At 63.7% G+C, this 55877-nt stretch carries 53 protein-coding genes and 1 pseudogene (2 of these 54 running past the window's edge); 29 read left to right on the plus strand and 25 right to left on the minus strand.

The window, feature by feature from the left end; genetic code table 11:
- Positions 1 to 154: the final stretch of an HNH endonuclease gene (locus tag JQ575_RS46095; RefSeq protein ID WP_212034112.1), read on the plus strand. The gene continues 1124 nt to the left of window position 1, outside the view; the window shows 154 of its 1278 coding nt (coding positions 1125–1278); its start codon lies off the left edge, out of view; its stop codon occupies positions 152 to 154.
- A gap of 134 nt (positions 155 to 288) precedes the next feature.
- Here the strand turns inward: JQ575_RS46095 and guaA are convergent, their stop codons facing one another.
- Positions 289 to 1884: a glutamine-hydrolyzing GMP synthase gene (guaA, locus tag JQ575_RS15560; RefSeq protein ID WP_212034113.1), complete on the minus strand. Its 1596-nt coding sequence runs from the start codon at positions 1882 to 1884 to the stop codon at positions 289 to 291.
- A gap of 256 nt (positions 1885 to 2140) precedes the next feature.
- Between guaA and JQ575_RS15565 the strand changes: the two genes are divergently transcribed.
- On the plus strand, positions 2141 to 2473 hold the full coding sequence (locus tag JQ575_RS15565; RefSeq protein ID WP_212034114.1) for a DHCW motif cupin fold protein: 333 nt from the start codon (positions 2141 to 2143) through the stop codon (positions 2471 to 2473).
- 108 nt (positions 2474 to 2581) lie between these two features.
- Here the strand turns inward: JQ575_RS15565 and JQ575_RS15570 are convergent, their stop codons facing one another.
- Together JQ575_RS15570 and JQ575_RS15575 are read right to left on the minus strand one after the other, a co-directional pair.
- Entirely contained in the window at positions 2582 to 3880 is a 1299-nt protein-coding gene (locus JQ575_RS15570) for an RsmB/NOP family class I SAM-dependent RNA methyltransferase (protein WP_212034115.1), read from the minus strand.
- A 29-nt stretch (positions 3881 to 3909) separates the two neighbouring features.
- Entirely contained in the window at positions 3910 to 4332 is a 423-nt protein-coding gene (locus JQ575_RS15575) for an MAPEG family protein (RefSeq protein WP_192739738.1), read from the minus strand.
- A 182-nt stretch (positions 4333 to 4514) separates the two neighbouring features.
- Between JQ575_RS15575 and JQ575_RS15580 the strand changes: the two genes are divergently transcribed.
- The 9 genes from JQ575_RS15580 to JQ575_RS15620 all read left to right on the plus strand — a co-directional run bounded on the left by JQ575_RS15580 (position 4515) and on the right by JQ575_RS15620 (position 12266).
- Entirely contained in the window at positions 4515 to 5222 is a 708-nt protein-coding gene (locus tag JQ575_RS15580; protein ID WP_312015942.1) for an acriflavin resistance protein, read from the plus strand.
- 244 nt (positions 5223 to 5466) lie between these two features.
- Positions 5467 to 6306, plus strand: a complete 840-nt coding sequence (locus JQ575_RS15585) for a metallophosphoesterase (protein WP_212034116.1) — start codon at positions 5467 to 5469, stop codon at positions 6304 to 6306.
- Positions 6307 to 6654: 348 nt separating this feature from the next.
- On the plus strand, positions 6655 to 7314 hold the full coding sequence (locus JQ575_RS15590) for an amino acid ABC transporter permease (protein ID WP_212034117.1): 660 nt from the start codon (positions 6655 to 6657) through the stop codon (positions 7312 to 7314).
- A 13-nt stretch (positions 7315 to 7327) separates the two neighbouring features.
- Positions 7328 to 7978 (plus strand): amino acid ABC transporter permease, encoded by a 651-nt coding sequence (locus JQ575_RS15595; protein ID WP_212034118.1) that lies wholly within the window; start codon positions 7328 to 7330, stop codon positions 7976 to 7978.
- Positions 7965 to 8693 carry an amino acid ABC transporter ATP-binding protein gene (locus tag JQ575_RS15600; protein ID WP_212034119.1) on the plus strand — a complete coding sequence of 243 codons (729 nt, stop codon included), beginning with the start codon at positions 7965 to 7967 and terminating at the stop codon, positions 8691 to 8693. Before JQ575_RS15595 ends, JQ575_RS15600 begins: the two co-directional genes overlap by 14 nt.
- A gap of 47 nt (positions 8694 to 8740) precedes the next feature.
- Positions 8741 to 9538, plus strand: a complete 798-nt coding sequence (locus tag JQ575_RS15605; RefSeq protein WP_212034120.1) for a transporter substrate-binding domain-containing protein — start codon at positions 8741 to 8743, stop codon at positions 9536 to 9538.
- 38 nt (positions 9539 to 9576) lie between these two features.
- Positions 9577 to 9921, plus strand: coding sequence for a RidA family protein (locus tag JQ575_RS15610; RefSeq protein WP_212034121.1), 345 nt, complete (start codon positions 9577 to 9579; stop codon positions 9919 to 9921).
- A 62-nt stretch (positions 9922 to 9983) separates the two neighbouring features.
- The gene (locus JQ575_RS15615; RefSeq protein WP_212034122.1) at positions 9984 to 11012 is read left to right on the plus strand and encodes a succinylglutamate desuccinylase/aspartoacylase family protein; all 1029 of its coding nucleotides are present in this window, start codon (positions 9984 to 9986) and stop codon (positions 11010 to 11012) included.
- A gap of 189 nt (positions 11013 to 11201) precedes the next feature.
- A complete protein-coding gene (locus JQ575_RS15620) occupies positions 11202 to 12266 on the plus strand; it encodes a LacI family DNA-binding transcriptional regulator (protein ID WP_212034123.1) in 1065 nt (354 codons plus the stop codon).
- Between the two features lie 10 nt (positions 12267 to 12276).
- Here the strand turns inward: JQ575_RS15620 and JQ575_RS15625 are convergent, their stop codons facing one another.
- The 4 genes from JQ575_RS15625 to JQ575_RS15640 all read right to left on the minus strand — a co-directional run bounded on the left by JQ575_RS15625 (position 12277) and on the right by JQ575_RS15640 (position 16146).
- The gene (locus JQ575_RS15625) at positions 12277 to 13302 is read right to left on the minus strand and encodes an NADP-dependent oxidoreductase (protein ID WP_212034124.1); all 1026 of its coding nucleotides are present in this window, start codon (positions 13300 to 13302) and stop codon (positions 12277 to 12279) included.
- Between the two features lie 171 nt (positions 13303 to 13473).
- Complete coding sequence (locus JQ575_RS15630) at positions 13474 to 14097, minus strand: hypothetical protein (protein ID WP_212034125.1); 624 nt, start codon at positions 14095 to 14097, stop codon at positions 13474 to 13476.
- Between the two features lie 112 nt (positions 14098 to 14209).
- Positions 14210 to 15700 (minus strand): IMP dehydrogenase, encoded by a 1491-nt coding sequence (guaB, locus tag JQ575_RS15635; RefSeq protein WP_212034126.1) that lies wholly within the window; start codon positions 15698 to 15700, stop codon positions 14210 to 14212.
- Between the two features lie 197 nt (positions 15701 to 15897).
- Positions 15898 to 16146: a hypothetical protein gene (locus tag JQ575_RS15640; RefSeq protein ID WP_212034127.1), complete on the minus strand. Its 249-nt coding sequence runs from the start codon at positions 16144 to 16146 to the stop codon at positions 15898 to 15900.
- Between the two features lie 135 nt (positions 16147 to 16281).
- Between JQ575_RS15640 and JQ575_RS15645 the strand changes: the two genes are divergently transcribed.
- The 5 genes and pseudogenes from JQ575_RS15645 to JQ575_RS15665 all read left to right on the plus strand — a co-directional run bounded on the left by JQ575_RS15645 (position 16282) and on the right by JQ575_RS15665 (position 20681).
- The gene (locus JQ575_RS15645; protein ID WP_212034128.1) at positions 16282 to 17757 is read left to right on the plus strand and encodes a DHA2 family efflux MFS transporter permease subunit; all 1476 of its coding nucleotides are present in this window, start codon (positions 16282 to 16284) and stop codon (positions 17755 to 17757) included.
- 83 nt (positions 17758 to 17840) lie between these two features.
- Positions 17841 to 18149: a hypothetical protein gene (locus JQ575_RS15650; RefSeq protein ID WP_212034129.1), complete on the plus strand. Its 309-nt coding sequence runs from the start codon at positions 17841 to 17843 to the stop codon at positions 18147 to 18149.
- Positions 18150 to 18264: 115 nt separating this feature from the next.
- Positions 18265 to 18441, plus strand: a complete 177-nt coding sequence (locus tag JQ575_RS15655; RefSeq protein ID WP_212034130.1) for a hypothetical protein — start codon at positions 18265 to 18267, stop codon at positions 18439 to 18441.
- A 244-nt stretch (positions 18442 to 18685) separates the two neighbouring features.
- A pseudogene (locus JQ575_RS15660) lies at positions 18686 to 20308 on the plus strand (ABC transporter substrate-binding protein).
- A 211-nt stretch (positions 20309 to 20519) separates the two neighbouring features.
- Complete coding sequence (locus JQ575_RS15665) at positions 20520 to 20681, plus strand: hypothetical protein (RefSeq protein ID WP_212034131.1); 162 nt, start codon at positions 20520 to 20522, stop codon at positions 20679 to 20681.
- Positions 20682 to 20749: 68 nt separating this feature from the next.
- Here JQ575_RS15665 and JQ575_RS15670 read toward each other — a convergent pair whose 3' ends face one another.
- Entirely contained in the window at positions 20750 to 21442 is a 693-nt protein-coding gene (locus JQ575_RS15670; protein WP_212034132.1) for an RlmE family RNA methyltransferase, read from the minus strand.
- Between the two features lie 94 nt (positions 21443 to 21536).
- Positions 21537 to 22580, minus strand: a complete 1044-nt coding sequence (locus JQ575_RS15675; protein ID WP_212034133.1) for a Ppx/GppA phosphatase family protein — start codon at positions 22578 to 22580, stop codon at positions 21537 to 21539.
- 196 nt (positions 22581 to 22776) lie between these two features.
- Here JQ575_RS15675 and JQ575_RS15680 point away from each other — a divergent pair, with 196 nt between their 5' ends.
- Positions 22777 to 25152 carry a xanthine dehydrogenase family protein molybdopterin-binding subunit gene (locus tag JQ575_RS15680; RefSeq protein WP_212034134.1) on the plus strand — a complete coding sequence of 792 codons (2376 nt, stop codon included), beginning with the start codon at positions 22777 to 22779 and terminating at the stop codon, positions 25150 to 25152.
- Between the two features lies 1 nt (position 25153).
- Entirely contained in the window at positions 25154 to 26542 is a 1389-nt protein-coding gene (locus JQ575_RS15685) for an FAD-binding oxidoreductase (RefSeq protein ID WP_212034135.1), read from the plus strand.
- A 162-nt stretch (positions 26543 to 26704) separates the two neighbouring features.
- Here JQ575_RS15685 and JQ575_RS15690 read toward each other — a convergent pair whose 3' ends face one another.
- A complete protein-coding gene (locus JQ575_RS15690; RefSeq protein ID WP_212034136.1) occupies positions 26705 to 27313 on the minus strand; it encodes a 2-hydroxychromene-2-carboxylate isomerase in 609 nt (202 codons plus the stop codon).
- A 2-nt stretch (positions 27314 to 27315) separates the two neighbouring features.
- Positions 27316 to 28116, minus strand: a complete 801-nt coding sequence (locus tag JQ575_RS15695) for a hypothetical protein (protein WP_212034137.1) — start codon at positions 28114 to 28116, stop codon at positions 27316 to 27318.
- A gap of 175 nt (positions 28117 to 28291) precedes the next feature.
- On the opposite strand from JQ575_RS15695, the gene JQ575_RS15700 reads away from it, so the two are divergent.
- The 3 genes from JQ575_RS15700 (at position 28292) to JQ575_RS15710 (ending at position 31776) form a co-directional block, all read left to right on the plus strand.
- Positions 28292 to 28777 carry a YaiI/YqxD family protein gene (locus tag JQ575_RS15700; protein WP_212034138.1) on the plus strand — a complete coding sequence of 162 codons (486 nt, stop codon included), beginning with the start codon at positions 28292 to 28294 and terminating at the stop codon, positions 28775 to 28777.
- Between the two features lie 8 nt (positions 28778 to 28785).
- On the plus strand, positions 28786 to 30597 hold the full coding sequence (locus tag JQ575_RS15705; protein WP_212034139.1) for an ABC-F family ATP-binding cassette domain-containing protein: 1812 nt from the start codon (positions 28786 to 28788) through the stop codon (positions 30595 to 30597).
- A gap of 99 nt (positions 30598 to 30696) precedes the next feature.
- Positions 30697 to 31776: a D-TA family PLP-dependent enzyme gene (locus JQ575_RS15710; RefSeq protein ID WP_212034140.1), complete on the plus strand. Its 1080-nt coding sequence runs from the start codon at positions 30697 to 30699 to the stop codon at positions 31774 to 31776.
- A gap of 82 nt (positions 31777 to 31858) precedes the next feature.
- Here JQ575_RS15710 and JQ575_RS15715 read toward each other — a convergent pair whose 3' ends face one another.
- The 8 genes from JQ575_RS15715 to JQ575_RS15750 all read right to left on the minus strand — a co-directional run bounded on the left by JQ575_RS15715 (position 31859) and on the right by JQ575_RS15750 (position 41129).
- Complete coding sequence (locus JQ575_RS15715) at positions 31859 to 33088, minus strand: TIGR03862 family flavoprotein (protein WP_212034141.1); 1230 nt, start codon at positions 33086 to 33088, stop codon at positions 31859 to 31861.
- Positions 33089 to 33090: 2 nt separating this feature from the next.
- Positions 33091 to 34008 (minus strand): SDR family NAD(P)-dependent oxidoreductase, encoded by a 918-nt coding sequence (locus tag JQ575_RS15720; protein WP_212034142.1) that lies wholly within the window; start codon positions 34006 to 34008, stop codon positions 33091 to 33093.
- 126 nt (positions 34009 to 34134) lie between these two features.
- Positions 34135 to 34614 carry a MaoC family dehydratase gene (locus tag JQ575_RS15725; protein ID WP_212034143.1) on the minus strand — a complete coding sequence of 160 codons (480 nt, stop codon included), beginning with the start codon at positions 34612 to 34614 and terminating at the stop codon, positions 34135 to 34137.
- Between the two features lie 3 nt (positions 34615 to 34617).
- Positions 34618 to 36351, minus strand: a complete 1734-nt coding sequence (locus JQ575_RS15730; protein ID WP_212034144.1) for an AMP-binding protein — start codon at positions 36349 to 36351, stop codon at positions 34618 to 34620.
- A gap of 10 nt (positions 36352 to 36361) precedes the next feature.
- Complete coding sequence (mmsB, locus tag JQ575_RS15735; RefSeq protein ID WP_212034145.1) at positions 36362 to 37249, minus strand: 3-hydroxyisobutyrate dehydrogenase; 888 nt, start codon at positions 37247 to 37249, stop codon at positions 36362 to 36364.
- A 33-nt stretch (positions 37250 to 37282) separates the two neighbouring features.
- Entirely contained in the window at positions 37283 to 38359 is a 1077-nt protein-coding gene (locus JQ575_RS15740) for an enoyl-CoA hydratase/isomerase family protein (protein WP_212034146.1), read from the minus strand.
- Complete coding sequence (locus tag JQ575_RS15745; RefSeq protein ID WP_212034147.1) at positions 38356 to 39501, minus strand: isobutyryl-CoA dehydrogenase; 1146 nt, start codon at positions 39499 to 39501, stop codon at positions 38356 to 38358. Before JQ575_RS15745 ends, JQ575_RS15740 begins: the two co-directional genes overlap by 4 nt.
- 131 nt (positions 39502 to 39632) lie before the next feature.
- Positions 39633 to 41129 carry a CoA-acylating methylmalonate-semialdehyde dehydrogenase gene (locus tag JQ575_RS15750; protein WP_212034148.1) on the minus strand — a complete coding sequence of 499 codons (1497 nt, stop codon included), beginning with the start codon at positions 41127 to 41129 and terminating at the stop codon, positions 39633 to 39635.
- Positions 41130 to 41315: 186 nt separating this feature from the next.
- On the opposite strand from JQ575_RS15750, the gene JQ575_RS15755 reads away from it, so the two are divergent.
- On the plus strand, positions 41316 to 42230 hold the full coding sequence (locus tag JQ575_RS15755) for a LysR family transcriptional regulator (RefSeq protein ID WP_212034149.1): 915 nt from the start codon (positions 41316 to 41318) through the stop codon (positions 42228 to 42230).
- Between the two features lie 143 nt (positions 42231 to 42373).
- Here JQ575_RS15755 and JQ575_RS15760 read toward each other — a convergent pair whose 3' ends face one another.
- Both JQ575_RS15760 and JQ575_RS15765 read right to left on the minus strand, forming a co-directional pair.
- Positions 42374 to 43000 carry a TetR/AcrR family transcriptional regulator gene (locus tag JQ575_RS15760; protein ID WP_212034150.1) on the minus strand — a complete coding sequence of 209 codons (627 nt, stop codon included), beginning with the start codon at positions 42998 to 43000 and terminating at the stop codon, positions 42374 to 42376.
- 66 nt (positions 43001 to 43066) lie between these two features.
- The gene (locus JQ575_RS15765) at positions 43067 to 43606 is read right to left on the minus strand and encodes a PaaI family thioesterase (RefSeq protein ID WP_212034151.1); all 540 of its coding nucleotides are present in this window, start codon (positions 43604 to 43606) and stop codon (positions 43067 to 43069) included.
- A gap of 157 nt (positions 43607 to 43763) precedes the next feature.
- Between JQ575_RS15765 and JQ575_RS15770 the strand changes: the two genes are divergently transcribed.
- Entirely contained in the window at positions 43764 to 44534 is a 771-nt protein-coding gene (locus JQ575_RS15770) for an enoyl-CoA hydratase (RefSeq protein ID WP_212034152.1), read from the plus strand.
- Positions 44535 to 44548: 14 nt separating this feature from the next.
- Positions 44549 to 45715: an N-methyl-L-tryptophan oxidase gene (gene solA / locus JQ575_RS15775; RefSeq protein ID WP_212034153.1), complete on the plus strand. Its 1167-nt coding sequence runs from the start codon at positions 44549 to 44551 to the stop codon at positions 45713 to 45715.
- Between the two features lie 58 nt (positions 45716 to 45773).
- Here the strand turns inward: solA and JQ575_RS15780 are convergent, their stop codons facing one another.
- Positions 45774 to 46589, minus strand: a complete 816-nt coding sequence (locus JQ575_RS15780; RefSeq protein WP_212034154.1) for an enoyl-CoA hydratase/isomerase family protein — start codon at positions 46587 to 46589, stop codon at positions 45774 to 45776.
- Positions 46590 to 46710: 121 nt separating this feature from the next.
- Between JQ575_RS15780 and JQ575_RS15785 the strand changes: the two genes are divergently transcribed.
- The 4 genes from JQ575_RS15785 (at position 46711) to JQ575_RS15800 (ending at position 51345) form a co-directional block, all read left to right on the plus strand.
- A complete protein-coding gene (locus tag JQ575_RS15785) occupies positions 46711 to 48381 on the plus strand; it encodes an FAD-dependent monooxygenase (RefSeq protein ID WP_212034155.1) in 1671 nt (556 codons plus the stop codon).
- Positions 48378 to 48563: a DUF2783 domain-containing protein gene (locus JQ575_RS15790; RefSeq protein WP_192739698.1), complete on the plus strand. Its 186-nt coding sequence runs from the start codon at positions 48378 to 48380 to the stop codon at positions 48561 to 48563. Before JQ575_RS15785 ends, JQ575_RS15790 begins: the two co-directional genes overlap by 4 nt.
- A 176-nt stretch (positions 48564 to 48739) precedes the next feature.
- Positions 48740 to 49933, plus strand: a complete 1194-nt coding sequence (locus JQ575_RS15795) for an acetyl-CoA C-acyltransferase (RefSeq protein WP_212034156.1) — start codon at positions 48740 to 48742, stop codon at positions 49931 to 49933.
- Positions 49934 to 50046: 113 nt separating this feature from the next.
- Complete coding sequence (locus JQ575_RS15800; RefSeq protein WP_212034157.1) at positions 50047 to 51345, plus strand: MFS transporter; 1299 nt, start codon at positions 50047 to 50049, stop codon at positions 51343 to 51345.
- 6 nt (positions 51346 to 51351) lie between these two features.
- Here JQ575_RS15800 and JQ575_RS15805 read toward each other — a convergent pair whose 3' ends face one another.
- The 3 genes from JQ575_RS15805 to JQ575_RS15815 all read right to left on the minus strand — a co-directional run bounded on the left by JQ575_RS15805 (position 51352) and on the right by JQ575_RS15815 (position 54688).
- The gene (locus JQ575_RS15805; RefSeq protein WP_212034158.1) at positions 51352 to 52692 is read right to left on the minus strand and encodes a carbohydrate porin; all 1341 of its coding nucleotides are present in this window, start codon (positions 52690 to 52692) and stop codon (positions 51352 to 51354) included.
- 25 nt (positions 52693 to 52717) lie between these two features.
- On the minus strand, positions 52718 to 53776 hold the full coding sequence (locus JQ575_RS15810) for a transporter (protein WP_212034159.1): 1059 nt from the start codon (positions 53774 to 53776) through the stop codon (positions 52718 to 52720).
- A 129-nt stretch (positions 53777 to 53905) separates the two neighbouring features.
- Complete coding sequence (locus JQ575_RS15815; protein WP_212034160.1) at positions 53906 to 54688, minus strand: acetoacetate decarboxylase; 783 nt, start codon at positions 54686 to 54688, stop codon at positions 53906 to 53908.
- 230 nt (positions 54689 to 54918) lie between these two features.
- On the opposite strand from JQ575_RS15815, the gene JQ575_RS15820 reads away from it, so the two are divergent.
- On the plus strand, positions 54919 to 55877 hold the 5' portion of the coding sequence (locus JQ575_RS15820) for a patatin-like phospholipase family protein (RefSeq protein WP_212034161.1). It continues 205 nt past the right edge of the window; 959 of the gene's 1164 nt are visible here — the first part of the coding sequence; its start codon is at positions 54919 to 54921; its stop codon lies beyond the right edge, outside the window.

A 55877-nucleotide genomic window follows, 5' to 3' on the forward strand; every position in this document is an offset into this window, starting at 1 on the left:
CACCTTCGAGGACGATGGCCGCCTGCGCATCTCAACTGCGGTATCGGCGGAGAATCGCGCGCGCCTAGGCCTTCTGGAAGATATGACGATCGGCGGCCTTGATCCGCGTCACGCGCCCTATCTCGCGCATCACCGCGCGCAGTTCCTGCGCTAGCCGATCAACTGGGCCTTGCGCGTGCGTGTTAGATCAGCATGGAGAGCGACGATTCACCGACAAGCTGGCGAAACGCCTGGACCAAGCGCGAGAAGCGCTTGGGCCGCTCACAGAGCAGAAGTGCTATGCCACCCCTACTCCCACTCAATCGTCCCCGGCGGTTTTGACGTCACGTCATACACCACCCTATTCACCCCCTTCACCTCGTTGATGATCCTTGTCGCGGTCTCACCCAGGAATTTCATCTCGAAGGGATAGAAGTCCGCCGTCATGCCGTCGGTGGAGGTGACGGCGCGGAGGCCGACGACGTATTCGTAGGTGCGGCCGTCGCCCATCACGCCGACGGTTTTCACCGGCAGCAGCACGGCAAAGGCCTGCCAGATCGCATCGTAGAGGCCGTGTTTCCTGATCTGGTCGATATAGACGGCGTCGGCGTTGCGGAGGATGTCGAGCTTTTCTTTTGTAATGTCGCCGGGGCAGCGGATGGCGAGGCCGGGGCCGGGGAACGGGTGGCGGCCGACGAAGATTTCGGGGAGGCCTAGTTCGCGGCCCAGCACGCGGACTTCGTCCTTGAACAATTCGCGCAAGGGCTCGACCAGCTTCATGTTCATGCGATCAGGAAGGCCGCCGACATTGTGGTGGCTCTTGATGGTCACCGACGGGCCGCCGGTGAAGGAGACGCTCTCGATCACGTCGGGGTAGAGCGTGCCCTGCGCCAGGAAATCCGCGCCGCCGATCTTTTTCGCCTCGGCGTCGAACACGTCGATGAACAGGCGGCCGATGGTTTTGCGTTTTACTTCGGGATCGGTGACGCCAGCGAGCTCGCCGAGGAATTGCTTGGAGGCATCCACGTGCACCAGGGGAATGTTGTAGTGGTGCCGGAACAGGTCGACGACGGTCTTGGCTTCATCGAGCCGCAGCATGCCGTGATCGACGAACACGCAGGTGAGCTGGTCGCCGACCGCTTCGTGGATCAGCACCGCGGCGACGGCTGAATCGACGCCGCCGGAGAGGCCGCAGATCACCCTGCCCTTGCCGACCTGGGCGCGGATCTTTTCGATCGCCTCCTCGCGGAAGGCGCGCATGGTCCAGTCGCCGGTGAGGCCGGAAACTTTCCTGACGAAATTGCGGATCAGTTTGGCGCCATCCGGCGTGTGCACCACTTCGGGGTGGAACATCAGGCCGTAATATCTGCGCGTCTCGTCCTGGATGATCGCGAACGGCGCGTTGGCGCTGACGCCCGCGACCGAAAAGCCCGGCGGCATTTTGGTGATGCGGTCGCCATGGCTCATCCAGACCTGGTGCTTTTCGCCCATGCCCCAGGTGGATTCGAACAGCTGGCTCGCCGCCTTGACCTCGACATCGGCGCGGCCGAATTCGCGGTGATGGCCGCCCTCGACCTCGCCGCCGAGCTGGGCGGCCATGGTCATCTGGCCGTAGCAGATGCCGAGCACGGGAACGCCGGAATCGAAGATCAGCTGCGGCGCGCGGGGCGAGCCGGCCTCATGCACCGATTCCGGACCGCCGGAGAGGATCACCGCTTTCGGCTTCATCTCCTGGAAGGCTTGCTCCGCATTCTGGAACGGCACGATCTCGGAATAAACGCCCTCCTCGCGCACGCGGCGGGCGATCAGTTGCGTCACCTGACTGCCGAAATCGACGATCAGAATCTTGTCGTGCGCCGAGGCCACCGAGGGCGTCGACTCTGCTGCGGGCTGTGCTGCTGTCATGGACAGGAATTACGCGACGGGGGGCGGCGTCGCAACCGCACAGATGGGGGACTCACATTCTTATGTGGGCGGTGGACGGGAGGTATCTGGGTAAGCGCCGCCTGATTTGCCCAACCTAGCGGCTCAAGCCGTCATTGCGAGCGAAGCGAAGCAATCCATCGGGCGGCATAGAAAGAATGGATTGCTTCGTCGCTTCGCTCCTCGCAATGACGGTGGAGGCAAACGCGCCTCATATCTTCCAGCAATAGGACACCCCATGAAAATCCCCACCCTGCCCTTCACCGTCACCGACTGGAGCAAGGTCGAGCCGACGACGCACAAGGGCGAGACGGGTCAGGCGATTTGGCGGACGCTTGATATCGGCGACTTGCGGGTGCGGATGGTGGAGTACACGCCGGGCTATCTTGCCGATCACTGGTGCGATCGTGGGCATGTGCTTTATGTGCTGGAGGGAGAACTGGATAGCGAGCTGCGGGATGGGCGGAAGTTCAAGCTGACGGCGGGGATGAGCTATCAGGTGTCGGATTTTGGTGATGCCGCGCACCGGTCGTCGACGACGACGGGGGCGAAGCTGTTTATTGTGGATTGAGGGTCTTTACCCCGTCATTGCGAGCGAAGCGAAGCAATCCATAGCGCGGCATAACGGATGGATGGATTGCTTCGTCGCTTCGCTCCTCGCAATGACGGTGGCGGAGACCTAGCCCTTCTTCAGCACCGACACAAAAAACCCATCCGTTCCCGTCCGTCGCGGCGTCATCAGCCAACCCTCCGACGTTTCCAACGCGGCGTTGGCAAAATCTTCCGCCTTGTCCCACAGCACGCTCGCCGTCTGCTCCGGCGGCACCACTGCAAACTCTGGATGGCGCCCGACAAAACTGCGGACCTGCGCGCCGTTTTCCGGCGGCAGCACGGAGCACGTGATGTAGGCGATCCGGCCGCCCGGCTTAACCAGAGCGGCCGCGCGATCAAGCACTTCGGCCTGGTCCTTCAAGCGCACTTCGAGCGCGCCGGGACGCATGCGCCATTTGGCGTCGGGGTTGCGGCGCCAGGTGCCGGTGCCGGTGCAGGGCGCGTCGATCACGACCAGATCGGCCGAGGCGTGGATGTCGGCCAGCGGGTCGGCGTCGCCCTTCGGCGTGCGGACGTCGGCATTATGGATGCCGGCGCGCGACAGCCGCTCGTGGATCGGCGCGAGCTGGCGCTTGTCGTGGTCGGTGGCAATCAATCGGCCCTTGCCCTGCATCATTGCCGCCAGCGCAAGGGTCTTGCCGCCGGCGCCGGCGCATAGGTCGATCACCTGCTCGCCGGGTTTTGCCGCCGACAGCAACGCCGCCAGCTGCGATCCCTCATCCTGCACTTCAACGGCGCCCTTGATGAAGTCTTCCTCGGCATGGATGCCGGGATTGCGGGCGTCGGCGCCGAGTTCGATGCGCAGGCCGATCGCGGACCATGGCGTCGGCTGCGCGCCGAGATGAGAAAGCCGCGGCAACATCTTCTCGCGGTTGGCTTTTAGGGTGTTAATGCGAAGGTCGAGCGGCGCCCGGCTGGCCATGGCCGTGGCTTCCGCCACGCGGTCGTCGCCGAACACATCTGCCAGATGCGCATCCAGCCATTCCGGGTAATCGCCGGCGATGTGCGGCGGCGCATCGCTCAGGGAGCGCGAGGTCAGGGCCGTGCGTTCCGCCGCACTGAGCGGTTCGGGCGCAAAGCGCTCGCCGTGGCATAGATTGGAGATCGTCTCGGTGTCCATGCCGCGCTCAAGCCGGAGCATGCCGAGCACGCGGGCCCGCGGCGTATCCGCCTCCATCAGCCAGGCGCTCGAGGCGCGCCGGCGCAACACGTCCCAGACGAGGCCCGCGATCGCGGCGCGGTCGCCGGAACCGGCATAGCGGTGCGCGGTGCCCCACTCCTTCAGCGCCTTGGCGGCGGGAACGCGCTGGGCGTCGATGGTGTCGATCAGTTCGATGGCTGCGGACAGCCGGGCGGCGGGGGTCATTCAAGGCTTTCGGTTCGAGAAGGTCGCGCTCAGATAAGAAGCAGCATCTTCAGCGCGAAGTAGATCCACATCGCCAGCAGCACAAGGACGCCGGCGAACCAGGCCAGCGAGCGGGTCCGGACGTCGTTCGACGTGACAAAGATCCCGGCATGCGCAAAGCGCGTCACGACGAACACCCAGGACATCAGCAGGATGAAGAAATCCGCCTTGCGCAGCGGCAGCGCCAGCGCGATCAGGATGTAGAACAGGACCGGGATTTCGAACTGGTTGCTGTAGCAATTGCCGATCTTGGTGGCCTTTTCGGGCCAGTTCGGCTGGCGCAGCGCGATGTCCTTCAGGCTGGTTTCCCTCGCTTTCAGGGCACCGGTCCGCGCCGTGGCCATCCACAGCAGCAGCGCAAAGGTGAGCCCGACCTGGGCAAAGACAGGCAGCAAAACCAGTTGAATCGACATCAGGACGCCCATGGGAATCTCCCCGCAGGGCGTTCGCCGCCCGCATCACCAATAGCGGGGGTGCCGCCCTGTGACAAATCGGCAGCCGCGTCCAGTTGAACCGCAATCGGCGCCGCCGTGACCTACTGCTGGAGCGCTCAGGTCATTCCGGTCGGAACGGCTCCGCCCTTCGAGATGGCCCGATGAATATCACCTCACCGCTCTGGACCGGCGCGGCCCGTGTGGCCGAAGTGCCCGGTGATTCCATGACCTCGTTGCTCCGGATGGTTGGCGCCGGAACCGGCTGGTTCGACGACAGCGTCGATGGCGGGCTTGGCATTGTGATGTCGGCGCTGGCCGGTGTCGCCGCCGCGCTGGCGGTGGCGATCATGCTGTCGGTCTATTTCCGCAGCGGCTACCGCAGCCCGCGCGATCTTTTCAAGCACGGCCTCGCCGCTTTTGTCGTGATCGCCCTCTTCGCCTTCGTGGTCTACGACGTCAGGCATGCCGCGCTGGCCTATCTCGGCATCAATCCGGCAAAACCCGCGGTGGAATTCGAAATCCGGCTGCCGAAGGCGGCGCTGACCGCAATTGCCGATACCCAGGTGGAACTGCTCACCGACCGGAACCAGAAGCTGGCCAAAGTGCAGGATGCGCTGGCCGCGACGTCGGACGGCCGCAACGTGCTGAAGGGAACCGTCACCCTCGACTACCGCACCACCGAACGCACGGTGGTGCTCAATCTGCCCGGGAGCGCGCAAACCCAGTTCAAGCTGCGGCTGCCGGCCAGCCCGACGCATTCCGACAAGTTCGGGCCCTGGCACCTGGCCGACGGCATCACGCTTGCGAAGGGCGACGCCGTGACACCGGAGACGCATAACGCGTTCGCGATCCGCTACCGCGTGCTGTGAGTGACATAACATCGCTCCATCCCCGTCATTGCGAGCGCAGCGAAGCAATCCATTGCGCGGCATAACGGATGGATGGATTGCTTCGTCGCTTCGCTCCTCGCAATGACAAGTCCCGATTCAAACGACCTTTCAAACAAACATTCAAACACCCTGCTCCGGACCGCTCCTTTCGCAAGCGACGGCGTGCAAAATTTCATCATTCCGTCGCCGACAAATCTATAATCGGCGATGAAAGGATTTTCACATGAGCCAATTCCGCCTGACCCAGATTTCCGATACCCACCTCGCCCGGCGCCTCGCAAAGCTCACCGACAATTTTCATCGCGCAGCTGAACATATCGACGCGACGCGGCCTGATCTTGTGATCAACAGCGGCGATCTTGCTTTCGATGCGCCGACCAGTCCGAACGATCTCGTCTTCGCCAAATCGCTGCACGCCGAGCTTCCGGTCGCCTGCCGCTATCTGCCCGGCAATCACGACATCGGCGACAATCCGACCGCGGTCGGACCGGTGCCTTCACATCCCGCGAGCGAACAGCATCTGCAAAGCTATCGCGCCGTGATCGGCGAAGACCGCTGGCGCTTCGACGAAGCCGGCTGGTGTTTTGTCGGATTGAACTCGCTGATCATGAACACCGGGCTTGCCAGCGAGGCCGAGCAGTTCGACTGGCTCGCGTCCGAGCTGTCATGCACGAACGGCAAACCGGTCGCGCTGTTCGTACACAAGCCGCTCTATCTCGACGCGCCCGACGATCCCGAGCTTGAGGTTTCCGCGATCCGCTACGTGCCGCAGCCGGCGCGGGCGCGGTTGATCGAGATGTTCGGCACGGTCGATCTGCGCCTGATCGCCTCCGGCCACGTCCACCAGCGCCGCGATTTCACCTATGGCCGCGTCCGTCATGTCTGGGCGCCGTCGGCCGGCTTCATCATTTCCGACAAGCGGCAGGAGCGGATCGCGCTGAAGGAAACCGGGTTGGTGGAATACCGCTTTACGCCGGACAGTTTCGAAGTCCGCCACATCCGCGCGCCCGGCCAGGTCGATGTCGACCTGGACGAGTTGCTCCAAAAAGCGCCGGCCAGTTAGCCCGTGAATTCAGAATAGTCGACGGCCGCGCGCTTTGGTGGTCGTGCCGTTTCGTTTGGCCGGCTGGTCCCCAGCGCGGACTAGGTTCCTCGTTCGCTGTCGTCCTCTCCCTGGATACGCCTTTGCCTGCTTCTTGGGCCGAATCTGGCTAAAAACTGGTAATGACAACGTTGTCATTCCATTATACGGTGGATCCAACACCTGGATCGCCACAGATGGAGCGACACATCCCCCTCGGCATCTCCCATCCCTGCACCCAGCTCGATCGGTGGTGCGTGATCTTCGGTCCCGGTGCGGACAGGACCGTGAGGCGGGTCCTGCACGGCCGTTTCGGCTGAGGGAACGGCGATGAACTTCCTGCCGCTGTGGCGCTATCGCGACCAATTGATCGATGGGACGATCGTCACGCTCGAACTGACCGTCATAGCCGCCTGCTTCGGCCTCCTGATCGGCACCGCCGGCGCCGTCGCACTCAAGGGGCGCGTGAAGCCCACGCGCTGGCTGGTGCGCGGCTACATCGAGCTGTTCCGCAATACGCCATCATTGATCCAGATCTTCATCGTGTTCTTCGTGCTGCCGAGCTTCGGCTTGAAGCTGCCGGCGTTCGAGGCGGCGGCGGTGGCGCTGTCGCTCTACTTCGGCGCCTATTCGATCGAGATCATCCGCTCGGGCCTCGACTCCGTCCCGAAAAGCCAGATCGAGGCCGGCCAATGCCTCGGTCTCAGCGGCTGGCAGGTGTTTTTCCATATCCTGCTGCCGCCGGCGCTGCGGAACGCCTATCCGGCGGTGACCAGCCAATTCGTGCTGCTCCTGCTCGGGACTTCGCTCGCCTCGCAGGTCGCCGCCGATGAGCTGTTCCACGTCGCAGGCTTCATCGAGAGCCGCACCTATCGCAGCTTCGAAGTCTACGCGATCATCTGCGCGGTCTATTTCGCGATGGCGATGTCGTTCAAGATCCTGTTCGCGGTGGTGGGCGCCCTCGCCTTCCGCTGGCCCCGGCGGCGTTGAGGCAGGCCGCCGCATGCGATCCTTCACCTTCATCGATTTCGTCTCGCTGCTCTCGGCGCTGCGCTGGACGGTGGTGCTGGTCGTCCTCGCTCTCGGCTTCGGCGCGCCGCTCGGACTTGGGCTGGCGACGGGCCGGATCAGCCGCCTCGCCCCGCTGCGCTGGATCTCGGCCGCAGCGATCCAGGTGATCCAGGGCGTGCCGCTGCTCGGCCTGCTCTTCTTCTTTTACTTCGGCATGCCGGTGTTCCTTGGCATCCAGGTGCCGGCGCTCGTCGCGGTTACGGTGGCCTACACGCTCTACACCGCGGCCTTCCTGGGCGATATCTGGCGCGGCGGGCTCGAGGCTGTGAAACAGGCGCAATGGGAAGCCGGTGCCTGCCTCGGCCTGTCGCGCTGGCAGCAATTCCGCCACATCGTCGGGCCGCAGGCGCTGCGCCTGTCGCTGCCGCCGACGGTCGGCTTCCTCGTCCAGCTCGTGAAGGGCACCTCGCTCGCTTCGATCATCGGCTTCGTCGAGCTGGCGCGCGCCGGCCAAGTGGTGAGCGCCGCGACCTTCCAGCCCCTGCTCACCTACGCCGTGGTCGCGGCGATCTACTTCGCAACCTGCCTGCCGCTCACGCTGTGGTCCCGTTCCCTGGAGGCTCGCCTCGATGGCTCTCGTTGAAATCCGCGACGTCCACAAGAAGTTCGGCCGGACCGACGTGCTCAACGGCGTTTCGCTCGACGTCGAAGAGGGCGAGATCGTCACGATCATCGGCCGCTCCGGCTCGGGCAAATCGACGCTGCTCCGCTGCATCAACGCGCTCGAGACGGTCGATGCCGGGGAGATTCACGTCGAGGGACAACGGGTCCACGCCAGGATGCCGGACTTGCGGCAGTTTCGCCAGCGCGTCGGCATCGTCTTCCAGGCCTTCAACCTGTTTTCCCATCTCAAGGTCGAACGCAACATCACGCTGGCCCCATTGCTCACCGGCCGCATCGGCAAGTCCGAAGCGCGCCCGCTTGCCCTGGATGTCCTCGCCCGCGTCGGCCTTGCCGACAAGATCGACGCCTGGCCGGAGCAGCTCTCCGGCGGTCAACAACAGCGGGTGGCGATTGCCCGCTGCCTTGCCATGGCCCCGCACCTCATGCTGTTCGACGAGGTGACTTCGGCGCTCGACCCCGAACTGGTCGGCGAGGTCTTGAAGGTGATGGAGGCGATGGCGCGCCAGGGCATGACGATGATCCTCGTCACGCACGAGATGGGGTTTGCCCGCAACGTCGCCGACCGCATCGTCTTCATGCACCGGGGCCGCGTCTGGGAAGAGGGACCGCCGTCGAAACTGTTCGTCCGACCCGAGACCCCCGAACTCGCAAGTTTCATCGCCTCGGTGAAATGAGCACCTACCAAGCAAACCGGCCATCGTGCCACCACCAGGAGAGAGTCATGAGAAGATTGAAATCCCTCTTCGCTATCGCCACCACGGCGCTCGCCGTCCTCGCTGCGCCAGGTCCTGCCAGTGCCGACAAGCTGAAGGATGTGCTAGGTGCCGGACGTCTGCGCGTCGGCATCCTCACCGACGCTGCACCCTGGGGCTTCAAGGACGACAAGGGCGAAATCGCCGGCCTCGACGCCGATCTCGCCAAGCTGATTGCGGCCGACATGGGCGTGAAGCTCGAACTCGTCCCGGTGACGGGCGCGGCGCGCATCCCGAGCCTGTTGTCCGACAAGATCGATGTCCTGATCGCAGGTCTTGGTGCAACGCCGGAACGCGCCCAGCAGATCATGTTCTCCCAACCCTACGCGGTGGTGAATCTCGGCGTTTATGGTCCGAAGTCGATTGCCGCAGCGACCGGCAAGAAGGCCGAAAACCTCGAACGCCACACCGTCGCGGTGGCCAAGGGAACGACGCTCGACGTCTGGCTCACCGACAATGCGCCAAAGGTGAAGCTGGTGCGCTTCGAGGACACTCCCTCGGCGATCGCCGCCTATCTCGCCGGCCAGGCCGACAGCTTCGCCGAGAACAGCGCGATCGCGCTCAAGGTGAAAGAGCAGAATCCAACCAAGGAGGTCGAGCTCAAGTTCCTGATCCGTCAGTCGCCGGCGCATATCGGCTTGCGGCAGGGCGAGCAGAATCTGCTCAACTGGATCAACACCGCCCTCTTCACCAACAAGCTGAACGGCAAGCTCGGCGAACTGCAACTGAAGTGGTTCAAGGAAGAGCAGTCACTGCCGACCTTGTGAGTTCAGGCGAACTTCTTTTTTCTCGAGGAGCTGCAAACATGATTGAACGTTATTTGGTCGGCCCGCGCATGAGCCAGGCCGTCGTCTGCGCCGGCATGGTGCATATTGCCGGCCAGGTGGCCGACGACCGCAAGGCGGGGATCGTTTCCCAGACGAGCCAGGTGCTCGGCAAGATCGAGGCGCTGCTCAAGCAGGCTGGATCCGATCGCTCCAGGCTGGTCGCGGTCAACGTCTTCCTGCCGCACATCACCGACTTCGAGGCGATGAACTCGGTGTGGGACGCCTGGATCGATCCCGCCAATCCGCCTGCACGCGCCTGCGTCGAAGCGCGGCTCGCAGACCCCGATTTGCGCGTCGAGATGACGGCCGTCGCCGCCGTCTGAGACGCGCTTTTCTCCTTCAACCTTCGGCCGGCGTCGGTGACGACGCGGCCCTGAGGCATCCAATGCATACCGGACTTTTCCACGAGATCGACTTCGACGCCGACCACAAATGGTCGGGCCACCTCAGCATCCCGTTCTCGATCGATCGATCGCCCTATTTCCAGGTCAAGATTCCGATCTTCCGGATCCGCAACGGTGCGGGCCCGCGAGTTCTGCTGATGGCAGGTAACCACGGCGACGAATACGAGGGTGAGATCACGCTCGCGCGGCTGTTTCGCCGGCTCGATCCCGCCATCATGAAGGGCGAGGTGACCATTCTGCCCTTCGCCAATCTCCCGGCGGTGATGGCAGCCCGCCGACGCTCACCGCTTGACGAGGGCAATCTCAACCGCGCCTTCCCTGGCGACCCCTCGGGCACGCCGACTTTCCGGCTCGCGCATTTCCTCGAACATGAACTCTTCCCCCGCCACGACGTGATCTTCGATATCCATTCCGGTGGGACGTCGATGGCGCATCTGCCTTGCGCCCTGATCGAGCGGCAAGGCCCGCCGGACATGTTCGCCCGCGCGCTCAGTCTCATGGAGGGGCTCGGAATGCCGTTCGCCTTTGTCGCCGAGAACGGCGCCGAAGCCCCGACCTCGATGGCAGCTGCCGCGCGGGCCGGAGCGATCGGCATCTCCGGCGAATTCGGCTCCGGCGGCACCGTCACGCCGCAGACGATGGCGCTGACCGCCCGGGCCGTGGACCGCCTGCTGCTCGCGCTTGGCATCATCGATGCACCGGTGCTCGGCCCACACGTGCCCATCGAAGGACAAACCGAACTGCTGGCGCTGGATAGCCACGCCCAGGCGGTGTTCGCGACACGGCGCGGCTGGTTCGAACCGGCGGTCGTGGTCGGCGCGCGGGTTGTGGATGGCGACGTGGCGGGCTGGTACCACGATTTCGAACGACCCGAGGCGCCCGAGGAAGTGCTGCGCTTCCCCGCCGCCGGGATCGTGATCTCGCAACGTCTCCACACCGACTGCCAGAGCGGTGATTGCCTGGTCCAGGTCGGCCGGCCGTTGACACGGGATGAGGCTTCGGGCCGATGAGCTTTTGATGCGCGAAACGACTCTAGACAACGCCAGAGCCCTTTCCGTTCCGATGGAATCGGAACGGGGCTCTAAATTCTTGTTTTGACGCGTTTTCTACCGCAGATAAGTCTACGCAATCTGCGTAAACTTGATTGCTATGCGAACCGCTATCCACTTCGCTGGAAAACGCTCTAGCCCCTGGGTTCGATGGCCGATCCGACCGTGACAACCTTCGATGATGTCGTGCGAATTGCGGCACCGCCCGGGCGCGGCACTGCGATCGGGCGACCGCCGCGCATCGAAGAGGTGGCGGAACGCGCCAGGGTCTCCCCGATCACGGTGTCGCGGGTGCTGCGTCATCCCGAGAAGGTCAATCGCGAGACCCGCGACCGTATTCTCGAGATCATCGAGGCGACCGGATACGCTTCCAACCCTCACGCGCGGGCGTTGCGTTCGGGCCGCTCCAACGTCGTCATTGCCTTCGTCTCCAACATCCTCAGCCAGCAGTTCGGCCTGGCCGTGCGCAGCTTCGCAGCGGCGCTCGAGCCGGAAGGATACGAAGTGTTGGTCGGTCAGACCTCCTACTCCTATGCCCGCGAAGTGGCGATGCTGCAGTCACTGCGCGGCATCCGGCCGGCCGCCGTGCTGTTTACCGGCGTGATCGAGCTCGAAGAGAACCGGGCCGCCCTGCAGGAGCTGGCCATTCCGGTGATCGAGACATGGGCCTATCCGCGTGATCCGATCGACATGCTCGTCGGATTCTCCAACGCCGACGCCGGAGCGATGGCGGCCCAGCGACTGGCGGCCGCCGGACATCGCCGCGTTGCCTTCATCGGTCGCAGCAGCGGCCGCGGCGCGCTACGCCGCGACGGTTTTCGCGCCGCCGCTGGAAAACTCGGCATCGAGATCGTGCACGAGATCGCCGTCGGCGAGGTCACCGGTCTTGTCGACGGCCGCACAGCCTTCGGCGCCCTTCTCGCCCGTGGCGATCCGGTCAACGCCGTCTTCTGCGCCAACGATCTTTTGGCGACGGGGGCGCTGATCGAGGCGCGCTCCCGCGGCCTGTCCGTGCCGCACGATCTTGCGTTGCTCGGCTTCGGCGACAACGACGTGGCGGATCAGATGACGCCCGGCCTCACCACGATCGCATTTGATTCCGCGGCGATCGGCCGGATCGCCGGCGAACTCCTGCTGGCGCGTCTGGCCGGTACGCCGCATGCCCTGCAGCGACACGCGGTCGAACTCTTCTTCGTCGAGCGCGGCAGCGTCTGAGACCGATTCCCTACGCCTTGTCCGGTCCGACCCGCACCAGCTGCTTGCCGAAATTGGCGCCCTTGAGCAGGCCCATGAACGCCGCGGGCGCGCTGTCGAGGCCTTCGGTGACGAACTCCTTGTGCTTGATCTTGCCTTCGCGGAACCATCCCGACATGTCGCGCAGGAAGTCGCCATGGCGCGCGGCAAAATCGCTGACGATGAAGCCACGGATGGTGAGGCGCTTGGTCAGCACCGCGCGCATCATCTTGCCGCCCCATTTCGGCGAGGTCTCGCCGAAATTGTTGTACTCGGCGATCAAGCCGCAGACCGGCATGCGCGCGAACGCGTTGAGCTGCGGGAACACCGCATCGAACACCGCGCCGCCGACGTTTTCAAAATAGACGTCGATGCCCTTCGGGCAGGCGTCCTTCAGTTTTGCGGCGAGATCGGGATCGCGGTGATCGAGGCAATCGTCGAAGCCGAGCTCCTTTTTGACGTAGTCGCATTTGTCCTTGCCGCCCGCGATGCCGATCGCCCGCGCGCCCTTGATTTTCGCAATCTGGCCGACGGCCGAACCGACGGCGCCGGAGGCCGCCGCCACCACGACGGTTTCGCCCGCCTGCGGCTTGCCGATATCGAGCAGGCCGGTATAGGCGGTCATGCCGGGCATGCCGAGCACGCCGACCGCGGTCGAGATCGGTGCGAGCTTCGGATCGATCTTGGTTAGACCCTTGCCGTCCGAGATCGCATGGGTCTGCCAGCCGGCGCGCGACAGCACGATGTCGCCTTTCGCAAAGCCGGGATTGTTCGAGGCGATCACCTCGCTGACCGTGCCGCCTTCCATCACGCCGTCGATCGGCACCGGCGCGGCATAGGACGGGCCGTCGCTCATCCGCCCGCGCATATAGGGATCGAGCGACAGCCAGATGGTGCGCAGCAGGACCTGGCCCTCGCCCGGTGTCGGCGCTGAATATTCCTCGAGGCGGAAGTCGGAAGGCTTGGGCTCGCCAGTGGGGCGGGACGCGAGGACGATGCGTTTTGCGGATTGGGACATGGTTGGTTCCTCCGATTGTTATTTATTCGTCATTGCGAGCTATCGAGGCGCCGTCATTCCGGGACGATGCAAAGCATCGAACCCGGAATCTCGAGATTCTGGGTCTGGTGCTTACGCACCATCCCGGAATGACGGTTTCAAACTCTTCAATACCACCTGTATCGGAAAATATCAGGCCGCGATTTTTGCCAGCGCGGCCTCAAACGCCGCCGCAGCGCTTGGCAAATCGGGGAACGCCAGACCGCTATCCGCGGTCTGCTTCTGGGCTTCCGTTGCGGTGGGACGAACCTCCGCAATCGGCTTTGCCCCATCCAGCAAGGCCGCCGGCGCGATCACGTGAAACTCATGGGTTTCGATCGGCGCATCCTTCAGCAGGAAGACGCTGAGCGAGACGATGTCGGTACCACGCCGATAGGAAATGTAGCGGTCGACCGCCACCGAACCGTCGCGCTGCATGCCGCCGAGCTTTGCAAAGCCCTTGGAGTCGAGCAGCTTGTGGGCCTTGAAGCCCTTGGTGCCAACCGACTTCGCCTTCGCTGTCTCCTCCGACAGGTCGTATTTGGCGGCCATCGCCTTGCCGATTTCGGCGAGCTGCTCCGACATCGTGTGTTCGAACTCTTTTGCCTCGGTGCGCGGCTTCGATGCCTTGCCTGGCTTGGCCGCGTTGCGCTTTTGCAGCTCGGCGTTGCACCGCGCGATGATGTCAGCCGCGGCTTTCCGCTCGGCGTTGACGAGCAGATTCTTCAAATCCTGATTAGAAAGCGCGGCAATCCTGTCGTCCGACCAATCGACCATGATGTTCAATTTCTTTCAATGGCGAGGCCGTCATTCCGGGGCGCTTCGAAGACGCGAACCCGGAATCTCGAGATTCCGGGTTCGCTTCGCGCCCCGGAATGACGGCTTAAAATTACACTCCGCCCGGATAGTTCGGGCTTTCGCGGGTGATGGTGACGTCGTGGACGTGGCTTTCGCGCAGGCCCGCGCCGGTGATGCGCACGAACTGCGCCTTCTCGTGGAATTCGGCGAGGTTGCGCGCGCCGACATAGCCCATTGCCGCGCGCAGACCGCCGGCGAGCTGGTGCATGACGTTGCCGACCGGGCCCTTATACGGCACCTGGCCCTCGATGCCCTCGGGCACCAGCTTGAGCGTGTCCTTGATGTCCTGCTGGAAGTAGCGGTCGGCCGAGCCGCGCGCCATCGCGCCGACCGAGCCCATGCCGCGATAGGCCTTGTAGGAACGGCCCTGCCACAGGAACACTTCGCCCGGGGTCTCGTCGGTGCCGGCGAGCAAGGAGCCTACCATGGCGATGTCGGCGCCGGCGGCGAGCGCCTTGGCGAGATCGCCGGAATATTTGATGCCGCCATCGGCGATCACGGGGATGTCGGATTTCTTGGCGGCTTCGACCGCATCCATGATCGCCGTGAGCTGGGGAACGCCGACACCGGCGACAATGCGCGTGGTGCAGATCGAGCCCGGCCCGATGCCGACCTTGATCGCATCCGCACCGGCATCGATCAGCGCCTGCGCGCCTTCCTGGGTGGCGATGTTGCCGGCGATGACCTGCACGGCGTTGGAGAGCCGCTTGATGCGATTGACGGCTTCCAGCACCCGCGAGGAGTGGCCGTGCGCGGTGTCCACCACGATGAGGTCGACGCCGGCGTCGATCAAAAGCTCGGTGCGCTCAAAGCCGCCCTCGCCGACCGTGGTCGCGGCCGCGACGCGAAGCCGTCCCTGCGCGTCCTTGCAGGCGAGCGGATGCGCGACCGCCTTTTCCATGTCTTTCACGGTGATCAGGCCGACGCAGCGATATTGCTCGTCGACCACCAGCAGCTTTTCGATGCGATGCTTGTGCAGCATCCGTTTCGCCTCGTCCTGGCTGACGCCTTCGCGCACCGTGACGAGGCCTTCATGCGTCATCAGCTCGGAGATTTTTTGCCTGGGGTCGGTGGCAAAACGCACGTCGCGGTTGGTGAGGATGCCGACGAGCTTGCCCGGGACGCCCTTGGAAGCACCGGTGACCACCGGAATGCCGGAGAAGCCGTGATCGTTCATCAACGTCAGCGCGTCCGACAGCATGGCGTCGGGACCGATGGTCAGCGGATTGACCACCATGCCGGATTCGTACTTCTTGACCTGCCGCACCTGGGCGGCCTGGCCTTCAGGATCGAAATTGCGGTGGATGACGCCGACGCCGCCGGCCTGCGCCATCGCGATCGCCATGCGCGCTTCGGTCACCGTATCCATCGCGGATGCGATAATCGGGATGTTGAGCGGGATGGCGCGGGTCACGCGGGAGCGGATATCCGCCTCCGAGGGCAGGATGTCGGAAAGACCGGGTTTGAGCAGCACGTCGTCGAACGTGTAGGCTTCGCGGATAGCCTGAAGTCCCTGCGCCATTTGCCAACTCCTTTCGGCGGCCTTCCGCCGCGGTATTATTTGGGATGAACGTCGCCTTCGGCTGCGCGAGCGGCGCTGCCGTCGAATCGAAGCCCATCGGTGGGGTTGACGGTGGTCGATAGCATGGCAGGCGGCCGAATCAAAGCGTTTGGCCGCTATGCACAGCCTTTTCCCGAAAAGCCCTTAGTTAAAGGGCCTTAACGTTGATATCCCGGCGGCGGGCCATGCTGGCGGATCGCCTCCACCACCTCCCGGTGCCGGCGGTCCTCCCGCTTCATGTGAACCGCGATGAGCGCATGCGCCGACGGCACCAGCAGCAGGACGTGGAAAAACAGGCCGAAAACCAGGCAAAACACCAGCAGAACGAGGTTGAAGATCGCCGAAAATGGCTGTCCGTTCAGGAGCAGCCCAAGTGGCGGCAACAGCGCGGCAAGCAGGTAGATCATCGTCGGGTCTCCGGTGGCGCCAGTAAGCGGCGTCACGCAGGATTTAGGTGGTATGCGCGGTTCCGCAATGGCTTGCCCGGCAGCAGGGTGATACAGCCCAATTCACCCCGCCTCCGACCCTCGCGCCCTGATTCCATGGACAAACAGCGCATAATCCCGCTCATCGTGGCCACCGCCCTGTTTATGGAAAACGTGGACGCGACGGTCATTGCGACGTCGCTGCCGGCGATCGCGGCTGATATCGGCACTAGTCCGCTGACGCTGAAACTGGCGATCACGTCCTACCTCCTCTCGCTCGCGGTGTTCATTCCTGCCAGCGGCTGGACCGCCGACCGTTTCGGCGCACGGATGGTGTTCGCGATCGCGATCGGGGTGTTCATGCTGGGATCGATCGGCTGCGCATTGTCGCAGAACGTGACCCATTTCGTGATCGCGCGCATCCTGCAGGGCCTCGGCGGCGCGATGATGACGCCGGTCGGGCGACTGGTGCTGCTGCGTTCGATCGACAAGAGCGGGCTGGTGCAGGCGATGACCTGGGTGACGGTGCCGGCGCTGATCGGCCCGGTGATCGGGCCGCCGCTCGGCGGCTTCATCACCACCTATTTCTCCTGGCACTGGATCTTCCTGATCAACATCCCGATTGGGCTGCTCGGCATCTTCCTCGCGATGAAATATATCGATCCGATCCGCAGCGAAGATCCGGAACGTTTCGATCTCTACGGGCTGGTGCTGGCGGGCATTGGTCTGGCCGGCATCGCGTTCGGCCTTTCGGTCGCCGGGCTCGGTCTGCTGCACTGGACGGTCATCGCGGGCCTCGTCGCGGTCGGCTCGATCTCGATGGCGCTTTACGTGATGCACGCGCGGAAGACGAAATCGCCGGTGCTGGACTTTTCCATGCTGCGGCTGCAGACGCTGCGCGCCAGCATCTATGGCGGCTTCCTGTTCCGGCTCGGGATCGGCGCGCTGCCGTTCCTGCTGCCGCTGCTGATGCAGGAAGGTTTTGGGCTGACGCCGTTCCAGTCCGGCCTCGTGACGTTCTCCTCCGCGGTCGGCGCCATGGGCATGAAGACGCTGGCCGCGCGCATCATCCGCACCTTCGGCTTCCGCAACTTGATGGCGGTCAACGCCATCATCAGCTCGGTGTTTCTCGCCGCCTGCGCCCTGTTCACGGTGTCGACGCCGCTGACGCTGATCTTCCTCATCCTGGTTGTCGGCGGCTTCTTCCGCTCGCTGCAATTCACCGCGATCAACACCGTCGCTTATGCCGAAGTCGAACCGGCGCAGATGAGCCGCGCCACCACGCTTGTGAGCGTCAACCAGCAGCTGGCGACGTCGGCCGGCGTCGCCGTCGGCGCGTTCTCCGTGGAATCGACCATGCTGTGGCATCACGCCACTGAGCTGGATGCAACCATGTTCGGCCCGGCTTTCATCGTGGTCGCGATCATCTCGGCGGTGTCAGGCTGGTTCTTCTGGCAGATGCCTGACGATGCCGGCCACGAGATCTCGGGCCGCAAGGCGGTCGAGATTTCCAGCCGCAAGGGCGCAGAAAAGGCCGCGACCAAAGCCGCCAGCGAAGGCCCCGAGGACACGCGCGATCAGCGGCTCGGATAGATCCGTCACGCCCAGTTGATCCCGATACCGGAACATATCCGCGCGCAATCGTTTTTCCTTTCGTACCTGGAAAGGAAAACCCCATGAAACTCGGAACTATTGGATTGGCCGCAGCGCTGACATTTGCGAGCACACTGGCTATCGCGCAAACCGGCACCGGTTCCTCCGGTGGCAGCACCGAGACCGGCGGATCGACCACGAGCGGCACCACGAAGGGACCGTCGGTCAACAGCACGACGACAGGCAGTTCCACCACCGGCTTGAGCAACGATGCCGGCAGCGCCGCCGCCGGCGCGAACAGCGCGCGGAATCCATCCGGAAATCCCGCAATCAATACCTCCCCCAGCGGATCGCCGGTAACTCCTGCCCCGGGTTCGGGCGTGGGACGATAGCGCCGTGTCGTGACATACGGTTGTATGTGATTTTTATCACTGCGATCCATTGATGCGCTGGCAAAATTTCCCTCCTGGCGAGATGGGCTCGCCAGAAATCAAGGAGGGAATGTCTATGACCAAAGCCAACACGGAAGCTTCGACCAATCGTCTCGACGACACCGATCTGGAACTCGTGAGCGGTGGTGAACGCACCCTTTACGAGAATCTGCATCGGCTGTGGTTCGCGGCCAGCTGCGTCCTCTCGGGCAGTACGCTGACCGTGAAGGGCGATCAGTTGCACTGCAGCTGACACGCTGGCGCGAATAGCGTTTCTGACTCTAACGGCCTCGGCGCGAAGCTTGAAAGGCGCTGAGGCCGTCATTGCGAGTTTTTGGAAGCTGAGCCGCGCGCCGCGCATGGGCCGGCGCCTTCTGCGGACACGCCAAGCCGCGCCGCCGGCGAAACTGGCGCAACGCACCGAAACGCTCAACCGCCTGTGGCACAGACTTTGCCTGCAAAATGAGCATCATTGTTCTGCAGAGGGGTCGCTGCTCATGTCGCATTCATCGTTTTTACTCAACCGCCGGCACTTTCTGCAGACCACCCTGGCCGGCGCGACAGCTGCAGCTTTCCATGGTTCGGACGCCGCCGCGCAAGGCCGCTCGGAAACATTGCTTGTCGTGCAGGAGCTCGGCCCCAATTCGCTCGATATGCAGGGCGTCGGTTCGAACCAGACCGTCAACGGGCTGTCCTGGAATTGCTACGACCGGCTCCTGACCTACGCGCCGAAAACGCTGCCCGACGGGACGCTGTCCTACGACCGCGAAAAACTCGCGCCCGAACTGGCCGAGAGCTGGGAAGTTGCGGCCGACGGCATGTCCTGCGCCTTCAAGCTGCGCAAGGACGCAAAGTTTCACGACGGCACGCCGGTCACGGCCAGCGACGTCAAATGGTCGTTCGATCGCGCGGTCAAGGTCGGCGGTTTTCCCACCTTTCAGATGTCGGCGGGCTCACTGGAAAAAGCCGAACAGTTCGTCGTCGTCGACGACCACACTTTCCGGATCGACTATGTCCGCAAGGACAAGCTGCTGCTGTTCAACGTCGCCGTCGTCGTCCCCTTCATCATCAACTCGCAACTGGCGAAGAAGAATGCGACGCCGGAAGATCCCTGGGCATTGAGCTGGCTGAAGAACAACTAGGCCGGCGGCGGCGCCTACAAGCTTGACAGCTGGAAGCCCGGCACCGAGACCATCCTGACGCGCTTCGACGACTGGAAGAGCGGCCCGCTTCCGAAAATCAAACGCATTATCATGCGCGACATCCCTTCCCCCGGCACGCGGCGGGCCACGCTGGAACGCGGCGATGCGGATCTGTCGAGCGGCTTTGCCCCGCGCGATTTCGATCAGGTCATCAAGGACGGGAAGGTCAAGGTCTCCGGCGTGCCGATCCCGAATGCGCTTTGGTCACTGGCGCTGAATACCGCCAAGCCGCCGTTCGACAATGTCAAACTGCGCCAGGCGCTCGCCTGGGCGATGCCTTACGAACAGATCCAGAGCAGCGCCTTCTTCGGCCGCGCCGTTCCGATGTATGGCGGCCCCGCCGAGGTCTCAAAGCCGATATGGCCACAACCCTTCCCCTATGTCACCGACCTCGACAAGGCCAGGGCGCTGATGAAAGAGGCCGGTTTTGAGACCGGGTTCGAGACGACGCTCTCGCTCGACACTGGCACGGCAACGGTCGGCGAGCCCACCATCGTGCTCATTCAGGAGAGCCTCGCCAAGATCGGTATCAAGGCCGACATCAACAAGATCCCGGGGGCCAACTGGCGGACCACGCTGAACAAGAAGGAACTGCCGCTTGCGCTCAATCGCTTCAGCGGCTGGCTCGATTATCCCGAATATTACTTCTACTGGAATTTCCACGGCAACAATTCGATCTTCAACATCTCCTCGTACCAGAACAAGGAGATGGACAAGCTGATCGACAAGGCCCGCTTTACGACCGATGCCGCGGAATACGAAACGACCGTGAAGGCGTTCATTGCGCTGTGCATGCGCGACGTTCCGGTGATTCCGCTCAACCAGCCGATCCACGACGTCGCGATGCAAAAGAACATCGGAGGCTACGAATTCTGGTTTCACCGCGAGCCGGACTTCAGGCAGTTCACCAAGGGTTAGAGCGTTTTCCAGCGACGTGGACGCCGGTTCGCGTGGCTGGCCAAGCGCTCCCATTTCGAAGCCGAAATAAGCCCTGTCTTGCTGTGTGACGTCGGTCACGGCAACGGGCCGGCCCATGCCGTATCCCTGTGATCACGGATGGCGGGAATGGTCTCGCTCCAAGGACAACACCATCGCGTAACGATCAATCCCAAACCAACAGGAGACTGACATGAACAAGAATGAACTGAGCCTCGATGAACTGAACAAGGTTGCCGGCGGCATGATCAAGCAGACTTGCCCGCGGCTTCCGACCGGGACCGGCCCGACCTTCCCGACCGACCCGTTTCCGTTCCCGATTCCGTTTATTCCGCTTGGTCCGTTCCGTTTCTGATCCTTCGCGGCATCAGACCGGCAAGAGGCCGCCCAGTCGGGCGGCCTCTTTTACTTGAAGGTCTTTCGTCATTGCTGTGACTTCGCTCCGCCGCGAAAGCCCATCGCCAGGACGTAGCGCTCGGACGAGTCCTGGCGGCTCGAGGCCGGCTTGACGTGTTTGACGGTGGCAAAATCGCGCTTGAGCTGCGCCAGCAGTTCGCCTTCGGCGCCGCTCTGAAACACTTTTGCGACGAAGGTGCCGCCGGGATTGAGCACCTCGGTGGCGAACGCCGCCGCGGTTTCGACCAGCCCGATGATGCGGAGCTGATCGGTCTTGCGATGGCCCGTGGTGTTGGCGGCCATGTCTGATAGCACCACGTCGGCGCGGCCGCCCATCATCGCCAGCAGTTTTTCCGGTGCATCGTCGCTAAGGAAATCGAGCTGCGCGAAGGTGACGCCCGGCACTTCCGGCATCTCGAGCAGATCGATCGCGACCACCTTGCCCTTGCCGTTGGCCGCCCCGATGCGTTTGGCCGCGACCTGGCTCCAGCCGCCGGGGGCCGCGCCCAGATCGACCACGGAGATGCCTGACTTCAGGAAGCGATGCTTGTCGTCGATCTCGATCAGCTTGTAGGCCGCGCGCGAGCGCCATCCGTCCTTTTTGGCCTGCGCCACATAGGGATCGTTGAGCTGCCGTTCCAGCCAGAGCTTTGATGACAGCTTGCGCTTGCCACCAGACTTGACCGTGACGTGCAACCGGCCGGTGGTGTCTTTCGCCATATCTGTCCTCGTCGTCATTCCGGGATGGTCCGAAGGACCAGACCCGGAATCTCGAGCTTCCGGGTTCGATGCTTCGCATCGCCCCGGAATGACGTCAACAGGACCTTAGCGCGCCGTCCTCCCGCATCATTTCGACCAGCATGCCCTCGCGCAGGCCGCGGTCGGCGACGCGCAGCCGCGGCAGCGGGAACGCGTCGCGGATCGCGTCGAGGATGGCGCAACCGGCCAGCACCAGATCGGCGCGCTCGATGCTGATGCAATTGTTGTTGGCGCGCTCCTGATAGCTCATGCCGAGCAGCCGCTGGATCACCGAGGTGACGTCGGAATTGTTCATCCAGATGCCGTCGATGCGGCGCCGGTCGTAGCGCTGCAGGTTGAGAAACACGCCGGCCAGCGTCGTCACGGTGCCCGACGTGCCGAGCAGATGCATGTCACGCAGATCACCGCCGTGCTCGGCCGCAAACGGCGCCACATACTGCGCGACCTCGGCGACCATCCGCGCATAGGATTCGGGCGTAACGTCCTTGCCGCCGAAATGCTCGGCAATGGTGCCGACGCCGAGCGGGATCGACATCCAGGCCTTGATCCGCGGTACGGCGTTTTCTTCCGCTGGATCGCGCTCGATCCGGACCAGTTCGGTCGATCCGCCGCCGATATCGAACAGGATGGCACCCCGTCCTTTGGGGTCGAGCAGCGGCGAGCAGCCGATCACCGCGAGCGTCGCCTCGGTCTCGCGATCGATCACCTCGAGCCGGATGCCGGTGTCTTTTGCCACCCTCTCGCGAAAGCTCTCGGCATTGGCCGCGGCGCGGCAGGCTTCGGTTGCGATCAACCTCAGGCGCCGGGCCTTGCGGTAGCGGATCTTGTCGCTGCAGATACTCAAGGCCGCAATCGCACGGTCGATCGCCGCCTCGCTGATGGAACCGGTCGAGGAGATGCCCTCGCCCAGCCGGATGATCCGGGAGAACGAATCGACCACGCGGAAGCCGTCGCCGGCCGGACAGGCGATCAGGAGCCGGCAGTTGTTGGTGCCAAGGTCGAGTGCGGCGTAGACGCCGCCTTCCGCCCCTGCCACAGCAGACCCTGACGGGCTTGCGCGGGCCGCAAGGCCATCGGCAAGCCGCGTATCCTCGTTCATCAAAACTGTCTTTCCGCGGCATATGCTGCCGCCGAAGAATGAGCGTTCACGGAAACTTTAGCAGCGCCAAGGGCCTACGCAACATCCCATCACATAGGACCATGCCCAAACAGGCGTTGTCGCTGGGGGATCGGTGCGTTATTTGGTTCCGAGCCCGCGAAAGTCGCGGAAATCCAAGCATTTCAGGTATTTTTCGATGCAAGATCACACGTCGCCGTCGTCGCTGGAAAACGCTATCGCAGTGCAAAAATACGGCGTCGGGCAGCCGGTCCGGCGCAAGGAAGACGACACGCTGGTCCGCGGCAAGGGTAAATACACCGATGATTTCAGCCTGCCGGGCCAGGCCTATGCCTGGATCGTGCGCTCCAGCCATGCCCATGGAATCATCCGCGGCATCGATATCAAGGCCGCGCGAACCATGCCGGGCGTGCTCGGCGCCTGGACCGGCCAGGACCTGGTGGCCGCCGGCTACAACCCCTTCACCTGCGGCCTGCCGCTGAAGAGCCGCGACGGCTCGCCGCTGCTGCAGACCAACCGCATGGCCTTGGCGACCGACAAGGTGCGCTTCGTCGGCGATCCCGTGGCCTATGTCGTCGCCGAAACGCTGGCGCAGGCGCGCGATGCGGCGGAAGCCGTCGAGCTCGATATCGAGCCGCTGCCCGCGGTGACCAGTGCCGAGGAAGCCGCAAAGCCCGGCGCGCCGCAGCTCTACGATCACATCCCCAACAACACAGCGCTCGACTATCACTATGGCGATGCCGCGAAGATCGATGCGGCGTTCGCCGGCGCCGCGCATGTGACGAAGCTCGATATCGTCAACACCCGTGTCGCCGTGGTGTCGATGGAGCCGCGCGTGGCGCTGGCTTCCTACGACAAGGCCAGCGAGCGCTTCACTATCCAGGTGCCGACGCAGGGCGTTTCCGGCAACAAGGTCACGTTTGCAAAAATCCTGAACGTGCCGAACGACAAGGTTCGCATCCTGACCGCCAATGTCGGCGGCTCGTTCGGCATGAAGAACATGAACTATCCGGAATACACCTGCATCGCGCATGCCTCGAAGGTGCTGGGCCGTCCGGTGAAGTGGACCGACGAGCGCTCGACCAGCTTCCTGTCCGACAGCCACGGCCGCGCGCAGACCATGCATTGCGAACTGGCGCTGGATGCCGAGGGTAAATTTCTCGCCGTGCGTCTGAAAGGCTACGGCAATCTCGGCGCCTACATCACCGGCGTGGCGCCGGGCCCGCTGTCGCTCAACACCGCCAAGAACCTTGCAAGCGTCTATCGCACGCCGCTGCTCGGTGTCGACATCAAGACGGTGCTGACCAACACCACGCTGATGGGCGCCTATCGCGGCGCCGGCCGGCCCGAGGCCAATTACTACATGGAGCGGCTGATCGACCGCGCCGCCGATGAGATGGGCATCAACCGGCTCACCCTGCGCAAGCGCAATTTCATCAAGCCGGCGCAACTGCCGTTCCCGGCGGCGTCCGGCGTCACCTATGACAGCGGCGATTTCCAGGGCGTGTTCGCCAAAGCGCTGGAATTGTCCGACCACGCCAATTTTGCGAAACGCAAAAAGGAAAGCAGGAAGCAGGGAAAACTGCGCGGTATCGCGGTCGGCTCCTATCTCGAAGTCACGGCGCCGCCGAGCGGTGAACTCGGCAAGATCAATTTCGAGCCTAATGGTTCGGTGAAGCTCACCACAGGCACGCTCGATTACGGCCAGGGCCACGCCACGCCGTTCGCGCAGGTGCTGTCCGCCGAGCTCGGCGTTCCCTTCGAAAAGATCACGCTCGAGCAGGGCGACAGCGATCTCGTGCGCTTCGGCAACGGCACCGGCGGCTCGCGCTCGATCACCGCGACCGGCCAGGCCATCGTCGAAGCCGCGGCGCTCGTGGTCGCCAAGGGCAAGCAGGCGGCGGCGCATCTGATGGAAGCCAGCGAGGGCGACATCGAATTCGGCAATGGCCGCTTCACCATCGCCGGCACCGACCGCTCGATCGGCATCATGGAGCTGGCGCAGCGCCTGCGCGACGGCAAGGTGCCGGAGGGCGTGCCCGATACGCTCGACGTCGACCACGCCACCAAGGACACGCCGTCGACCTTCCCCAATGGCTGCCACGTCGCCGAAGTCGAGATCGATCCCGACACCGGGGTTACGCAAATCGTGCGCTACACCGGGATCAGCGACTTCGGCACCATCGTCAATCCGATGATCGTCGACGGCCAGCTGCATGGCGGCGTCGCGCAAGGCATCGGCCAGGCGCTGATGGAGGAAGTGAGCTACGATTCCAGCGGCCAGCCGATCACCGGCTCGTTCATGGATTATGCGATGCCGCGCGCCGGCGACATCCCGCTGATGGCAACCGCCGATCACCCCTCGCCCGCCAAAACCAATCCTTTGGGCACCAAGGGCTGCGGCGAAGCCGGCTGCGCCGGCAGCCTCGCCTGCATCGTCAATGCTGTCATCGATGCGCTGTCGGAGTACGGCATTTCGCAGATCGATATGCCATTGACATCGGAACGCGTCTGGCGTGCGATCCAGGAGGCCAAGGCGAGGAAGGCGGCATAGGATGCAACCAGCCATCATCGGTGAACTCCGCGCAGCGTTCGACGCCACAACGGTCCTGACCGGCGCCGATATCGATGCGCGCTATTACACCGATATAGCCGGCATCCCCGTCCCCCCGCCACTCGCGGTGATGCGGCCGCGCTCAACCGAGGACGTCTCGCGATTCCTGGCGATCTGTCACCGCGCGCGCGTAGCGGTCACGACCCAGGGCGGCATGACCGGACTCGTCGGCGCCACCATGCCGATGGCCGGCGAGATCGTGCTGTCGATGGAGCGCATGAACGCGATCGAGGAGGTCGATACCGGCGGCGGGGTCGTCATCGCCCAGGCCGCCGTGCCGCTGCAGCGCGTGCACGAGCGCGTCGCGCAGGACGGCTTCATGTACCCGCTCGATCTCGGCGCCCGCGGCAGCTGCACGATCGGCGGCAACATTTCGACCAATGCCGGCGGCAATCGGGTGATCCGCTATGGCATGACGCGCGATCTCGTGCTCGGGCTCGAAGCGGTGCTCGCTGACGGCACCGTGCTCAAGGGCGTGCGCAAATACATCAAGAACAACACCGGCACCGACCTCAAGCAATTGTTCATCGGCACCGAAGGCACGCTCGGCGTGGTGACGCGCGCGGCATTGCGGATTTTCCCGGCTCCGGCCGAACAGCAGGTGGTGCTGTGCGCGCTGCCGAGCTTCGACAAGGTGCGGGCGATGCTCGACCTGGCGCGCAAGCGGCTTGGCGGCGAACTGACCGCGTTCGAGGTGATGTGGAACAGCTATTACCGCCTTGTGACGCAGCTGGTGCGAGGCGTCGCCGCGCCACTGCCGGCCACCCATCCCTTCTATTTGCTGATGGAATCCTCGGGCAGCAATGCCGAGCGACTCCGCGCCGACGTTGAAAGTCTGCTCGAAGAGGCGCTGGGTGAAGGCATCATCCTCGATGCGATCATTGCCAATTCAGGTGCTTCTACAGCCTCCATCTGGCGGGTTCGCGATTCCAGCGTCGAACTCAGCCGGGCGACCGCGCCCACCGTCGGCTTCGACATCAGCCTCGCCATCGACCAGATGGAACCGTTCACGGAAGCCGTCGCAAAGGCGATCAAGGCGGTCGACAAGGACGCCTACACCATCGTGCTCGGGCATGTCGGCGACGGCAACCTGCACGTCAACACAAAATACTCGCCTCCGGCTGACAAGCATGAGGAGATGAAGAAGCTGGTGTTCGGCCTCACCAGCGAGTTCGGCGGTTCGATCTCGGCCGAGCACGGCATCGGCATCTCCAGGCGGCCCTATCTCAAGCTCAGCCGCACCGCGGAGGAGATCGAGACCATGCGCACTTTGAAGCGCGCGCTTGATCCGCATCACATCCTCAATCCCGGTCGCGTCTTCGAGATGTGAATATCTTGCCTTCCCCCTCGCCCCGCTCTTGCGGGGAGAGGGTTGGGGTGAGGGGCTGCTTCCACGCAGTTGGTGCGAATTGATGGACCTGTACCCCCTCACCCGGATTGCATCTGTGATGCAATCCGACCTCTCCCCGCAAGCGGGGCGAGGTGAAAAAAATCAGGCGGCGAGCTTCAAAGCGCGCTCCAGGAGCTCCAGGCGGTCCTGGCCCCAGAAGATCTCGCCCGAGGGCAAGACGTAACTGGGCGCGCCGAACACGCCCGCCTTCAGGGCATCCTGCGTATATTTCTCATAGAGCGCATCGAGTTCCGCATCCGATGGGCCGCCGGCCCGCAGCGCGGCGGCGTCGAGGCCGGCGCGTTGCGCTGATGATGCCATCACCGCGGGGTCCGCAAACGATTCCTCGCGCTCCCAGATGGCGCGCGCCAGCTCCAGGGACAATTTATGGGCGTCCTTGCCCTGCAGCTTGGCTGCGATCACGAGGCGCGTCGCCGCCGTATCATCGCTGGGAAAGAACTTCGGCTCGACATTGAGCGGAAGTCCCCGCACCTCGCGCCAGCGCCTGAGCTCCATCAGCCGGTAAGCCTGCCGCTGCGGCGAGCGCTTTGGCAGCGGCAGCCCGCCGGTCTGCTCGAAAATCGGGCCGAATTTGGCAGGCTTGACGTTGACTTCAGCGCCATAGCGCCGCGCAATCTCGGCGAACGGGCCGCTGCCCATATAGGTCCAGGGCGAGTTCAGCGACAGATAGTAGTCGATGGTGATGGCCATGATTACGCCGCCACCTGTTCGCGCGGCCGGTAGATCGCGGTGTGGTGGCAATGCGCCAGCGGCGTCTTGCCGTTGGCGACCACCAGCGCGTCGAGTTCGACGAAACGGTGCCCCTTCTTGTCGTAATTGCCGATCACTTTGGCGCGCGCGGTCAATTCATCGCCGATGCGGGCCGCGGACAGCAGCTGCATCCTTGTGCCGACATGAATCCATGGACCCATGATGGCGTTGTCGACCAGCACCATGTTCATCACCCGCGGCAGCAGGCCGGGGTGGCCGAGTCCTTCCTGCGCGTAGATCGCATCGGTTTCGCGAATATCCGCCAGATATTGTTTTGCCGCGTCCGTCGCCCAGGTGCGCGGCGCCGCGCCCAGCCATTTCCCCAGTGCATAGGACGACGCATCGACCGGCTTGCGCTCGCCCACCGCCGCAACGTCGACAAAGGCGGAAAGGGAGAATGATGGCGCTGCCGCCGGCAGCGACGCCGTGCCGGTGGCACAAACATCTCCCCGGCTCTCGACCTCGATCTCAAGCACGCCGTTGCTTTCCTCGCCCATGACATCGGCCTGCTCGCCGTCATAGACCGGCTTGACGAAGCGGGTTTCGATCAGGCCACGCTCGAGAAAGGCCCGGCCCCATTTTGCGACCGGCAGGTGCATCATGTAGGCCATGACATCGACACCGGGCACCAGACCGCCGCTAAAACCATAGCGCTTCGCCACCGTGTCATCGTGCATCTTGTTCTCGGAATGCTTCGAAGTGTTATAGGCCGAGACGCGATACGGCCCGATCCGGCTTGTCATGCCCATTTCCTCTATTTTCTTGTTGTTTCCGGGCGTTATCGTACGCAAAGAAAGTGCCGTGGCAAGCGTGTTCCCCGGCCTGTTTTCCTCGCATTTTTCCGCCCCATGGAGTACCACGCGCGGACGAGACGACGAGACCGAATCCACCCCCAATATACCGACTGAAGTGCCTGACTTGAATCCACCCCGCATCTATGTCGACGCCGACGCCTGCCCGGTCAAGGACGAGATCTATAAGGTCGCGAGCCGGCACGGCCTGCCCGTCAGCGTGGTCGCGGGCAATTTCATCCGCGTGCCGCAGGATCCGCTGATCGAGCGGATCGCCGCCGGCGCCGGGATGGATGCCGCCGACGACTGGATCGCGGAACGCGCCGGCAAAGGCGATATCGTCATCACCTCCGATATTCCGCTGGCGAGCCGTTGCGTGAAGGCCGGCGCCGAGGTGCTGGCACCGAACGGCAAGCCGTTCACCGAACAATCGATCGGCATGACGCTCGCGGTACGCAATTTGATGACCGACCTGCGCTCATCAGGTGAAGTGACGGGCGGCCCGAGATCCTTTGCGCCGCGCGACCGCTCGGCGTTCCTCTCCGCGCTCGACCAGACCATCCGGCGCATCCAGCGTCAGCGGGCTTTGCCGCCTGCGCCGAACCAGAATTGAGCTGAACGATGCCGCCGCCGCTGATCCAGTTGAAAGATATCGCGCTGACCTTTGGCGGCACGCCGCTGTTGTCGGGCGTGGAGCTATCGGTGTCGACGGCCGAGCGCGTGTGCCTGATTGGCCGCAACGGTTCCGGCAAATCGACGCTGCTGAAGATCGCCGCAGGGCTCGTCGAGCCCGACAGCGGCAGCCGCTTCGTGCAGCCCGGCGCCACCATCCGCTATCTGCCGCAGGAGCCTGATTTCGGCACGCACAAGACGACGCTGGCCTATGTTGAGGCCGGCCTCAATCCGGGCGACGACCATTATCAGGCGCGCTATCTCATCGAGCAACTGGGCTTGAGCGGCGATGAAGATCCCGCCCATGTCTCGGGCGGCGAAGCCCGCCGTGCCGCGCTGGCGCGGGTGCTGGCGCCCGCCCCCGACATTCTGCTGCTGGACGAGCCGACCAACCATCTCGATCTGACCACCATCGAATGGCTGGAAGGCGAGCTGGAGAGCCGCCGCTGTGCGCTCGTGATCATCAGCCATGACCGCCGCTTCCTCTCGAACCTGTCGCGCTCCACCGCCTGGCTCGACCGCGGCCAGATCAAGCAGATCGACCGCGGCTTTTCCGCATTCGAGGCCTGGCGCGACGAAGTGCTGGCCGAGGAAGAGCGCGACCAGCACAAGCTCGACCGCAAGATCGTCAATGAAGAGCACTGGCTGCGCTACGGCGTTTCCGGCCGCCGCAAGCGCAACGTCAAGCGGCTCGGCAATCTGCATGCGCTGCGCGACCAGCGGCGGACCTATCGCGGCGCCACCGGCAATGCCAGCCTCGCCGCCGCCGAAGCGGACAAGTCGGGCAAGCTGGTGATCGAGGCCAAGAACATCGGCAAATCCTTTGGCGACCGCAAGATCGTCGAGGGCTTCTCGATCCGGGTGCAACGCGGCGACCGCATCGGCATCGTCGGGCCCAACGGCGCCGGCAAGACCACGCTCATTGACATGCTGACCGGCGGCAGCCAGCCCGACAGCGGCACGATCCGGCTCGGCGCCAATATCGAGATGGCGACGCTGGACCAGCACCGCGAAAGCCTAGACCCCAAATCGACGCTGGCCGATGCCCTGACCGGGGGCGGCAGCGACCACGTCATGATCGGCGGCAAGCCGAAGCATGTCGTCAGCTACATGAAGGACTTCTTGTTCGCGCAGGAGCAGATGCGCACGCCGCTGGAGGTGCTGTCCGGCGGCGAACGCGGGCGGCTGATGCTGGCGCGCTCGCTGGCCAAGGCATCCAACTTGCTGGTGCTGGACGAGCCGACCAACGATCTCGACCTCGAAACCCTCGACGTGCTCGAGGAAATGCTCGGTGATTACGAAGGCACCGTGATCCTGATCAGCCATGACCGCGATTTCCTCGATCGCGTCGTGACCTCGGTGATCGCGCCCGAAGGCGACGGAAACTGGATCGAATATGCCGGCGGCTACACCGACATGCTGGCGCAGCGCGGCGCGGATCTGAAACGTGAGGCAGTGAAAGCCGCCGACGAAAAGCGGGAAGCAAGGGTCGCCGCTGGATCGCCCCAGGCCGGACCGAAACGACGCCTGAACTTCAACGAAAAGCACGCGCTGGAAACGCTGCCCAAGACCATGGCAAAGCTGCAAGCCGAGATTGCCAAGCAGCAGCGCATCCTTGACGATACCGATCTCTACAAGAAGAACCGCAAGAAGTTTGATTCCGCCTCCGATGCGCTTACAAAGGCGCAGAAGGAATTGCAGGAAGCCGAGGACAAGTGGCTGGAACTTGAAGTGCTTCGGGAAGAAATTGAGCAGGCTTGATGCGTAGGATGGGTAGAGCGCAGCGAAACCCATCATGCCCAATGGATAGTGTTTGATGGGTTTCGCTTCGCTCTACCCATCCTACGAAAGAGGACTCCCATGACCACACCCCTCGCCGCCAAGATCGCCCGTGAATACGGCACACCCGCCGCCGTGATCGACATGGACCGGGTCGAGCGCAACATCGCGCGGATCCAGGCGGCTTGCGATGCCGCAGGCGTCGCCAACCGGCCTCATATCAAGACCCACAAGAGCCCGCTGCTCGCGACCATGCAGATCAAGGCCGGCGCCAAGGGCATCACCTGCCAGAAGCTCGGTGAAGCCGAAGTGATGGCCGACGCCGGCATCGACGACATCCTGATCAGCTACAATCTGATCGGCGAGGAGAAGATGGCCCGGCTCGGCGCGCTGCAAGGCAAGGCTCATATGACGGTAGCGTGCGACAATTCCGTCGTGGTCGCAGGGTTGCCGCAGGCGGCCGCTGCATCCGGCAGGCCGCTCTCGGTGGTGGTCGAATGCGATACCGGGCGCAAGCGCGCCGGCGTCGAGACGCCTGCCGAAGCCATTGCGCTCGCGCGCGAGATCGCAGCGTCAAAAGGGCTGAAATTCGCCGGCTTCATGCTGTACCCGACAGAAACCGGCTGGGCGGAAGCGCAGAAGTTCTTTGACGAGGCGCTGGCCGGCGTGCGCGCGCTTGGCCTCGACGCGACGATGGTCTCGACCGGCGGCTCGCCGAACATGAAGAACGTCGGCAAACTCAAGGGCGCCACCGAGCATCGGCCCGGCACCTACATCTACAACGACCGCATGCAGGTCGCCGCCGGCGTCGCCGGCTGGGACGATTGCGCGCTCAACATCTATTCGACGGTCGTCAGCCGCGCCGGCCCGGATCGCGGCATTCTCGATGCCGGCTCCAAGACACTGACGTCCGACACCGGCGGGCTCGAAGGCCACGGCCTGATCATCGAGCATCCCGAGGCCAAGATCGCGCGTTTTGCCGAAGAGCATGGCTTTCTCGACCTTACCCGCAGCAATACACGCCCGAACGTCGGCGACGTCGTACGCATCGTGCCCAACCACGTCTGCGTCGTCGTCAACATGATGGACGAAGTGGTGATGGTGCGCGGCGAGGAGATTCTTGGGACGCTGCCGGTGGCGGCGCGGGGGAAGCTGCGGTAGTTGCCGGTCAGCAGTCCGTAGGATGGGTAGAGCGGAGCGAAACCCATCCTCTATCCCGATGACGTGATGTGATGGGTTTCGCTTACGCTCCACCCATCGTACGATCGAGCCACTTCAACACACCCCTGCCCGCCGCTGCCCCCGTTGCAAACGACGCCTGCAGCAGGTAGCCGCCGGTCGGCGCTTCCCAATCCAGCATTTCACCGGCCGCGAATACGCCGGGCAAACGGCGGATCATCAAGTCGGCGTCGAGTTCATCGAAGGCGATACCGCCCGCAGTCGAGATCGCGCGCGCAATTGGTGCTGTGCCGGAGAGCTCGATCGGCACGGCATTGATCAGCCGTGCAAGATCCGCCGGTGATAACGACGACAACGAGACGCCGGACGTCTTCGCCGCCTCCTGCAGCAATCCAATCGCGACCGGCGAGAGATGCGCGGCCTTGCGCAGGAAGTTCGACTGGGATTGTTTGCCCTTTGGCGCCGAGAGCCGCGCGGTCAATTCCTCGATCGCCAGATCGGGCCGCAGCGCGACGTGCAGCGTCGCCTGCCCTTCGGCGAGGATGGCCTCGCGCAAATCCGCCGACAGCGCATAGATCGCGCCACCTTCGATGCCCGTGCGGGTGATGATGGCCTCACCGCGAACGCTGTGTGCGCCAAACGTCAACGCCACGCCTTTGAGCGGCTGACCCCCGAAACGATCGCGGAAAATGTCGGACCAGGCGACGGTAAAGCCGGAATTGGCGGGACGAAGCTTTGATGCCGTCACCCCCCTGGCGGCGAGCGTTTCCACCCACGTCCCATCAGAGCCAAGCCGCGGCCAACTGGCACCACCGAGCGCCAGCACCGTCGCGCTGGCGTCAATCGCGCGTTGGCCGTCGGGCGTTTGAAACTGGGGGCGGCCGTCTTCGCTCCAACCGGTCCAGCGATGGCGTAGCGCGAGTTTCACACCCTGCGAATCCAGCCGCCGCAGCCATGCCCGCAGCAGCGGTGACGCCTTGAACGCCTTTGGGAAAACCCGGCCGCTGGAACCGACGAAGGTCGGCTGCCCCAGTGCCTCGCTCCAGTCGCGCAGCGCCTCTGGCGGAAAGGCTTCGATGGCCGCCTTCAGGTCCGGCATTGCTTCGGCGTATCGCGCCATGAACGCGGGCAACGGTTCGCCGTGCGTCAGGTTGAGCCCGCCCCGCCCGGCCATCAGCAGCTTGCGGCCGGCGGACGGCATCGCGTCATAGACGGTGACGGCAGCGCCGCCTTGCGCGAGCATTTCGGCGGCCATCAGGCCGGCGGGACCGGCGCCGATGACGGCGACAGCCATCGTCAGAGCTTGATCCCCGCTCTCGCCGCGGCCTGAGCGACATATTTCTGCGTCTGTTCGAACGCGCCCTGCAGCGCCTTCGCCGTCGACATGTCGCCGATCGCGGCAAAGTTCGCCGCGATGGCGTCCGGCGTCCAGTCGGACTGGGCCAGATTGATGCCTTCGGTCTCGACGACATTGATCACCGCGAACGAGCCGGCACCGGCGCCCATGATGGTGCGGGTCGGCGCGTCCTCGCTAAGCAAAAATTCCACCGCCGGCGTGATCGCTTCGGGACGCATCAGCGCCAGCGCCTGCGGCGGCAGCAGTTCCTCGGTCATGCGGGTCGCCGCGGTCGGCGAGATGGTGTTGACGCGGATGTTGTTCTTGCGGCCCTCCTCGGCCAGCACGTTCATCAGGCCGATCATCCCGGCTTTGGCCGCGCCGTAATTGGCCTGGCCGAAATTGCCGAACAGGCCGGATGAGGAAGTGGTGACGACGATGCGGCCGTAATTGCGCTCGCGCATGCCGGCCCACACCGCCTTGCAGCAGTAGAAGGTGCCGGTGAGATGGACATCCAGCACTTTTGCGAAATCAGCGACTTCCATTTTGGTGAACGACTTGTCGCGCAGGATGCCGGCATTGGCGCACAGCAGATCGACGCTGCCCCACTCCTTGGTGGCGCGCTCGACCATTGCGGTGACCTGTTCGAAATTCGACACGTCAGCGCCGTCGGCCATCGCGGTGCCGCCGACTTTGCGGATTTCCTCAACCACAGTCTCGGCCGGGGTCAGCGAGCCACCGGTGCCGTCGCGCGCGCCGCCGAAATCATTGACCACCACCTTGGCGCCGCGGCTGGCCAGCCCCAGCGCATGCGCCCGTCCCAGACCATTGCCCGCGCCGGTGACGATAGCGACGCGTCCGTCAAACCTGATTGTCATGCGTAAGATTCCTGGATGTGGGTTTTCTCGTCATGCCCGGCCTTGTGCCGGGCATCCACGTCTTGTTCGGTGCTGCATAGCAAGACGTGGATGGCCGGGACAAGCCCGGCCATGACGACGGAGGTACTAAGCGAAATAGATCAAGCCGAGCCAGTTGGCGACCAAAGCGGGCTTTGGTTCGCCCTCGATCTCGACGGTGACATTGGTGCGCGACTGCAACTCCTTCGGCTTGCGCAACGTCGCCTCCAGCAGCGTAAAACGCCCGCGGACGCGGGAGCCCGCGCGCACCGGCGACATGAAGCGCAGCCGATCGAACCCGTAGTTGACGCCCATCGTGGTGCCTTCGATGACCGGCATCACCTCATAGGACATGATCGACAGCAGCGACATCGTCAGAAAGCCGTGCGCCACGGTGGTGCCGTAAGCGGTTTCCTTCTTGGCGCGCTCGGGATCGACGTGGATGAACTGGTGGTCCTCGATCACGTCGGCATAGAGGTTGATCCTGGCCTGATCGACCAGGTGCCAGGACGAGACGCCGATCTCCTTGCCGACCATGGCCTGGTAGGCGTCAAACGAGACCGGTGGTTTCTTCCACACTTCATTCATTACTCAGGTCTCCAATCCGGCGGTCCGCACCTTCTGCAGGTCCGGAAATTGTTCTTCGCGGAATTCCGTCCCGCGCAGCGCATCGGCGCGGTTGTCGTCATGCTCCAGCCGGCGCAATTGCACACGGCGGATCTTGCCTGAAATCGTCTTCGGCAATTCGGTCACCAGCTCAATGCGCCGGATGCGCTTGAACGGCGCAAGGCGGGTGTGCAGGTGGCTGAAGATCGAGAGTGCGGTCTCCGGCGAGCGCTCCACGCCCGCGACCAGCAGCACATAGGCTTTCGGGATTGCGAGCCGGATCGGATCGGGACTGGGAACGACGGCGGCCTCCGCGACCGATTCATGCTCCAACAGCACGCTTTCCAGCTCGAACGGGCTGATGCGGTAGTCAGAGGATTTGAACACATCGTCGGAGCGGCCGACGAAGGTCAGATACCCCTCGTCATCGGCGAACACCACGTCGCCGCTGCGATAGAGGTCGCCATCGGCGCCGCTCAGTTTGCCGTCTTCGCCCTGATAGCCCTGCATCAGGCCGGCCGGACGGTCCGCGCCGAGCACCAGCGTCACCTCGCCTTCCTTGGTGGCGTGCCCATCATTGTCGGTGATCTGCACGCGGTAACCGGGCAACGGCCGGCCCATCGATCCGACTTTGACGGTCTGGCCCGGCGAATTGCCGGCGAGCGCCGTGGTTTCGGTCTGGCCATAGCCGTCACGGATGGTCAGGCCCCAGGCGGTGCGGACCTGATCGATCACTTCGGGATTGAGCGGCTCTCCGGCGCCGCAGACCTCGCGCAACGAGACCTTGAAGTCCGCAAGCTTCTCCTGGATGAACAGCCGCCATACCGTCGGCGGCGCGCAGAGGGTCGTCACGCCGCAACGGCCGATGGTGGCGAGCAGCGCCTTGGCATCGAAGCGCGGCTGGTTGACCACGAACACGGTGGCCCCGGCATTCCAGGGCGCGAACAAGCAGCTCCAGGCATGCTTGGCCCAGCCCGGCGAGGAAATGTTGAGATGCACATCGCCCGGCTGCAGCCCGAGCCAGAACATCGTCGATAACGCGCCGACGGGATAGCTGCGCTGGCTGTGCCGCACCAGCTTTGGTTTTGCTGTGGTGCCAGAGGTGAAATAGAGCAGCATCGGGTCGTCGGCGTTGGTCGGACCATCGGCGGCGAATGTTTCGGAAGCGCCGGCCGCCTGCTCGAACGGCAACCAGCCTTCGTGCTTCGATGTCGCGCCGACCACGATGCGCACCAGGCTCTCGGCGCCAAGGCTCGCGAACTTCGCGACCTGATCCTGCGAGGCCACCACCACCTTGGCCCGGCCGCGGTCGAGCCGGTCGCGCAATTCATCGGGGGTCAGAAGCGTGGTCGCGGGAATCACGACGACGCCGAGCTTCATCGCCGCCAGCATGGTCTCCCACAGCGGCACGACATTGCCGAGCAGCAGCAGCAAATGGTCGCCGCGCTTCAGGCCCTGCGCGCGCAGGAAATTGGCGACCTGGTTGGAGCGGCGCGACAGCGCGGCAAAGGAAAGCTTTGTCTCCTTGTCGCTGCCGGCATCGACGATCCACAGCGCCGCACGGTCCTTGCTGTCGGCATTGCGAGCCAGTTCGGCGTCGAACCAGTCCAGCGCCCAGTTGAACGGAACCGGGTCCGGCCAGCGGAACCCTTTTACCGCGGTGTCGTAGTCGGTGCGGTGCTTGAGCAGAAAGGCGCGCGCTTCCTGGAAACTCGTCATCGGCTCTCCGTTATTTCCCGGCGAGACTCCGAACGTGCTGGATAATCCCGGAAAAATCCACCCCGCCATGGCCGGCGGCGTCGAACGCCTTGTAGATCTCCTGCGCGTGCTTGCCCAGAGGGGTCGCGGCGCCCGCGGCGTTGGCGGCGTCCTGCGCCAGCGTCAAATCCTTCACCATCAGATTGGAGGCAAAACCAGGCTTGTAGCCATTATTCGCCGGCGAGGTCGGAACCGGGCCCGGCACCGGGCAATAGGTCGTCAGCGACCAGCATTGCCCCGACGAGGTCGAGGCGACGTCGAACAATGCCTGATGCGACAGGCCGAGCTTTTCGGCGAGCGCGAAGGCCTCGCCGACCGCGATCATGGAAATGCCCAAAATCATGTTGTTGCAGATCTTGGCCGCCTGCCCGGCGCCGGCGCCGCCGCAATGCACGATCTTCTTGCCCATGTTTTCCAGCACCGGCTTTGCGGCGGAAAACGCCTTGTCCTCGCCGCCGCACATGAAGGTCAGCGTCGCGCCCTTGGCGCCACCGGTGCCGCCGGAGACCGGCGCATCGACGGAAGCCATGCCGTGCTTGGCCGCCAGTGCATGCGCTTGCTTTGCGCTCTCGACGTCGATGGTCGAGCAATCGATGATCAGCGCACCCTTGGCCATCGCCGGAACCACGTCGGTCCAGACCGAGACCACGTGCTTGCCCGCGGGCAGCATGGTGATGACGGTATCCGCCCCCTTCACCGCGGCCGCGGCGCTTTCCGCGATCGTAGCGCCGTCGCTTTTGGCCTGGTTCTTGGACGCCTCGACCAGATCAAAGGCGATGACCTTGTGGCCGGCCTTGACCAGGTTGGCCGCCATCGGCCCGCCCATATTGCCGAGGCCAATGAATGCGATAGTAGCCATCTCGAATCCTCCGCGTGAGCTGTTCTTGTTGTTTCAGTTGAACCTGAGTTCGTCGGCGCCGATCTCGGCGAAATAAGGCGCCTGCATCGCCGGTGTCACGTCCTCGATGCGCGGCGGCGACCATTTTGGGCTGCGGTCCTTGTCGATCACAGCGGCGCGCACGCCCTCGCGGAAATCGTCGCTGGCAAAGACTTCCAGCGCCGCGCGATATTCCCGCACCAGGCATTCTTCCAGCGAGGACGACGCCCGCGCCAGCCGAAGCAGTTTCAGCGTGACCACCATGCCGCGCGGCGATTTTTCGCCGAGCGTCTTCAGGGTTGAAAACGCCAATTCCGACCCGTCGCGCTGCAGCGCGGCGACGATATCTTCCATCCGGTCATGGGCGAACCAGCTGTCGATTTTTGCCTGCATCGCGGCAACGGGACCAGCGGTCTCGCCGGTTGCGAAGCCCTCGATCAGGGTTTTGATCTCGGCCGAGGTCGCGCCTGTGCGGACCTTGGTCAGCGCCTCGCGCAACGCAGGCAATTTGCCCGACGGCACCACTGCATCGGCAAAACGGGCATTGATCGCGTCGGGGCCGTTCATGGTCTGCCCGGTCAGTCCGAAATACGTACCGATCTCGCCCGGCGAATGCGAAAGCAGCCAGGTGCCACCGACATCAGGAAAGAAGCCAAGGCCGACTTCGGGCATCGCCAGTTTCGTCCGCTCCGTTACCACGCGATGGCTGCTGTGGGCGGACAGCCCGACGCCGCCGCCCATTACGATGCCGTCCATGAAGGCGACATAGGGTTTTGGGAATTTCTTGATGCGGGCGTTGAGGATGTATTCCTCGCGCCACAGGATCTTGCCGAGATCGCCGGCGACTTTTGAACTCTCCCAGAGTGCGCGGATATCGCCGCCGGCGCAGAGACCGCGTTCGCCCGCGCCTTCCAGCAGGATCACCGCGACGGCCGGATCGGCCTCGAACCGATCGAGCGCCTTGTCGACGTCGCGAAACATCTCCAGCGTCACGGCATTGATCGCCTTCGGCCGGTTGAGCCGGATCACGCCGCAAGAGCCCTCGCGCCGGGCGATCAGGTCGCCCTCCGGCGCCTCGGTAACTGACGTCATCGCGCGCCCTCGATCAGTTTTCGCGACACGATCAGCCGCATGATCTCGTTGGTCCCTTCCAGGATCTGATGCACGCGCAGGTCGCGCACGATCTTCTCGATGCCGTATTCGCTGAGATAGCCGTAGCCGCCGTGCAGTTGCAGCGCCTGGTTGGCAACTTCAAAGCCGACGTCGGTGCCAAAGCGCTTGGCCATCGCGCACAGCATGGTCGCGTCCGCATCCTTGCGGTCGAGTGCGGCGGCGGCGCGCCAAACAAAGGTCCGCGCCGCCTCCAGTTCGGTCGCCATGTCGGCCAAGCGGAACTGCAGCGCCTGGAATTCGTCGAGGCGCTTGCCGAAGGCTTTTCGCTCCTTCATGTAGCTTAGCGATTTGTTGAGCGCATTTTGCGCGCCGCCGAGCGAACAGGCGGCGATGTTGATGCGGCCGCCGTCGAGCCCGGCCATCGCGATCTTGAAGCCGATGCCCTCGTCGCCGAGACGATTTTCAACGGGCACGCGGGCATTCTCGAAGATCACCGCGCGGGTCGGCTGCGCGTTCCAGCCCATCTTGCGCTCATTGGCGCCGAACGACAGGCCCGGCGTGTCGCCCTCGATCACCAGCGTCGAGATGCCACCGGGGCCATCGGCGCCGGTACGCACCATCACCACATAGAGATCGCCCTTGCCGGCGCCGGAGATGAATTGCTTCTGGCCGTTGAGTACGTAATGATCGCCGTCGCGCACCGCGCGGGTGCGCAACGCAGCCGCGTCTGATCCGGAGCCCGGTTCAGTCAGGCAATAGCTCGCCAAGAGCTCCATGGTGCAGAGCTTTGGCAACCACTTCTGGCGCTGGGTGTCGTTGCCATAGGCATCGATCATCCAGGACGCCATGTTGTGGATCGAGATGAACGCCGACACCGTCGGGCAGCCCTGCGCCAGCGCCTCAAAGATCAGCGCAGCGTCGAACCGCGTCAGCGCCGAGCCACCGACATCGTCGCGGATATAGACCCCGCCGATGCCGAGCGTCGCCGCCTCGCGCATCACGTCGACCGGAAAATGCTTTTCCTCGTCCCAGCGTATCGCATGCGGCGCGATTTTCTCCGCGGCGAATTCCCGCGCCATGTCGCGAACCGCAATCTGGTCCTCGTTGAGAGCGAAATGCATCTCGGTCCTCAGAGTATCGTCGTCATGGCCGGGCTCGTCCCGGCCATCCACGTCTTTCGACGTTGCAACATTTCAAGTCGTGGATGCCCGGGACAAGCCCGGGCATGACGAGTTAGGGAGCCGCGACGCGGCTAGTTCATCGTCGGGATCGAGAACTCCGCGCCTTCCTTCACACCCGACGGCCAGCGCGAGGTGACGGTCTTGGTCTTGGTGTAGAAGCGGATCGAATCCGGGCCGTGCTGGTTGAGATCGCCGAAGCCGGACTTCTTCCAGCCACCAAACGTGTAATAGGCGATCGGCACCGGGATCGGCACGTTGATGCCGACCATGCCGACTTCGACCTTGGCGGCGAAATCGCGCGCGGCGTCGCCGTCGCGGGTGAAGATCGCAACGCCATTGCCGTAGTCATGGTCCGACGGCAGCGCCAGCGCTTCCTTGTAGTCGTGCGCGCGCACCACCGACAGCACCGGGCCAAAGATCTCTTCCTTGTAGATCCGCATGTCCTTGGTGACGTTGTCGAACAGCGAACCGCCGAGATAGAAGCCCTTCTCGTAGCCCTGCATCTTGAAGCCACGGCCGTCGACAGCGAGCGTCGCGCCTTCCTTGATGCCGATATCGATGTAGCTCTTCACCTTCTCGACCGCTTCGCGCGTCACCAGCGGGCCGTAATCGGCCGACGGATCGACCGAGGTGCCGATCTTGAGCGACTCGACGCGCGGGATCAGCTTTTCCATCAGGCGGTCGGCGGCGGTCTTGCCGACGGGCACCACGACCGAAATCGCCATGCAGCGCTCGCCCGCCGAGCCGTAGCCGGCGCCGATCAGGGCATCGACGGCCTGGTCCATGTCGGCGTCCGGCATCACGATGGCGTGGTTCTTGGCGCCGCCAAAACACTGGCAACGCTTGCCGGTCTGCGCGGCGCGCTCGTAGATGTACTGCGCAATCGGCGTCGAGCCGACAAAGCCGATCGCCTTGATATCGGGATCGTCGAGGATGGCGTCGACCGCTTCCTTGTCGCCGTTGACGACGTTGAGCACGCCGGGCGGCAGGCCGGCCTCGATCATCAGGGCGGCCAGCATCATCGGCACGCCGGGATCGCGCTCCGAGGGTTTCAGGATGAACGCATTGCCGCAGGCGATCGCGGGCGCGAACTTCCACATCGGGATCATCGCCGGGAAATTGAACGGCGTGATGCCGGCGACGACGCCGAGCGGTTGGCGCATCGAGTAGATGTCGATGCCGGGGCCGGCGCCTTCGGTGTACTCGCCCTTCATGAGATGCGGAATGCCGCAAGCGAATTCGGCGACTTCGAGTCCGCGCTGGATATCGCCCTTGGCGTCGGGAACGGTTTTGCCATGCTCACGTGCAAGGCAATCAGCGAGTTTGTCGTAGTCACGCTGTACCAGTTCGACGAATTTCATCATCACGCGCGCGCGGCGCTGCGGGTTGGTCGCAGCCCATTCCGGCTGAGCTGCCTTGGCGTTCTCGACGGCGGCGCAAACCTCGGCCTTGGAGGCCAGCGCCACCTTGGCCTGGACGTCGCCGGTCATCGGCTCGAATACGTCGGCCGTCCGGCCCGAATTGCCCTTGACCTCTTTGCCGCCGATGAAATGTCCGATTGAGCGCATGAATCTTCTCCCTAGACCCGGCCGAGCCTCGGTTCAGAACCGAGGCTCTAATCCTTGATTTAACGCGTTTTCTTCACGCGAACCGGTGTCCACTTCGCTTGAAAACGCTTTGGTTCGCTTTGAAGTCTTTTTGACCCGCATTTCCTGGGATACAAGTCTGATAAATTGCACCATAGATGTGCGGAAATGCTGGATCAAGGCGGCGGTACGATCGATTGGGATGACTTCCGTTTTCTGCTGGCGATTGCGCGCGGCGGAACGGTATCCGCTGCCGCAAAACAGCTGGGCGTCGATCATGCCACAGTGATCCGGCGTGTCGACCGGCTGGAACGGCATCTGTCCGCAAAACTGTTTGATCGTCGCAAAACCGGTTATTTGCTGACCGAGGCCGGCCAGCGCGTCGCCGACAGCGCGGAGGCGATGGAATCGACCATCGTCGCCAACCAGGAGGCGGTCGGCGGCTCGCGCGCGCATCTGACCGGCACCGTGCGAATCGGGGCGCCCGACGGCTTTGGCAGCCACTTCCTGGCCTCGCGCCTCGTAAAATTCGTCGAGCGCTACCCGGATCTCGACCTGCAGCTGGTCGCCACCGCCCGGCTGTTCAGCCTGTCGAAGCGCGAGGCTGACATTGCGATCAGCCTGACCATGCCGAAGGAAGGCCGGGTGTTCGGGCGCAAGCTGCTCGACTACAGCCTCGGACTTTATGCAGCCCCCGCCTATCTCGACCGCGCACCCAAAATTACCGGGCGCAGCGACCTCGCCGCCCACCGCTTTGTCGGCTACATCGAGGAACTGCTGTTCACGCCGGAACTGGATTATCTGCCGCAGGTCAGCCCAAAGATCTCCGCAAAATTCCGCAGCGCCAATCTGATCGCGCAGCTCAACGCCACCATCGCCGGCTTCGGCATCGCCGTGCTGCCGCATTTCATGGCGACGGCGCATCCGGAGTTGCGCCCGGTGCTGCCGGACGAGATCACGATCTCGCGGACGTTCTGGCTGTTGATGCACGCCGACAGCAAGGACCTGGCGCGGATCCGTGCGGTGGCGGATTACATCTACGAGACGGTGGAAGGCGAGCGCGCGCTGTTCAGTGGGCGGTGAAGCGACGTGTCGTCCCTGCAAACGCAGGGACCCATACGCCGCAGCCCCAATTTGGCGGAAGGTGGCAGCGAGCTTCCTTCGTCGATAGCACAACGCGGTATGGGACCCGGCGTTCGCCGGGACGACAGTGGCGGGTGCGGCTTCTAATTCGGCTTCGACTTCGCCGCGGCCTTCTTCGCGGCCGGTTTCGCCGCCGCCGCGCGACCGAGCACGGCCTCGCGCCCGGCGGCCAGAATTTCATCGGAAAACTCGCCATTGCCGGCGATGCGCGACAGCACCAGCGTGCCCATCATGGTCGCGAGCGCCGCCACCGCCTGCTTGCGCGCCGACTTGCGCGGAACGTCGAGAATCTGATCGGCCATCATGTCGACCATCGCTTCCAGCTTGGCCGCAAAAGCCTTCCGCGTCTTCGCGCTCTCGCGCGCGATCTCGGCGCCGAGCGTCGGAATCGCGCAACCATGGCCGGGATCGTCGCGATGAACAGGCGTCAGATAATTCTCGACGATGGTTGCGAGACGCTTGTCCGGCGGGGTCTCGTCGGCGACCTTGCGCCAGCGCTCGGTCGAGCGGTCCATCGCATAGGCAAAGGCTTCGATGACCAGCGCCTCGCGGGAATCGAAATGGGCGTAGAAGCCGCCATGGGTCAGGCCGGCCTCCTTCATCAGGTCGGCGACGCCGATGCCATGCGCGCCCTTCTCGCGAAGCCGCACGGACGCCTTCTTCACGATCCGCGCGTGGGTTTCCTGCTTGTGCTCCTTGGAATAGCGCATCGGAATTCCTGAACCATTAGATGTTTGCAGTCATATAATAGCAGTTGAACGCGAAAAAAGCTGCACCTATTTCGTCTTAGGACCCTCGCCGATCATCGAGAAGGTGGCGGTCGCGTGCACTGCAAGATTGCCGGCGCCGTCGCAGACAAAGCCTTCGGTATAGCTGGTCTGGCGGCCGAGTTTTATGATTTTGCCTTCGGCCGAGATCTTGCCCGACTTGACCGAGAGCGGCCGCAGATAGGTCAGCTTGAGATCGAGGGTCACCGCGCCCTGCCCGCCCGGCAGCATGGTCGAGATCGCACAACCCATGGCGGTATCGAGCAGGGCCGCCGCGGTCGCGCCGTGCAACAGACCGATGGTATTTTCCAGGCTTTCGTGCGGTTCGAGTTCCATCACGATCCGGCCCGGTTCAGCAGTGCGAAGTCGGAAATCGATCAGGCGGGCCATCGGTGGTTCCGGCAGGATGCCGTCGCGGATCGCGCACATCGCCTCCATGCCCGTCATCCCGGCAGCGGCCTTCGCGGCCGGCCCCGGCGCCTGCCAGTCAACCACGCGCTCCCGGCGCATCGCTGGAGAAAACAGGTCGGCGGTTTCAATCGCACTCATGGCGGCTCCATTTGAATTACGTTCGTCATATTAACTAAATAGGCCTCGCAGCGCAACGGTCCCTCGCCTGCCTGCCCTTGACAATTCAGCGCATTGTCCGGGAAGTGGCTTCAACCGTGCCACTGAACCCAAAACCAAGACCAGCAGAGAAAATCAGATGGAAATGCTCAATCCCCATTGCGGTATCGACCGCGATTCCCGCGGCGTGGCGCGGCTGTCGATCTGCAACGCCGGTTCGCTCAATATCCTGAGCTCCGCCGTCACATCAGGCGTGCGTGAGGGCTTTGAGAAACTCGCTGATGATCGAAGCATCCGCGCGGTGATCCTGGCCGGCCAGAGCGAGAAGAGCATGATCGGCGGCGCCGACATCAAGGAAATGGCCAAACTCGACCAGCAATCCGCCGAAGCCTTCATCACGCGGCTGCGCGACCTCTGCGAAGCCGTGCGCCAATTCCCGGCGCCCGTGATCGCGCGGCTGCCCGGCTGGTGCCTCGGCGGCGGGCTGGAAGTCGCGGCTGCCTGCGATTTCCGGATCGCCGCGCACGACGCCCATTTCGGCATGCCCGAGGTGAAGGTCGGCATTCCCTCGGTGATCCACGCAGCACTGTTGCCGCGGCTGATCGGCTGGGGCCGCGCCCGCTGGCTTGTCATGACGGCGGAGAATATCGATGCGCCGACCGCGCTGGCCTGGGGGTTGGTCGACAAAGTCGCGCCGGCCGGCGGCCTCGATGATGCGGTCGAGCATACGGTCAAGGCCCTGCTCGAATGCGGAGCGGAAGCGCTGCGTTCGCAGAAGGCGCTCATGCGACAATGGGAAGAGCTGCCGCTGACGGAATCTGTCAATCTCAGCATCGGCGTGTTCGGGCAATCCTTCCTGACCGGAGAGCCGCAGCGGATGATGCAGGGCTTCCTCGACCGCAAGCGATAGGCGCAGGAGAAGAAATGGAAAGGTCGTTCGACGCCATCGTACTCGGTTTGGGCGCAATGGGCTCCGCCGCGACCTACCAGCTGGCCAGTCGAGGCGCCTCGGTTCTCGGGATTGATCAGCTCAAGCCGCCTCATGAGCTGGGTTCGACGCACGGCGATACCCGAATTACCCGCATCGCCTGCGGCGAGGGTCCCGAGTACTCGCCTTTTGCCAAGCGGTCGCACCAGATATGGCGCGACATCGAGAGCCGGACCGGGCGGGATCTTTTCACCCAAAATGGACTGCTGGTGATCTCAGGCAAGGGCCAGCGTGCCGCCGGACATGAAAATCCGGAATTCCTCAAGACCACGGTGACGGCGGCCGACCAGGCCAAGGTCCGCTACGAAATGCTGGATGGCAAGACGATCAGGCAGCGTTTTCCCGCCTTCAACGTCAACGACGACGACGAAGCCTATTTCGACGAGGTCAGCGGCTTTGTGCGACCTGAGTCGTGCATTGAGGCACAGCTCCAGCTCGCGGCCACCTCGGGCGCCGTGCTGCGCTTTTACGAGAAGGTGCTCAAATTCGAACCCGATGGCGACGGCGTGCAGGTGACGACAGGCGTCGGCACCTATCGCGCCAAAAAACTCATCATAACCGCTGGTCCATGGATCAACCATGTATTAGGCCTGGATCGGCAATTCAGCATAACACGGCAGGTGCTTTATTGGTTTGGCCTGAAAAACCAGAACCAATACGCCGAATTTCTTCCAGAGCGATTTCCGGTCTACATCTGGCAACTTCCGGCACCCCAGAGCATCTACGGCTTTCCCTTGATTGGCCACCCCGAGCAAGGAGTGAAGATCGCCACCGAGCAGTATGTCGATACGACAACGCCCGACACGGTTCGCCGGAGCGTTTCTCCAGACGAAATCACTGGGATGTTCAGAACCTATGTCGGGCCGTTCTTCCCTGGCCTCGACGAAAACTGCGTGAAGACGAAGGTGTGCCTTTACACCTGTGTGAAGGACGCCCGGTTTATCATCGATCATCACCCCGACATGAAGAACGTCATCATCGCCTCGCCGTGCTCGGGGCACGGGTTCAAGCATTCCGCCGCTGTCGGAGAGACCCTTGCGCAGATGGCGCTTGGTCAATCACATCTGGACGTCAGCAAGTTCTCGTTTTCGGGCGCGATCTGAGATCCTGGCGCGCTTCGCCGCAAAAAGGCGGCTGCGTCATGACAATTTATCCCAGGCTTCAGCGGCCCTCGAATTTCGGCTCGCGCTTCTCCATGAAGGCCTTGATGCCTTCCTGCATGTCCTGCGTCTTGAACAGCGGCAGGAGCTGCAGATAGACGTGGTGCACATGATCAGGGAATGTTTCGTTCAGCCCCATCCGCATCATCCGCTTGGCGGCCTGCACCGCCAAAGGCGCATTGGCCGCAATCTCCCGCGCCACCGCACGTGCCCGTCCCATCAGATCCGCATCCGGCACGACTTCGTTGGCGAGCCCCCATTCGAGGCATTCGCGCGCGCTGAGCGTGCGCCCGGTAAAGATCAGTTCGGAGGCCTTGGCCCAACCGATCATGCGCGGCAGGAACCAGGTGCCGCCTGATTCCGGCACCACCCCGCGCTTGACGAAGGCGGCAGCCAATTTGGCGGATTCCCCCATGATGCGGATGTCGCAGCCGAGCGCGGTATCCATGCCATAGCCCGCCGCGCCACCGTTCACTGCGCAGATCGTCGGCTTGTCCATCGCCTGCATCACCGTCGGCGGGGTGTTGCGCAGGTCGAGCGAGGTGCTCGAGGAAGCCGAGCTGAGCCCATCCCCGCTGCGCTCCTTGCGCAAATCCAGCCCCGCGCAAAAGGCCCGCCCCTTGCCGGTCAGGATCACGCACCGCACGGCCTTGTCCTCATTGGCCCGGATCAAAAGGCGCGTCAGGTCGTTGAGCATCGGCCCGGAGATGGTGTTCATGCGCTCAGGCGCATTGAGCGTGATGACCGCAATGCCCTGATCGACCTCGTAGAGAACTTCGTTGGATTCGGTCTGCTCGCTGCGGGCTGGCTGATTCATTGTACGGCCTTCTTTCAATCGTGAAGGTTGTTCGCGTTCGACACATGCTGCCTTGCCATACCGCTTCTTTCAAGCTGTAGTCGGTGTGACCAAGGAACCGGATGAACAAAGCGGGAAACACATGAGACCTGCCGGCAAGGGGCCGCTGGATTCGCTCTACTTCAACTATCCGATCTTTCCGGCGCGGCGCGCGCCCGAACTGGACGGCGTGGCCGTTCGCCATCCCGTCGCGATCGTCGGCGCCGGCCCGATCGGGATGACGGCAGCGCTGGTGCTGGCGCGGTACGGCGTTCGCAGCGTGCTGATCGATCGCAAGGACACTTTCAACGACGGCAGCCGGGCGCTCTGCATCGCGCGGCCGAGCATGCACATCCTGGAGCGGATCGGCGCGGTCGCGCCCTTTCTCCAGAAATCGTTGGGATGGCGCTACGGCCGCAGCTACTACCGCGGCGAACAGATCTTCCGGCTCGAAATGCCGCATCCGCCGAACGAAAAATATCTGCCGATGTACAATCTGCAGCAGCAGTATATCGAGCAATATCTGCATGACGCGGTGACGGCGTGCGACCTCATCGACATGCGCTGGCAGAGCGAGCTTTCCGACATCAAGCCGGACGCGGATGGCGTTTCGATCGGCGTCACGTCGCCCGCCGGCAACTACCGTCTCGATGCCGAGTATGTGCTGGCTGCCGACGGCGCGCGCTCGCCGATCCGATCACAGCTCGGCTTGCGGATGAAGGGCGACAATTACGAAGGTCGATACGTAATTGCTGATATCCGCATGGATCACGATTTTCCGACCGAGCGCCGGGCCTTCTTCGAGCCGAGCGGCAATCCCGGCGGCACCGTGCTGATCCACAAGCAGCCGGAAAGTATCTGGCGCGTCGACTACCAGCTCCGCGAAGGCGAAAGCGAACAGGAGGCGATGCGCGAGGAGAACATCCGCGCCCGGGTCGGTGCTATCCTCGGCGACATCGGCCACGACAGACCGTGGGAGCTGGAATGGTGGAGCGTCTATTCCGCCAACACGCTCTGCCTCGATGACTACCGGCACGGCCGGGTGTTCTTCATCGGCGACGCCGCGCATATCGTGCCGATTTTTGGCGTGCGTGGCCTCAACAACGGCCTCGCGGATTCCGAAAATCTCGGCTGGAAGCTGGCGCTCGTCCTCAACGGCGAGGCGGACGAAACGCTGCTCGACAGCTATTCGTCGGAGCGCCGCGGCGCCACGCTCGATGTGTTCGCCAACGCCACCAAGAGCACGCGCTTCATGACACCGCCGACCCGCGGCTGGCGGCTGGCGCGCGAGGCGGCGCTGTCGCTGAGCCTGAAGCACGAATTTCCGCGCGGCCTCGCCAATCCCAGGCAGATGCAGCCCTACACCTATTCCGAGAGCCCACTGACACCCTGTGCAAGCCGCGATGCCGAGTTTACGGGTGGCCCGATGTGCGGCAGCGTTGCGCCGAACGCGAAGCTTCCCGACGGTAGTCATTTGCTGGATCAGGCCGGCATTGGCCTGACGGCCATCCTGTTCTGCCGGGGCGCGCCGTCCACCGACGACATCATGCTCCTCGACCGGCTTCGCAACACGGACAGGCGCCTTGCCGCACTCCTGATCGGAATCAGTCACGTCAGCGACGCCGACGGCGAGATTGCTCGCCTGTACGCGGCGGCTCCCGGCACGCTTTATCTGCTGCGTCCCGACCTGCATGTCGCCGGGCGATGGAAAACGATCGCCGCAAATGAGGTGCTGCGGACCGCCGCCTTGTGCCTCGGGAGGGCCAGAGCATGAGCACGATGCCATCAGCGGATTTCGAAACCGCCTATGAGACGCTCGCAACGGCCATCGATTCGGCAGGGCCCGAGCGCGAGGCGCTCTTCCTGACCCGGCTGGCGCTGGTGCTCGGCCACGAACTCGGCGACATCGCCGTGTTCCAGAACGCCATCCGGACGGCGCTCGACGGGCTGGAATAGCGCGACGCCGCTCGGTAGCGGCCTGCCCCGATCAACGGATCAATTCAGCTCATCCGAACGCGAAATTTTCTCATGGAATGATCCACTCATTTCCGTGAGATCATCCGTTGCAATTCTTGCGGCGCATCATATGATGTTCATAATCTTATTAACCGAACATCCCTGGGAGTTCCGCCATGGCCGCCTCCGATCCCGTCGTCATCCTGTCCGCCGCCCGCACCCCGCTCGGCCGGTTCATGGGCGAATTGTCGCCCTTCAGCGCCCACAAGCTCGGCTCGCATGTGATCGGCGCGGCGCTGGAACGCGCAAAACTGGCGCCGGAGCGGATCGACGAAGTGTTCATGGGCAATGTGCTGCCGGCCGGCCAGGGCCAGGCCCCGGCGCGTCAGGCCGCGCGCGGCGCCAAGCTGCCGGATGCCACCGGCGCCACCACCGTCAACAAAGTTTGCGGATCCGGCATGAAGGCTACCATGCTGGCGCATGACATCATCAAGGCCGGCTCGGCCGAGATCGTGCTGTCCGGCGGCATGGAGAGCATGTCGAACGCGCCCTATCTGCTGAGCAAGGCGCGCGCGGGTTATCGCGCCGGCCATGACCGGATCATCGACCACATGATGATGGACGGGCTTGAGGACGCCTACGAGACCGGCCGTTCGATGGGCGATTTCGGCGAGGCCACCGCGGAGGCCTATCAGTTCACCCGCGCCGATCAGGACGCCTACGCGATCGAGACACTGACGCGCGCCCGCAAGGCGGTGGAAGGGGGCGCGTTCAAGGCCGAGATCGTGCCGATCACGGTGACTGAGAAAGCCGGTCCGCGCGTGATCGCCAATGACGAGCATCCGCTCAAGGTCGATCCCGCCAAAATTCCCGGGCTGAAAGCGGCGTTCCGCGCCAACGGCACGATCACGCCGGCCGCCTCCTCCGCCAATGCCGACGGCGCCGCAGCGCTGATCCTGGCGCGGCGCTCGCTGGCCGATCGCGAAGGCCTGCGGGCGTTCGCCGAGATCAAGGGCCACGCCACCCACAGCCAGGAGCCGCAATGGTTCACCACGGCGCCGATCCCGGCGATCCGGAAGCTGCTCGACAAGGTCGGCTGGAGCGTCGGCGATGTCGATCTGTTCGAGATCAACGAGGCCTTCGCGGTGGTGGCGATGGCGGCGCAGCGCGACCTCGGGATTCCGCGCGAGAAGCTGAACGTCAACGGCGGCGCCTGCGCGCTCGGCCACCCGATCGGTGCCACCGGCGCGCGCCTGATCGTCACGCTGCTGCACGCGCTGGAAGCGCAGAACCTGAAGCGCGGCGTCGCGGCGCTTTGCATCGGCGGCGGGGAAGCCACCGCGATCGCGGTCGAGCGCATCGTGCATTAGCGGCATGTCCGGAAACGAGGGAAGTTCAGTATTTATGTCGCCAGGCGTTTGTGTCAGGATGTGGTGTTCCGCCACATCCTGCAAACCTTCCAATTGAATTTTTCAGAGGCCCAATGATTTCGAACTGGCTGTCCGCCGCCCTCGCCCGCCGCAACATTCATTATGGCTGGGCGATGGTCGGCGTGACCTTTTTCACCGCGCTGATCTCGGCCGGCACCGTCGGCGCACCCGGCGTCTTCATCGTGCCGCTGCAGAAGGAATTCGGCTGGAGCGCCGCCGAGATCTCCTCGGCGCTGTCGATCCGCTTCATCCTGTTCGGGCTGATGGCCCCGTTCGCGGCCGCTCTGCTCAACCGTTACGGCCTGCGCAACATGTCGCTGTTGTCGCTGCTGATCGTGGCCTCCGCGCTGATCGCCTCCCTGTTCATGACACAGGTCTGGCACCTGATGCTGCTGTGGGGCGTCGTGATCGGCCTCGGCACCGGCATGACCGCGCTGGTGCTGGGCGCCACGATTTCGGCACGCTGGTTCGTGGCGCGGCGTGGCCTCGTCGTCGGCATCCTCACCGCCAGCGTGGCGACGGGCCAGCTCGTCTTCCTGCCGCTATTGGCAACGCTGACGGAGCATTATGGCTGGCGAAACGCGCTGGCGCTGATCTGCGTGATGCTGGCCGTCGCGGCCTTTGCCGTGGCGATGATCATGCGCGACCGTCCGAGCGACCTTGGCCTGCGGCCGTACGGCGATGAGGGCACCGAGCCGATCGTATCGCCGCCGCCGAGCAATGCGCCGATCATGGCCGCCGCGCTCGGCACCTTGCGCGACGCCTCGAAGACGAAAGTGTTCTGGATCCTGTTCGGCACCTTCTTCATCTGCGGCGCCAGCACCAACGGCCTGATCCAGGTGCACCTGATTCCGATGTGCTTCGATTACGGCATTCCCCAGGTCCAGGCCGCGAGCCTGCTTGCCGCGATGGGCATCTTCGACTTCGTCGGCACCATCGTGTCCGGCTGGCTGTCGGACCGTTACGACAATCGCTGGCTGCTGTTCTGGTATTACGGCCTGCGCGGCCTGTCGCTGCTGTTCTTGCCGTTCACGGATTTCTCGTTCTACGGCCTGTCGGTGTTTGCGATGTTCTATGGGCTGGACTGGATCGCCACGGTGCCGCCGACGGTACGGCTGACCGCGCAACGGTTCGGGCCCGAGCGTGCCAACCTGGTGTTCGGCTGGATTTTCGCCGGCCACCAGCTGGGCGCCGGGATCGCCGCCTTCGGCGCGGGGCTGTCGCGGACGATCTATGCGACCTATGTGCCCGCCTTCTTCGTCGCCGGGGCGCTCTGCATCGTCGCGGCGCTGATCACGCTGGCGATCGCGAGGCCGGCACCGAAGCCGGCGGTGGCCGTGGCCGCGGCCTAGCTCAACTTAGTAAGTGATGGTGGTACGAACCCCCACCATCACCCCATCCTTGATGCGCCTGGTCTGCGTCGGATCGTTTGGATCAGGCGCGCCGCCGCCGGGATGGGCGATGTACTGCACCACCGGCTGCAGCAGAAAGCCCGGCCGCACCTCGTGCTGATAGGTGATCTCCAGGATCGCCTCATAATCGCGGACCGGATACGCCGTGCCGGTGAATATCTGCGTGTCGCGGTCGAGCGCGCGGGCGCGGTCGGAAATCCGGGCATAGGTCGCGGCGATCCCGAACCTGTCGTTCGGGCGCTGCGTGCTGAAGCCGGTGAACAAAAAGCCGCCGTCGATATAGGCGCTGACCAGGTTGCGGTCCGACGGGCTCATCGAGGCGCGCATGAAAAAGGCGATGCCCTTGTCGGAGCCCGGCGACGCGCGCATCAACAACTGCTCGTACACCATGAACACGCCGGGATTCCGCCGCCGCCATGCGGTCTCGCCATTGCTGTTCGGATCGGCCAGCGACAGGCCGTCGGCGGAGAACCGCTGATCAGGAAACGACTTCATGTGGTACCAGCCGCCGCCGGTGATCGTTCCGGGCAGCCGGCTTTCACCAAGTTCAACCTTGTATTTAAGCTGGGCGATCCACCATGGCGGATCACTGACGCGAAACAACAGCCCGTGGGGATTCTTGATTTGCGGATCTTCCGGCCCTGGCGGAGCCGAGTCGCCGTTGAACAGCGCGAAATAGGCCGTGAGCCGGTCTGAGAGTTCGGCTTTCACCCTGATACCCATCACCGAGAGCGGTGGCGACGGCCCGCCGCTCGGCAAATTGATCCCGGCATGGCCCGGCCAGCCCAGCGCCGAATTGACGAAGATGTCGTCATAGGAACTGTCGATGAACTCGATGTCGGAGGCCTGCTGTCCGACGCGGACGGCGATCTTGCCGCCGAGCAGTTTCTGCTCGACCCAGAATTCGTAGAGCCGCGTCGCCGGCAACGCCTCGACGCCGCTGACCAGCATCAGATGGCCGATATAGCTGCGCGACAGCCCGTCGCCGTGGATCTGGAACATGTTGGCGTGGAAGCTGGCGCCGGTCCAACCCGCCACCTTCTCCAGATCGATCGTGGTGCCCAGATCGAGGCGCCCTGTGTAGATCGCCCCCGTCCGCATGCCGCCAGTGATATTGGCGAGCCCTTCCCCGATATAGACCAGGCTGAACTGATAGCCGGCATCGGCCAGCAATTCCCGTGGATCTTTTTTCGCAGCCGGAGCAGTGTCGGCGCGCGCGGCCGGTGCGAGCGCGATACACGCACCAGTCGCGAGCAAGGTGACGGCGCGGGAAAGAACGCTGTACATGGTATCGATACCGTCGCCGACTGCTTTATTTGAAGAAGCCTGACCGGCGCATGGCGAGATACGCCGCACCGGCGACGCCAACCATGATCGCCGCGGCCCACAAAAATCCGGTTTCGGTGTCGGTGAGCGGCAGGCCCTTGGTGTTCATGCCGAAGATACCGGTCACCAGCGTCGGCGGCAGCAGCATCGTCGTGACGATGGACAGCGTATGGAGGTGCCGGTTGCTTTCCTCCTCCATCTTGAAATGAATTTCTTCCTCCAGGAGGCGGCTGCGCTCGCGCAGCTCAACGATATCGTGGTCGAGACCATCGAGCCGCTGCGCCAGTTTTCCGGCCTGAAGCCGCAGCGCTGGGCTGAGGTGTTCAACGCTTTTCTGCTCGAGCCGGTGGAACAGCACGCGCAAGCCCGCCAACTGGCGGTGCAAACGCACGCAGGTCCGCCGCGACCGGCCGAGCGCTGCGCGCATTTCCGATCTCGTCTCGCCCGCGAGAATCCGTTCCTCGATATTGTCGATCGCGGTGGCGATCTTGTCGGCCATGCGGTCCATGGTATCGGCGACCTCGTCGACGATCTTCTCCAGCAGTGCCGCCACGGTATCGACGCGATGACCGCTCTCCAGCACGCGGCGGGTGGCGTCAACGGCGCAAAGCGCCTGATGCCGGCCACTGATCAGAAGGCGCTCGGTCATCGCGAAACGAAGAAATCCGGTTTCCTCGGTCGCGGTGTCGATGGCGCGGACAAGATCGGAGAACACGCCGTAGACGCAGTGGTCCGAGATGTGGAGTTGCTGATAATTGTCTTTCGACAGCAGCAGCTCGCGTGCCGGCAGGGGCACGTCCACACCCGCCAGCCATGACCGCGCCCGCGCGTCGGTCAGATTAAAGTGCAGCCACAGCCGGCCATCGTGGCTGAATTCGATCGGCACGTTGATCGGCAGCGGCTCGGCGCTGCCGTCGCTGTGCAGACGAAACGCCCACACCAGTCCCGGGATAGCCGGAGCGGCATCCGGGATAGCCGAAGCGGCATCGGCTATCGGCATGCCGACACCTATTGCAGGCTCGGCCAACGTATCCATGGAAGACATCAGGAGCCCCCGCCAAACCCTGCGCAGCGGCCATAGGAGAACTCAGCCGCAGCGGCCCTCGTGCATGCCGGGCAATTCAAGTGCGTTTTTGTTACAGTTTGATGTCACCGAAGAGTTCGCTTGCGCCGCCTACTCTGCGGCGAGACCAGTTACCGCCGCCTGGTCGGCTTCCTTGTTGTAGTCGAGAACCACGCGGCCGAACGGCAACGTCAGGTCGGCGAGGAAGTGATGGGCGCCGACCACCCGGCGCACTGGAAAATCCGCCACCGGCGCGTTGACGTGCGGCACCAGATGCAACCGCCCTGGCCCGATCCATGAGCCCTTGACGACGATGTCGGTGAGATTGATCGCCACGAGCTGGCAGATTTCGAGGCGGCCATCGACGCCCGGGATCATCTTGAGATTGATCTGAGTCTTCGACAGCGTGGCGCGCGTGATTTCGCCGTTGCCGGCCATGCTTTCGTGCTTGTAACCCATGGTGCCCATCGCCACGAGCTGGCCGGCATATTCCAGCGTGCCGGTGAAGGTGTCCTTGACGATCTCGAGCTTGGGGTGGGCGTATTTCTTCGGAAAGCCCCAGATTTCACGCCCTGCTGCGATCGGCGGATCGTCGTCGAGATACATCTGCGAGACGAAATTGACTTCTTCACCATGCAGGCGCGCCGGGATCACAAGCCCGGATTCGGTGTAGCTGCCGAACCCGGAACTATCAGGCATCTTGATCCATTCATAGTGCACGATCGGCTGATCTACCGGCTCCAGCGGCTCGGGCAATCCGGCGCGGATCAATTCGGGATCGGTCTCATAGGTGATGACGAGAAATTCGCGGTTGACGAAACGATAGGGACCGGCGGGATAGCTTGGCCCTGCGGCCGGCATCGACGGAAACTTGAGCAAGTCTTCCCTGCGCATCGCAATTTCCCCTGCTGAAAATCGTCCTGCCGATTGCTAGCGGCCGAAATTGACAGGGATGTGAGGGATTTCCTTCAGCGTCATGACCGCAAGTTTCGACCTCGATTTTTCGAACACGCCAATGCTTCAGGCGCAGGCAAAAACGCGAGGCGGCAAAAGCCGATCGATGCATTTGTCATCATCGCGTCACCAGCGCGCGGAATTGTCGGGCAGTTCTGGAGCAAATGAACATGGACGCGCGAACCCCACATTTCGAACAGACCGTTCATGCGCGCGGCTGGCGGCCGGAGCGCTGCGACCGCGTCGCGCTGGTGCTGCAGGGCGGCGGCGCGCTCGGTGCCTATCAGGCCGGCGTCTATCAGGCCCTGCACGAGGCCCATATCGAGCCGGACTGGGTCTGCGGCGTATCGATCGGCGCGATCAATTCGGCGATCATCGCCGGCAACCCGCCCGAGCGCCGGCTCGAACGCCTGCAGATCTTCTGGGACCGCATCACCAGCCGCAAGATCTGGCACTACACGCCGGACGGCGACGTCTATCGAAAGGCGCGCAATTTCGCGAGCTCGTTCATGACGACGACGCTGGGCCAGCCCGGCTTCTTCACGCCGCATATGACCAATCCGTGGCTCAGCGCTACCGGTGCCCGGACCGCGACGAGCTATTACGACACCGAGCCGCTGCGCCAGACGCTGCTCGAGCTCGTCGATTTCGACATGATCAACGATAAGCGGATCCGCTTTGCGGTCGGCGCGGTCAACGTGCTGTCAGGCAATTTCATCTATTTCGACAACGCCCATGACGAGATCATTCCCGAGCACATCATGGCGAGCGGCGCGCTGCCGCCGGCCCTGCCGATGGTGAAGGTCGGCACCGACCATTTCTGGGACGGCGGTATTGTCTCGAACACGCCGCTGCAGCATCTCCTGGACCAGGAAGACAGCCTCAATTCACTGGTGTTCCAGGTCGACCTGTTCAGCGCCCGCGGAGCCTTGCCGCGCGACATCCAGGACGTGATGGCGCGGCACAAGGACATCATGTATTCCTCGCGCACGCGCCACAATACCGACGTCTACCGCAAGACGCACAATCTGAAAGCCCGCCTCCACAAGGCGCTGTCGCGAATTCCCGACGATCAGCTGTCCGACGAAGAGCGTCAGATCAAGGCCAGCATCGGCAACCTGCCCGAGAT

The organism is Bradyrhizobium sp. JYMT SZCCT0428, assembly GCF_018131075.1.
In the GTDB taxonomy this organism is placed as follows: Bacteria; Pseudomonadota; Alphaproteobacteria; order Rhizobiales; family Xanthobacteraceae; genus Bradyrhizobium.

What these genes read in the sequence shown, in the direction of transcription:
- guaA (WP_212034113.1), bottom strand. Translation starts at nt 1,884, where the DNA reads ATGACAGCAGCACAGCCCGCAGCAGAGTCGACGCCCTCGGTGGCCTCG.
- JQ575_RS15565 (WP_212034114.1), top strand. Translation starts at nt 2,141, where the DNA reads ATGAAAATCCCCACCCTGCCCTTCACCGTCACCGACTGGAGCAAGGTC.
- JQ575_RS15570 (WP_212034115.1), bottom strand. Translation starts at nt 3,880, where the DNA reads ATGACCCCCGCCGCCCGGCTGTCCGCAGCCATCGAACTGATCGACACC.
- JQ575_RS15575 (WP_192739738.1), bottom strand. Translation starts at nt 4,332, where the DNA reads ATGTCGATTCAACTGGTTTTGCTGCCTGTCTTTGCCCAGGTCGGGCTC.
- JQ575_RS15580 (WP_312015942.1), top strand. Translation starts at nt 4,515, where the DNA reads ATGAATATCACCTCACCGCTCTGGACCGGCGCGGCCCGTGTGGCCGAA.
- JQ575_RS15585 (WP_212034116.1), top strand. Translation starts at nt 5,467, where the DNA reads ATGAGCCAATTCCGCCTGACCCAGATTTCCGATACCCACCTCGCCCGG.
- JQ575_RS15590 (WP_212034117.1), top strand. Translation starts at nt 6,655, where the DNA reads ATGAACTTCCTGCCGCTGTGGCGCTATCGCGACCAATTGATCGATGGG.
- JQ575_RS15595 (WP_212034118.1), top strand. Translation starts at nt 7,328, where the DNA reads ATGCGATCCTTCACCTTCATCGATTTCGTCTCGCTGCTCTCGGCGCTG.
- JQ575_RS15600 (WP_212034119.1), top strand. Translation starts at nt 7,965, where the DNA reads ATGGCTCTCGTTGAAATCCGCGACGTCCACAAGAAGTTCGGCCGGACC.
- JQ575_RS15605 (WP_212034120.1), top strand. Translation starts at nt 8,741, where the DNA reads ATGAGAAGATTGAAATCCCTCTTCGCTATCGCCACCACGGCGCTCGCC.
- JQ575_RS15610 (WP_212034121.1), top strand. Translation starts at nt 9,577, where the DNA reads ATGATTGAACGTTATTTGGTCGGCCCGCGCATGAGCCAGGCCGTCGTC.
- JQ575_RS15615 (WP_212034122.1), top strand. Translation starts at nt 9,984, where the DNA reads ATGCATACCGGACTTTTCCACGAGATCGACTTCGACGCCGACCACAAA.
- JQ575_RS15620 (WP_212034123.1), top strand. Translation starts at nt 11,202, where the DNA reads ATGGCCGATCCGACCGTGACAACCTTCGATGATGTCGTGCGAATTGCG.
- JQ575_RS15625 (WP_212034124.1), bottom strand. Translation starts at nt 13,302, where the DNA reads ATGTCCCAATCCGCAAAACGCATCGTCCTCGCGTCCCGCCCCACTGGC.
- JQ575_RS15630 (WP_212034125.1), bottom strand. Translation starts at nt 14,097, where the DNA reads ATGGTCGATTGGTCGGACGACAGGATTGCCGCGCTTTCTAATCAGGAT.
- guaB (WP_212034126.1), bottom strand. Translation starts at nt 15,700, where the DNA reads ATGGCGCAGGGACTTCAGGCTATCCGCGAAGCCTACACGTTCGACGAC.
- JQ575_RS15640 (WP_212034127.1), bottom strand. Translation starts at nt 16,146, where the DNA reads ATGATCTACCTGCTTGCCGCGCTGTTGCCGCCACTTGGGCTGCTCCTG.
- JQ575_RS15645 (WP_212034128.1), top strand. Translation starts at nt 16,282, where the DNA reads ATGGACAAACAGCGCATAATCCCGCTCATCGTGGCCACCGCCCTGTTT.
- JQ575_RS15650 (WP_212034129.1), top strand. Translation starts at nt 17,841, where the DNA reads ATGAAACTCGGAACTATTGGATTGGCCGCAGCGCTGACATTTGCGAGC.
- JQ575_RS15655 (WP_212034130.1), top strand. Translation starts at nt 18,265, where the DNA reads ATGACCAAAGCCAACACGGAAGCTTCGACCAATCGTCTCGACGACACC.
- JQ575_RS15665 (WP_212034131.1), top strand. Translation starts at nt 20,520, where the DNA reads ATGAACAAGAATGAACTGAGCCTCGATGAACTGAACAAGGTTGCCGGC.
- JQ575_RS15670 (WP_212034132.1), bottom strand. Translation starts at nt 21,442, where the DNA reads ATGGCGAAAGACACCACCGGCCGGTTGCACGTCACGGTCAAGTCTGGT.
- JQ575_RS15675 (WP_212034133.1), bottom strand. Translation starts at nt 22,580, where the DNA reads ATGAACGAGGATACGCGGCTTGCCGATGGCCTTGCGGCCCGCGCAAGC.
- JQ575_RS15680 (WP_212034134.1), top strand. Translation starts at nt 22,777, where the DNA reads ATGCAAGATCACACGTCGCCGTCGTCGCTGGAAAACGCTATCGCAGTG.
- JQ575_RS15685 (WP_212034135.1), top strand. Translation starts at nt 25,154, where the DNA reads ATGCAACCAGCCATCATCGGTGAACTCCGCGCAGCGTTCGACGCCACA.
- JQ575_RS15690 (WP_212034136.1), bottom strand. Translation starts at nt 27,313, where the DNA reads ATGGCCATCACCATCGACTACTATCTGTCGCTGAACTCGCCCTGGACC.
- JQ575_RS15695 (WP_212034137.1), bottom strand. Translation starts at nt 28,116, where the DNA reads ATGACAAGCCGGATCGGGCCGTATCGCGTCTCGGCCTATAACACTTCG.
- JQ575_RS15705 (WP_212034139.1), top strand. Translation starts at nt 28,786, where the DNA reads ATGCCGCCGCCGCTGATCCAGTTGAAAGATATCGCGCTGACCTTTGGC.
- JQ575_RS15710 (WP_212034140.1), top strand. Translation starts at nt 30,697, where the DNA reads ATGACCACACCCCTCGCCGCCAAGATCGCCCGTGAATACGGCACACCC.
- JQ575_RS15715 (WP_212034141.1), bottom strand. Translation starts at nt 33,088, where the DNA reads ATGGCTGTCGCCGTCATCGGCGCCGGTCCCGCCGGCCTGATGGCCGCC.
- JQ575_RS15720 (WP_212034142.1), bottom strand. Translation starts at nt 34,008, where the DNA reads ATGACAATCAGGTTTGACGGACGCGTCGCTATCGTCACCGGCGCGGGC.
- JQ575_RS15725 (WP_212034143.1), bottom strand. Translation starts at nt 34,614, where the DNA reads ATGAATGAAGTGTGGAAGAAACCACCGGTCTCGTTTGACGCCTACCAG.
- JQ575_RS15730 (WP_212034144.1), bottom strand. Translation starts at nt 36,351, where the DNA reads ATGACGAGTTTCCAGGAAGCGCGCGCCTTTCTGCTCAAGCACCGCACC.
- mmsB (WP_212034145.1), bottom strand. Translation starts at nt 37,249, where the DNA reads ATGGCTACTATCGCATTCATTGGCCTCGGCAATATGGGCGGGCCGATG.
- JQ575_RS15740 (WP_212034146.1), bottom strand. Translation starts at nt 38,359, where the DNA reads ATGACGTCAGTTACCGAGGCGCCGGAGGGCGACCTGATCGCCCGGCGC.
- JQ575_RS15745 (WP_212034147.1), bottom strand. Translation starts at nt 39,501, where the DNA reads ATGCATTTCGCTCTCAACGAGGACCAGATTGCGGTTCGCGACATGGCG.
- JQ575_RS15750 (WP_212034148.1), bottom strand. Translation starts at nt 41,129, where the DNA reads ATGCGCTCAATCGGACATTTCATCGGCGGCAAAGAGGTCAAGGGCAAT.
- JQ575_RS15755 (WP_212034149.1), top strand. Translation starts at nt 41,316, where the DNA reads ATGCTGGATCAAGGCGGCGGTACGATCGATTGGGATGACTTCCGTTTT.
- JQ575_RS15760 (WP_212034150.1), bottom strand. Translation starts at nt 43,000, where the DNA reads ATGCGCTATTCCAAGGAGCACAAGCAGGAAACCCACGCGCGGATCGTG.
- JQ575_RS15765 (WP_212034151.1), bottom strand. Translation starts at nt 43,606, where the DNA reads ATGAGTGCGATTGAAACCGCCGACCTGTTTTCTCCAGCGATGCGCCGG.
- JQ575_RS15770 (WP_212034152.1), top strand. Translation starts at nt 43,764, where the DNA reads ATGGAAATGCTCAATCCCCATTGCGGTATCGACCGCGATTCCCGCGGC.
- solA (WP_212034153.1), top strand. Translation starts at nt 44,549, where the DNA reads ATGGAAAGGTCGTTCGACGCCATCGTACTCGGTTTGGGCGCAATGGGC.
- JQ575_RS15780 (WP_212034154.1), bottom strand. Translation starts at nt 46,589, where the DNA reads ATGAATCAGCCAGCCCGCAGCGAGCAGACCGAATCCAACGAAGTTCTC.
- JQ575_RS15785 (WP_212034155.1), top strand. Translation starts at nt 46,711, where the DNA reads ATGAGACCTGCCGGCAAGGGGCCGCTGGATTCGCTCTACTTCAACTAT.
- JQ575_RS15790 (WP_192739698.1), top strand. Translation starts at nt 48,378, where the DNA reads ATGAGCACGATGCCATCAGCGGATTTCGAAACCGCCTATGAGACGCTC.
- JQ575_RS15795 (WP_212034156.1), top strand. Translation starts at nt 48,740, where the DNA reads ATGGCCGCCTCCGATCCCGTCGTCATCCTGTCCGCCGCCCGCACCCCG.
- JQ575_RS15800 (WP_212034157.1), top strand. Translation starts at nt 50,047, where the DNA reads ATGATTTCGAACTGGCTGTCCGCCGCCCTCGCCCGCCGCAACATTCAT.
- JQ575_RS15805 (WP_212034158.1), bottom strand. Translation starts at nt 52,692, where the DNA reads ATGTACAGCGTTCTTTCCCGCGCCGTCACCTTGCTCGCGACTGGTGCG.
- JQ575_RS15810 (WP_212034159.1), bottom strand. Translation starts at nt 53,776, where the DNA reads ATGTCTTCCATGGATACGTTGGCCGAGCCTGCAATAGGTGTCGGCATG.
- JQ575_RS15815 (WP_212034160.1), bottom strand. Translation starts at nt 54,688, where the DNA reads ATGCGCAGGGAAGACTTGCTCAAGTTTCCGTCGATGCCGGCCGCAGGG.